General features: G+C 65.5%; 34 protein-coding genes and 3 pseudogenes. 30 read left to right on the top strand and 7 right to left on the bottom strand.

Annotation, left to right across the window (positions count from 1 at the left end; all coding sequences use genetic code 11):
• Nucleotides 1–204: 204 nt before the first annotated feature.
• Nucleotides 205–1,215: pseudogene (locus CKY51_RS20880) on the bottom strand (S53 family peptidase); the annotation flags it as partial.
• Nucleotides 1,216–1,266: 51 nt separating this feature from the next.
• A pseudogene (locus tag CKY51_RS23005) lies at nt 1,267–1,734 on the bottom strand (protease pro-enzyme activation domain-containing protein); the annotation flags it as partial.
• 447 nt (nt 1,735–2,181) lie between these two features.
• Between CKY51_RS23005 and CKY51_RS20885 the strand changes: the two are divergent.
• The 13 genes from CKY51_RS20885 to CKY51_RS20945 all read left to right on the top strand — a co-directional run bounded on the left by CKY51_RS20885 (nt 2,182) and on the right by CKY51_RS20945 (nt 29,916).
• Nucleotides 2,182–4,539: a hypothetical protein gene (locus tag CKY51_RS20885; protein ID WP_031340921.1), complete on the top strand. Its 2,358-nt coding sequence runs from the start codon at nt 2,182–2,184 to the stop codon at nt 4,537–4,539.
• A gap of 555 nt (nt 4,540–5,094) precedes the next feature.
• On the top strand, nt 5,095–7,911 hold the full coding sequence (locus CKY51_RS20890; protein ID WP_152249874.1) for a TonB-dependent receptor domain-containing protein: 2,817 nt from the start codon (nt 5,095–5,097) through the stop codon (nt 7,909–7,911).
• 251 nt (nt 7,912–8,162) lie between these two features.
• Nucleotides 8,163–12,521 carry an Ig-like domain-containing protein gene (locus CKY51_RS20895; RefSeq protein ID WP_022974463.1) on the top strand — a complete coding sequence of 1,453 codons (4,359 nt, stop codon included), beginning with the start codon at nt 8,163–8,165 and terminating at the stop codon, nt 12,519–12,521.
• Nucleotides 12,518–14,104: a family 43 glycosylhydrolase gene (locus CKY51_RS20900; protein ID WP_031340925.1), complete on the top strand. Its 1,587-nt coding sequence runs from the start codon at nt 12,518–12,520 to the stop codon at nt 14,102–14,104. Before CKY51_RS20895 ends, CKY51_RS20900 begins: the two co-directional genes overlap by 4 nt.
• A gap of 173 nt (nt 14,105–14,277) precedes the next feature.
• Entirely contained in the window at nt 14,278–16,587 is a 2,310-nt protein-coding gene (locus tag CKY51_RS20905) for a S9 family peptidase (RefSeq protein WP_052172319.1), read from the top strand.
• Nucleotides 16,588–17,081: 494 nt separating this feature from the next.
• On the top strand, nt 17,082–19,979 hold the full coding sequence (locus CKY51_RS20910) for a TonB-dependent receptor (protein WP_425509529.1): 2,898 nt from the start codon (nt 17,082–17,084) through the stop codon (nt 19,977–19,979).
• A gap of 146 nt (nt 19,980–20,125) precedes the next feature.
• On the top strand, nt 20,126–22,513 hold the full coding sequence (locus tag CKY51_RS20915; RefSeq protein WP_152249876.1) for a glycoside hydrolase family 127 protein: 2,388 nt from the start codon (nt 20,126–20,128) through the stop codon (nt 22,511–22,513).
• A 99-nt stretch (nt 22,514–22,612) separates the two neighbouring features.
• Complete coding sequence (locus CKY51_RS20920; RefSeq protein WP_152249878.1) at nt 22,613–24,673, top strand: type VI secretion system Vgr family protein; 2,061 nt, start codon at nt 22,613–22,615, stop codon at nt 24,671–24,673.
• Nucleotides 24,674–24,688: 15 nt separating this feature from the next.
• Nucleotides 24,689–26,047, top strand: coding sequence for a DUF2169 family type VI secretion system accessory protein (locus CKY51_RS20925; protein ID WP_022974469.1), 1,359 nt, complete (start codon nt 24,689–24,691; stop codon nt 26,045–26,047).
• Nucleotides 26,040–27,356 (top strand): Tle-like phospholipase domain-containing protein, encoded by a 1,317-nt coding sequence (locus CKY51_RS20930; RefSeq protein ID WP_022974470.1) that lies wholly within the window; start codon nt 26,040–26,042, stop codon nt 27,354–27,356. Before CKY51_RS20925 ends, CKY51_RS20930 begins: the two co-directional genes overlap by 8 nt.
• Before the next feature lie 100 nt (nt 27,357–27,456).
• Nucleotides 27,457–28,275 carry an ankyrin repeat domain-containing protein gene (locus CKY51_RS20935; protein WP_031340930.1) on the top strand — a complete coding sequence of 273 codons (819 nt, stop codon included), beginning with the start codon at nt 27,457–27,459 and terminating at the stop codon, nt 28,273–28,275.
• A gap of 58 nt (nt 28,276–28,333) precedes the next feature.
• A complete protein-coding gene (locus CKY51_RS20940; RefSeq protein WP_152249880.1) occupies nt 28,334–29,458 on the top strand; it encodes a hypothetical protein in 1,125 nt (374 codons plus the stop codon).
• Nucleotides 29,455–29,916 (top strand): hypothetical protein, encoded by a 462-nt coding sequence (locus tag CKY51_RS20945; protein WP_152249882.1) that lies wholly within the window; start codon nt 29,455–29,457, stop codon nt 29,914–29,916. Before CKY51_RS20940 ends, CKY51_RS20945 begins: the two co-directional genes overlap by 4 nt.
• 130 nt (nt 29,917–30,046) lie before the next feature.
• On the opposite strand, the gene htpG is transcribed toward CKY51_RS20945, so the two are convergent.
• On the bottom strand, nt 30,047–31,951 hold the full coding sequence (gene htpG, locus CKY51_RS20950) for a molecular chaperone HtpG (RefSeq protein WP_022971882.1): 1,905 nt from the start codon (nt 31,949–31,951) through the stop codon (nt 30,047–30,049).
• A gap of 222 nt (nt 31,952–32,173) precedes the next feature.
• On the opposite strand from htpG, the gene rsmD reads away from it, so the two are divergent.
• The 6 genes from rsmD to ggt are packed head-to-tail and all read left to right on the top strand — an operon-like array spanning nt 32,174 to nt 36,098.
• Nucleotides 32,174–32,797 (top strand): 16S rRNA (guanine(966)-N(2))-methyltransferase RsmD, encoded by a 624-nt coding sequence (gene rsmD, locus CKY51_RS20955; RefSeq protein ID WP_031339407.1) that lies wholly within the window; start codon nt 32,174–32,176, stop codon nt 32,795–32,797.
• The gene (gene coaD, locus CKY51_RS20960; protein WP_022971884.1) at nt 32,794–33,300 is read left to right on the top strand and encodes a pantetheine-phosphate adenylyltransferase; all 507 of its coding nucleotides are present in this window, start codon (nt 32,794–32,796) and stop codon (nt 33,298–33,300) included. Before rsmD ends, coaD begins: the two co-directional genes overlap by 4 nt.
• A gap of 48 nt (nt 33,301–33,348) precedes the next feature.
• On the top strand, nt 33,349–33,846 hold the full coding sequence (locus CKY51_RS20965) for a hypothetical protein (RefSeq protein WP_022971885.1): 498 nt from the start codon (nt 33,349–33,351) through the stop codon (nt 33,844–33,846).
• Nucleotides 33,847–33,904: 58 nt separating this feature from the next.
• Nucleotides 33,905–34,027, top strand: a complete 123-nt coding sequence (locus tag CKY51_RS22855; protein WP_022971886.1) for a hypothetical protein — start codon at nt 33,905–33,907, stop codon at nt 34,025–34,027.
• Nucleotides 34,018–34,302 (top strand): YfhL family 4Fe-4S dicluster ferredoxin, encoded by a 285-nt coding sequence (locus CKY51_RS20970; RefSeq protein ID WP_022971887.1) that lies wholly within the window; start codon nt 34,018–34,020, stop codon nt 34,300–34,302. Before CKY51_RS22855 ends, CKY51_RS20970 begins: the two co-directional genes overlap by 10 nt.
• Nucleotides 34,299–36,098 carry a gamma-glutamyltransferase gene (gene ggt, locus CKY51_RS20975; protein ID WP_022971888.1) on the top strand — a complete coding sequence of 600 codons (1,800 nt, stop codon included), beginning with the start codon at nt 34,299–34,301 and terminating at the stop codon, nt 36,096–36,098. The genes CKY51_RS20970 and ggt overlap by 4 nt, the downstream gene beginning before the upstream one ends.
• Before the next feature lie 69 nt (nt 36,099–36,167).
• Here ggt and CKY51_RS20980 read toward each other — a convergent pair whose 3' ends face one another.
• Together CKY51_RS20980 and CKY51_RS22805 are read right to left on the bottom strand one after the other, a co-directional pair.
• A complete protein-coding gene (locus tag CKY51_RS20980; RefSeq protein ID WP_152249884.1) occupies nt 36,168–36,425 on the bottom strand; it encodes a hypothetical protein in 258 nt (85 codons plus the stop codon).
• A gap of 417 nt (nt 36,426–36,842) precedes the next feature.
• A pseudogene (locus CKY51_RS22805) lies at nt 36,843–37,280 on the bottom strand (hypothetical protein); the annotation flags it as partial.
• A gap of 77 nt (nt 37,281–37,357) precedes the next feature.
• Here CKY51_RS22805 and CKY51_RS20990 point away from each other — a divergent pair.
• Nucleotides 37,358–39,100 carry a glycoside hydrolase family 9 protein gene (locus CKY51_RS20990; RefSeq protein ID WP_031339410.1) on the top strand — a complete coding sequence of 581 codons (1,743 nt, stop codon included), beginning with the start codon at nt 37,358–37,360 and terminating at the stop codon, nt 39,098–39,100.
• Between the two features lie 110 nt (nt 39,101–39,210).
• On the opposite strand, the gene upp is transcribed toward CKY51_RS20990, so the two are convergent.
• Nucleotides 39,211–39,843: a uracil phosphoribosyltransferase gene (upp, locus tag CKY51_RS20995; RefSeq protein ID WP_022971892.1), complete on the bottom strand. Its 633-nt coding sequence runs from the start codon at nt 39,841–39,843 to the stop codon at nt 39,211–39,213.
• A gap of 149 nt (nt 39,844–39,992) precedes the next feature.
• On the opposite strand from upp, the gene CKY51_RS21000 reads away from it, so the two are divergent.
• From CKY51_RS21000 to CKY51_RS21015, 4 genes are all read left to right on the top strand, one after another.
• Nucleotides 39,993–42,542, top strand: a complete 2,550-nt coding sequence (locus tag CKY51_RS21000; RefSeq protein ID WP_022971893.1) for a TonB-dependent receptor — start codon at nt 39,993–39,995, stop codon at nt 42,540–42,542.
• A 29-nt stretch (nt 42,543–42,571) separates the two neighbouring features.
• Entirely contained in the window at nt 42,572–43,663 is a 1,092-nt protein-coding gene (locus CKY51_RS21005) for a phytase (RefSeq protein ID WP_425479860.1), read from the top strand.
• 17 nt (nt 43,664–43,680) lie between these two features.
• Nucleotides 43,681–45,039 carry a purple acid phosphatase family protein gene (locus CKY51_RS21010; protein WP_022971895.1) on the top strand — a complete coding sequence of 453 codons (1,359 nt, stop codon included), beginning with the start codon at nt 43,681–43,683 and terminating at the stop codon, nt 45,037–45,039.
• 172 nt (nt 45,040–45,211) lie between these two features.
• Complete coding sequence (locus tag CKY51_RS21015; RefSeq protein ID WP_022971896.1) at nt 45,212–45,919, top strand: glycosyltransferase family 32 protein; 708 nt, start codon at nt 45,212–45,214, stop codon at nt 45,917–45,919.
• A 136-nt stretch (nt 45,920–46,055) separates the two neighbouring features.
• Here CKY51_RS21015 and CKY51_RS21020 read toward each other — a convergent pair whose 3' ends face one another.
• The gene (locus CKY51_RS21020; protein ID WP_022971897.1) at nt 46,056–47,552 is read right to left on the bottom strand and encodes an aminotransferase class III-fold pyridoxal phosphate-dependent enzyme; all 1,497 of its coding nucleotides are present in this window, start codon (nt 47,550–47,552) and stop codon (nt 46,056–46,058) included.
• A gap of 118 nt (nt 47,553–47,670) precedes the next feature.
• Here CKY51_RS21020 and CKY51_RS21025 point away from each other — a divergent pair, with 118 nt between their 5' ends.
• The 6 genes from CKY51_RS21025 (at nt 47,671) to secF (ending at nt 54,077) form a co-directional block, all read left to right on the top strand.
• The gene (locus CKY51_RS21025; RefSeq protein WP_022971898.1) at nt 47,671–48,102 is read left to right on the top strand and encodes an Lrp/AsnC family transcriptional regulator; all 432 of its coding nucleotides are present in this window, start codon (nt 47,671–47,673) and stop codon (nt 48,100–48,102) included.
• Nucleotides 48,103–48,227: 125 nt separating this feature from the next.
• Nucleotides 48,228–49,298, top strand: coding sequence for a tRNA preQ1(34) S-adenosylmethionine ribosyltransferase-isomerase QueA (gene queA / locus CKY51_RS21030; RefSeq protein WP_022971899.1), 1,071 nt, complete (start codon nt 48,228–48,230; stop codon nt 49,296–49,298).
• 177 nt (nt 49,299–49,475) lie between these two features.
• Nucleotides 49,476–50,621: a tRNA guanosine(34) transglycosylase Tgt gene (gene tgt / locus CKY51_RS21035; RefSeq protein ID WP_022971900.1), complete on the top strand. Its 1,146-nt coding sequence runs from the start codon at nt 49,476–49,478 to the stop codon at nt 50,619–50,621.
• 133 nt (nt 50,622–50,754) lie between these two features.
• On the top strand, nt 50,755–51,105 hold the full coding sequence (gene yajC / locus CKY51_RS21040; protein ID WP_022971901.1) for a preprotein translocase subunit YajC: 351 nt from the start codon (nt 50,755–50,757) through the stop codon (nt 51,103–51,105).
• A 56-nt stretch (nt 51,106–51,161) separates the two neighbouring features.
• Entirely contained in the window at nt 51,162–53,006 is a 1,845-nt protein-coding gene (secD, locus tag CKY51_RS21045) for a protein translocase subunit SecD (protein WP_022971902.1), read from the top strand.
• Between the two features lie 102 nt (nt 53,007–53,108).
• The gene (secF, locus tag CKY51_RS21050) at nt 53,109–54,077 is read left to right on the top strand and encodes a protein translocase subunit SecF (RefSeq protein WP_152249886.1); all 969 of its coding nucleotides are present in this window, start codon (nt 53,109–53,111) and stop codon (nt 54,075–54,077) included.
• The last annotated feature ends 1,186 nt before the right edge of the window (nt 54,078–55,263 follow it).

Raw genomic sequence — 55,263 nt, forward strand, 5'->3', positions numbered from 1 at the left:
CGGCTGCTCGCTACGTTTTGTCAGCCGCTCTAAGGCGCCCTTGCCGGGTGCCGCCGGTCGGCGCTTCGGCGCCAGCGGCGTTCGGTCGCCTGGGCGACGCCAACCGCTGCGATTGCTCCGATCGAGTCATGACACCCTGCTGCCAGCGCTGCGCTGGCACCGCGTCGCAGCGTCGATGCGATACCAGCACGCTGGCGGCAGCACTCAGTCTGGCCGCAGCCAGGCCGTCAGGCGCGCTCCGTCCGGGACGCCGAGTCCGGTCGCGGCATCCCATCCGGTGGACGCGCGGAAGCCGCCGTTGTCGCCGTCGACGATGTCGCCGAAGGCGTCTGGCCGTCCATACAGGCGCGGCACCACGAACGCTGGCGGCATGCGATTGGCGCCGTAGATGCGTGCCAGCAAGGCCGCCCAGAGCGGTGTTGCGGCGCTGGTGCCGCCCATGACCGACGGCTCTCCGTTGATCGACAGCGCATAGCCGGTCCGGCCGTCGGCATTGGCTGCCACATCGGGCAGGCCGCGCCTGCGCAGCGGTTGCGACTGCCGATGTTCGTCGGTCAGCCGCAGACCCTCCTGCCAGCCAGGACGCGCAAAGAAGCGGCTTGGCCCACCGCCCCCCTTGGACCATCCCGACTCGCTATCGGGTCGCGCCTGCGTGCCGCCGCAGGCCAGTACGAACGGGCTGGACGCGGGGAAGCACACGTTCAACCCGGGTTCGCCGTCGCTGGCACCATCGTCGCCGGTGGCGACGCACACGGTGATCCCCAGCAACGCGGCCGCCTGGAAGGCGCTGTCGTAGGCCTGGCGCGACTGCGGTGTCCACTGCGATTCGGTGTACCCCCAGCTGATGCTGATGATCCCCGGCGCATGCTCGCGGTCGTGGATGGCGGCGTTGATCGCCTCCAGGAATCCGTTGTCGGTATTGGGGGCGAAATACGCCACCAGCTTGGCGCCGGGTGCGAGCGCGCCGGCGATCTGCAGGTCCATCTGCGCCTCGATATCGCCGTCGTCATCGCCGCTGCCGGGGGCGTTGCTGCCGCCCGGCAATAGCACGTCGACCACGCTGGGCATGGACAGGCCGAGCTGGGCGAAGAAGGCGGCCATCTGTGCGCGTCTGTAACCGCCGCCCAGCATGATGATGCCGATGCATTGGCCATGCCCGTCGTGGTCGGGAAAGCCATACCGCTGCGCCAGCTGTGGCGGTGTGTACTGCGCGATCGCCGTTTCTTCCGCCGCTGCCTTTGCCTGCGCGATCGTGGTCACCGGCGGGGTCTGCGCCTGCCGACGTGCATCCAGCCCGAGCACGGCGGTGACGATGCCATCGAGCGCCTGCGGGATCGAGACCGGGCCGATGCGGCCACGGTACTGCTGCTCGCCGCGCACGTAGCGATGCAACTGCACCTGGAAGGCCGCTTCGCATTGCTGCACGGTGCCTTCCAGGCTCACGCTACCGCTGTCGGCATGCACGCGCTCGACCGTCAGGCCGTAGCTGGCGGCGAAGTCCACGACTGCCTGCAGATCGGCGGCGCTAGCCGCGCAGCGGGTGCTGAATTGTGCGCGCGTCAGCGCTTGCGCACGCGTGCCGGCCCGCACCTGCAGCAAGGCCGCCGCGGCCGCATCGAGTGCCGGCCGGCGCACCGTCAGCAGCACGCGCAGGCGCTCGTCGCGCGGCACGCTGCCGGCGTCCAGACTGGCCGGTGCGGCCTGACGCTCACTGCCGACGAGTACGGTATGCATGGATGTGGATCTCCATCGAGCTAGGGATGATGTGTTGACCGCAATCGCCGCGCCGCCGACAGCTGGGGTGGCAGCGACATCATGTTGCAGATTGCTTGCGCCGCATGCCATGCCCATTGAATGCGCCGGCGCGCCAGCCTGCGGCACGCTCAGGTGCCTGTTCGCTCGCGGTGCGAAGCGCCTCTGAAACGAACGCGGCTGCGTTGGTCTGGCAGTTGGCCAGCGCGCCGCCAGGCCAGGGTGGCGATGCGCTGCCTCAGATCCTGCGACAGCGGATCGCGTTGCAGGTCTGCCAGCACGCCGATGCAGCGTCGAACACGGCGCTGACGCATGCCGTCGCCAGCAGCGTTCTGTATGCCGATTTCCGCATCTGTCTGCGACAGCAGCCACAAGACGGTGCAGACCGCCTCACGCACCATGCCAGACAGATCATTGAGGGGCGCGACGATGGACCGCAGGACTTTTCTGCGTCAGGGGATAGCGGCCACTGCCGCGGTCGGCACCGGCGCCATGCGGGCGGTGCCGGCCAGTGCCGACTCGCCCACGGCGCTGCGGCCGCTGGCCGAACCGCGCCTGCAGCCGGCGTTGCCGGTGGCCGAGCTGGGACCGGCGGTCTGCAGTTTTCGGCATCTGCAACAGGACTGGACCGTCCACGAGCCGCTCGATGATCCGCAGGCGCCACTCACGTTGCGCACCGCCGCCGGCACGGTGCGCCTGGGCAAGCGCACCGAGCCGGCCTATCCGGCTGCAGGCACGCCGTACTTCGGCCTGTCGCTGGCCGAGGTGGCGATGGCCGATGCCGACCTGCTGGCCGACCGTCTGTTGCGCAATGGCGACCCTGACGAGCAGCAAGTGCGCGATGTCGCGCCCGCGCCTGCATCGCTGCTCGACCCCAAGGACAACGGCGGGCGTTGGCCATGGACCAGCTTCGTCGGCACGCGCGAAGCCCTGGATACCATGCCGATCCTCCCCAATGGCCGCAGCCGCACGGCGCGACCGGAGCAGGCCTTCGCCGAGCTGGGCGAGCAGGCGCTGATCCAGCGGCGCGAGGAGGGCATGCTGGGCGGCTGGCTGCCGGCGGTGCGCAAGGTCATGCGGCCGCAGGGCCAGCCCGACACCTGGTACGAGGTGCTGGTGTTCGCCGATGTGCGTGCCAGCGATCGCTTTGTCGTCCAGACCTGGCACCGCACGATGAAGGTCAAGGCCGGTGCGGTGGTGGCGGCGCACTACACCCATAGCTATCCGCGCTTCGCGCCTGCGCGCGAGCCGGCCAGTCCCGAACAGTTCTACACGGCGCTGCTGGATTTCGTCGGCTACTGGCAGCAGGCGCTGGAAGGCACCGTGCAGGCGCAGCTGCCCGATGCCAGTTGGAACGACATGGCGCAGTTCGCCTTCGCGCGCGAGCTGGTGGTGCGCCCGGGCGGCGACTACCCCAAGTACGGCGCGGTGGATCGCGACTACTACGGCAACGAGTACGACGGCTTCCAGGACACCTTCACCAGCTCCCTGTACGCCAACCTGGAGTGGGGACGCTTCGCCCAGGCGGCGGCGGTGCTGGACAATTACGTCGATGGCTTCGTGCAGGACAACGGCCTGCCCAATATGCGCGGCCCGGAAGTCGGGCAATGCGGTCTGACCTTGTCGTTGTTGACGCGCTATCTGCGCTACACCGACGATGCCGCGCGCCTGCGGCGCTGGTTGCCGAAGATCGCCGCCATCGCGCAAGTGCTGTGCGATCTGCATGATCAAGCGCTGGCATTGCCGGCCGATGTGCCCGGTCACGGACTGCTGCATGGCTGGAACGAGTCCGATGCCTGCCTGTTTCCCGATCCGTCGCTGTGGTGGAAGCCGTACTACGCCAATAGCGCGTTGGCGATCCGCGGCTGGGAGGACATTGCCCAGGTGTGGACCACGCTCGGCGGCCAGCCCGCCGTGGCCGCTGGCTGGCGCGCGCGCGCCGGCCGGCTGCGCAAACGGCTGGAGATCAGCCTGCGTGCGAATGTGCGCCGCGATCTCTCGCCGCCCTATGTCGGTCCCCTGCCTGGCATGCGCCTGACCTTCCGCCAGTCGCTCACGCAGGAAAAACCGAGCGAGCAGCAGTGGCCGCATCGCGCCTACGCCGAATTGCTGCAGGCCGACGTGCTGCCGGCGGACCTGGCCCACCTGGTGATCGATTGCGTGCGCGGCCATGGCGGTACCAGTCTCGGCGTGGTCGCCAATATCGCGCCACCCGATCCCGGCAGTCGCGATCTGCTGGGCTTCATCTCCTACGGCTATGCGCAGCAGCTATTGCGGCTGGATCGCATCGAGGAGTATCTGCTGTTTCTCTATGCGCACCGCTACCAGGTGCATACGCGCGGTAGCTGGACGGCGGGCGAGGTCAGTGGCATCACCGGCGGCATGCCGTTGTTCTGCATGCCGGCGCAGTTGACCATTCCCTTGCTGCTGCGCTGGATGTTGGTCAGCGAAGATGGCGCCGGCGAGCAACTGTTCCTGGCGCGCGCGCTGCCGCGGGCCTGGCTGGCGAGCGGCGCGCCGATCGGGATGGTGAATGCACCCACGCGCTGGGGCCCGCTGAGCTGGAGCTTGCGCGCCGATACCGCCGCCGGCCGCATCGACGGACAGGTGCAGTTGCCCGAGCGTGCGCCCAAGCAAAGCTGGCTGACGCTGCGGGTCCCGGCAGGTACGCGCTTGCAGCGCGTGACGGTTGACGGCAAGGCGGCCCGCCTGCAGGGCCCGCATGCGGATCGGATCGCGTTGCCGCGCGGCACAGCGCTGGTGAACGTGCAGGCGTGGTATCGCTGAGGTGGCGTAGAGCGCGATGACAACGCCCAGCTGACGCGCCGGAGTGCGGGCCGTGGGCGGTGCCGTCATCGGCGCAACGCCGACGTGCGATCGAGTGCAACAGCTTGCGTGCTGCCGTCCAACGCAACGGCGCTGCACAGCGCCGATGGCATCAGGCCTCGCTCCACGTCTGCCGCAAGCGAATCGGTTCCCTGGGCAACCGCTGCCCGGCTGCTATGTGTAGGTGACATGGTCTCTTGTGGATTGCTGGCATGCGATGCCGTTCGGGCGTCGTGCGGATGCAGCTAGCGAGCCCAAGCACGCGGACTTCCGCACGCCAGCCGGATAAATTCGTCAAGACGGGGCCGTGGCGTTGCCGCAAGCTTTTTTCTGCGTCATCCCTCCGTGATCGGATGGCGTGCTCTCCAGGGGAGCGTTCTTGCATCTGGTGAAACCTGCCGTCTTCGCACGCCAGGGCATGTCTTGCTGTCGGATCATCTTCGAACTTGCGCTGTCGCAGCGCGGCTGGGCTGTGCTTGCCCACCGCCCACTACCGTCAATTGCCAAGGACTCACGATGCTGCAGAGCCGCCGTGCACGTGTATCACCCGACCCTCGCCAGCGGACGACTGTCCTGGTCACTGCGATCCTGCTGTGCCTGTCGTTGGGTGCACCGCAGGCGCAGGCGCAGCAGAATGCCGTATCCGACGATGAGACGACGCAGACGCTGGAAGGGATCACCGTCACCGGCACCCATCTGCGCCGCGTCGATGCGGAAACCGCCAGTCCCTTGATCGTCATCGACCGTCAGCGGATCGAAGACAGCGGCCAGAACACGCTTGGCCAGTTGTTGCAGCAGATGCCGGCGATGGCCGGCTTCATGCCGGGGCCTGCACTCAACTCCGGCTTCAGTCATGGCCGCGCGCTGGTGTCGCTACGCAATCTCGGGCCCGAGCGCACCCTGGTCCTGGTCAACGGCCATCGCATGGCCGGGCCTGCCAGCAGCGTGGCATCGGCGCCGGGCGTGGACGTCAATGCGATTCCGGCGGCAATGGTCGAGCGCGTGGAGGTGCTCACCGACGGCGCCTCGTCGGTCTATGGCTCCGATGCCATCGGCGGGGTGATCAATATCATCCTCAAGGACAAGTACGACGGCCTGGCGCTGACGGCCGACTACGCGCAGAGCACGCATGGCGATGCCAATCGCCGCAGCCTGGGGCTGGAATGGGGCAAGCATTGGGAGCGTGGCGGGGTGATCCTGGGCCTGAGCCACAATTCGATGAACCCGGTGTTCAATCGCGACCGCAGCTATGCGGCCAAGGACGTGGTCTTCCTCGATGGCCGGGTCAGCGAGGTGCGCGGCGCCAATACCCGCGCGTTCCTGACCGATGGGCGGGTGCTGACGCCGGTGGCTGGCGTCGCGCCGGGGCCGGTCGGCGAAGATGCCTTCCGCACGTACAATCGCGCCACCGACAGTTACAACGTCTACGACACGCAGTACCTGATCACCCCGATCGATCGTACCAACGTCTCGCTGCACGGCAGTTTCGATCTGACCCCTGCGGTGCAGGCCTATGTGGATGCTTTCTGGACGCGCAGCAAGACCGTCTCGCGGCTGGATGCCTACGGCCTGGAAATGCAGGACGCGGTGGACAACTACTACAACCCGTTCGGCGATCAATTGGACGCCTACTATCTGCGCTCCCCGCAGGCCAATACCCGCGTCTACACCTCCACCATGTTCCAGACCAACATCGTTGCCGGTCTACGCGGGCGCGTCGCCGATAGCAGCTGGCAGTGGGATGCGGCAGCCGGCTATGCGAACTACAAGGACACCTTGGTGCGCACCGGGTTCTCGGTCACGTCCAAGTTGAACAACGCCGTCGGCGCCTCGTTCCTGGACAGCGATGGCGTGGTCAAATGCGGCGCGCCCGGTGCGGTGATCGCCGGCTGTACGCCGATCAACGTCTTCAATCCCAACGATCCGGCCACCATCGCCGCATTGCGAGGTACCCAGCTGGCGGTGGATCTGATCGACAAGAGCCAGATGCGCTTTGCCGACATCAGCGCCAATGGCGATCTGTTCAAGCTGCCTGCCGGAATGGTGCAGGCGGCGGTCGGCCTGGTCTATCGCACCAACAAGTTCGCCCAGGGCACCAGCAGCGCGGTCGCCGCCGCCGATGCCGATGGCAATTGCGACTATAACGACGGCTGCATCCTGCGACAGGGGCACGACGAATCGGTGCGCGAAGCATATGCCGAACTCTTGGTGCCGCTGCTGAAGGGTGCGCCGCTGGCCGACAGTCTGAATCTCAATCTCGGTTCGCGTTATTCCAAGTACGATGCCTGGGGCAATACCACCAACAGCAAGGTAGCGATCGAATGGCGGCCGATCGCCAATCTGCTGGTGCGCGCGACCGGCTCGCAGGTGTTTCGGGCGCCGGCCTTGGGCGATCTGTACGGCTCACCGTTCAACGGCGTGGTTGAGCCGAACGGCGATTTCAAGGATCCCTGTGACGGCTACGTCGGCAGTGGCAATCCTGCCTGCGCCAACGTCCGCGGCGATGGCAGTTTTGCCAATGCCGCCGAGTTCAAGGTGATCACCTCAGGCACCAACAATCTCGGCATCCGGCTCAAGCCCGAGCGCGGGCGTTCCTACAATGTCGGCCTGGTGTACGACCCCGAGCGTGTCGACGGGCTGTCGCTCAACCTCGACAGTTGGCGTGTCGTGCTGGATGACATGCTCTCGGGCGTCGGGCTGGAGACCGTGGTCGGCGCCTGCTTCACCGGGCAGGTGCCCGCCTTCTGCCCGCTGATCCAGCGCGATGCCAATGGCCAGCTGGTGCGGGTGTCGGTGCCGTTCGCCTACAACAGCGGCAACGTCGACATCCGTGGCTATGACAGCGGCATCCACTACCGGCTGACCGGTAGCGCCTGGGGCGATTTCACGGCTGGGCTGGATGCGACCTTCTTTTCCAGCTTCAGCTTCGCCGGCGACCCGCACAACTATGTCGGCGAGAATTCCAGCTGGGGCAACATGCCGCGCTGGCGGGCGGTGGCGAACCTGAGCTGGGATCGCGGGCCATGGCATGCCAGCTGGAACACCCGTTATCTGGGGCGTACTGTCAACGGCAGCCAGTATGAGAACTTCTGCCCCGACACCAACGCCGATGGCAGCTGCCGCTACTTCCGCATCGGTTCGGTGACCTATCACGACGCGTCGCTGAGCAGGAAGCTCGCCAGCCTGCACAGCACCTTGTCGTTGGGCGTGGATAACCTGAGCAATCGTGCCCCGCCGCGCTTCTACAGCTACTCCAACGCGGCCAACACCGATGCAACCACCTACGACACCTTGGGGCGCTATTTCTGGAGCCGGCTGCGGGTGGAGTTTTGAGCGCCGACGCCGGTCGGTTCGCATTCGCTGGTTCGCATGCCTTTCGCCACGGCGCTGCGCGCACTGGCACGTTCGCTCGGTGCCGCAGCACTTCGTGCCGGGCACGCCTCGCCAGTGCGGGCAATGAAGGTGAATAAGGCGGCATTGTGTGGATGGCGATGCAGTGGTGAAGAGCCGCAGTCGTCGATCGCGCGATGCGCGTTGGCACGCGAAGTGGGCGCGCCGTCCTGCATGCTCGATGGAATGGATGCATGAGGGTCTTACGTTGGACGGCGTTTCTGGCGCGGCATTTGCGCTGCGTGCATTGGTCCCGGCGCGCAGCTGCCACTGCGCTGTTCTGGACGTGCGCCCTGCTGGGCTGGCCACTGGCGCGCGCGCAGGAGGCGCCGGTCGCGCAACCCAATGCGATGATCGGCGAGCCGCTGTTCCATGGACAGGACCATCCGATGCCCGCCAGCGCAGTGCCGTTTGCGCCGGGAGGCCAACTGGCACGGATCTATGCGGCCGATGTCGCGCATGGGGCAGGGCAGGCACCGGGCAACGATTTCTGGATCGATCGCATGCTGGCCCGTGAAGGGACCGGCGGTGGTTTCGACGATCGCAACGACTGGCTGTTTACCCGTGGCCGCGCCGCGTATTTGGCCAATCACGCGCCGGATCAACCAGGCTTCGTCGGCAAAGTGGCGTATTGGCATGCCACCAACTACGACGCGCTGTTCCACCTCCACGCCACGCTGGGCAAGCGTCATGTCCAATGGAAGGAGCGCGCGCAGCTGCGGCGGCAGACGCCGAGTTATTTCACGACGGTGTTCGAAGATGCCGGCGCCGGCGTGCGCATGCGGCTGGTCAAGTACATCACCGAGCAGAACGTGGCAGTCGCCAGCGTCGTGTTGTCCAGTCTGGATGGCGCGGCGCACACGGTATCGCTGCAAGCGACATCGCCGATCGCCCAGCACGCCGACGGCAATGAGCTGATCGGCGCATTCGACGCCTACAACCACATCACGACGGTCTTCCCCCATCTGTCCGGCGATGGCTTCCATGTCGAGGGGGCGCGCCTGGTTCGCGATGTGGACATCCCCGCGCGCGGCGAGAGCGCGGCAATCAAGCTGCAGCTCGGCATGCTCACCCGCGAGTTGCCCGAGGCGCGTGCCGAGTACACGCGGATCGCCGCGCAAGCGCCGCAGCAGGCCTACCAACAGCATGTGGCCAGCTACAACCGTTGGTGGGTGGACAATCTGCCATACCTGGACACGCCCGACGAGAACATCAGCAAGAGCCTGTTCTATCGCTGGTGGTTGCTGCGCTTCAACTTCCTCGATGCCAACGTCCCCGGTAACGACTACCAGTTCCCGGTTGCCATCGAGGGCGTGCTTGGCTACGACAATGCCATCGTGTTGACGGCCGGCATGTTCCTGGACGATCTGAAATACCTGCGCGATCCGCTGTATGCCTATGGCACCTGGCTCAGCGCGGGCGAGACCGCAGGCGGTGGCAAGTACACCGACAACCCTGGCTCGCCGGAAAACTGGTCCAATTCGTACGCGCAATACATCACCGCTGCCGCATGGCGGTCGATGCAGATCCACGGCGGGCCGGCGGCGCTGGCGGGCAAGCTGGCGCGCTATGGCAGCGGTGACGTGGACGGCGTGCTGGCCGCCTACGATCTCAATCACAATGGGCTGATCGAGTACGACTGGGCGGCCATGACCGGCAACGACGCCGATGCGGTGTCGTTCGATTGGGCCGACCAGCACGGGCAGACCCGCATGGACCGCACCGAAAGCGCCTACGTCTACGCCAATGCGCAGGCGGCGGCGCAGGCCGCGACGCTCGCGGGCGATACCGCCACTGCGCAGCGCATGCAGGCCACCGCACGCCGCATCCGCAGGGCGGTGCTGGAGGTGTTATGGCAGGATCACAGCGATACTCCCGACTCGGTTGGACTGTACGGCGAGTTGCTCAAGCATCGCCAGGCCGACGGGCCGCGACTGGCGGTCGATTGGAAGGAAACCAACAACTACTATCCCTTCAGCGTGGGCTTGATGCCCAAGCAGGGCGATACCGACGACGACCCCAAGTATGTGCGGGCGTTGCGGCTGTTCGCCGACGCAGCGCAATACCCGCTGTTTCCGTTCTACACCGCCAACCAGGTGGACATGCAGGCGCGCGCCAGCGGCGCCGATGTGGGCAGCAATAATTTCTCCACCATCAACGCGACCGTGGCATTCCGGCTGTTCGGTTCGGCACTGCGCGATTACCCCAGCCCGTATTTGAACGCGCAGAGCTACCGCAAGCTGCTGTACTGGAACGCCTGGGCACCCTATATCGATGGCGATAACCGCTATCCGGACCAGAACGAATTCTGGGCCAAGGGCAGTGCCAACAACGGCGGCAAGATCGGCTATCGCTCCTGGATCCATCATACCCAGCTGGGTGCGACCAACTTCACCATGATCGAGGATGCGATGGGCTTGCGCCCGCGCAGCGATGGCAAGATCGAGCTGTATCCGATCGATATCGGCTGGGACCATTTCGCCGCCGACAATCTGCGCTATCGCGACCGCGATCTGAGCATCGTCTGGGATCGCGATGGCAGCCACTACGGTGGCCGAGTGCCGAAGGGCTATAGCGTCTATCTGGATGGTCGCCTGGCGTTTCGTGTGGATCGGCTGGCGCATGTGATCTACGACCCGGCCAGCGGCCAGGTCAGCGCCGCGCCGGATGCGGTCAATCGCAACGGCGCCGTGCAGGTGCTCGACGCGCATCCTGCGCCCCTGGCGTCGATGACGCAGGTGCCGTTTGCCGCCGACACACGGATCGCGCAGATCCTGGCCAAGGCCGGCGTGGATGTGACGTTGCCGCCGGCGCACAGTCGCAACCTTGCCGAGGGCGCACGTGTCAGCGCCAGCTTCGCCGCCGCCGGCTTGCCGGCGACGGCGGCGGTGGATGGCAGCACGGCGAGTACGCCGTTCTGGGGCACCGCGGGCTCGCCGTCGGCCAGCGACTGGATCGCGTTGGACCTGGGGGGCATGCGGAGCCTGGATCAGGTGGTGCTCTACTTCTATCGCAGCTCGTCGCCGGGCGGCGATCAGAATGGGTTTCCGTCCGGAACACTGCCTGGCTACGCGGCACCGTGGATCTACGCCGTGCAATATCAGGACGGCAGCGGCGAGTGGAAGAACGTTCCCGGGCAGGTGCGCGATGCCACGATGGCGGAGGGCAATCGCAATCGGGTGCGCTTCCCGGCGATCCGTACTGCGGCGCTACGCGTCGTGGTGACGCACGCCGGCACGGCGCGCACCGGCATCAAGGAAATCCAGCTGTTCGACAGCGGCTTGCCGGCGCCCGCATTTGCGGGCAATGCGCCGCCGCAGGTGCAGGCCTGGCAGCTGGACACGCCGGGCGCCGATGGTGCGGCGGCGGTGCAAGGACGCGTTGGCGATGACGGCTTGCCCACTGGCACGCTGCAGGTCCGCTGGCGCGTGCAGCAGGCGCCGGAAGGCGGCGATGCCGTGTTTGCCGATGCCGCCGCGCTGCAGACCTCCGTGCGTTTCACCCGTGCCGGGCACTACACCTTGCGTCTGGCGGCCAACGATGGGGCGCTGTTGGGACATGCCGATGTGCAGGTCATCGCGCCGGCCTCGCACCCGCTGCAGAGCATTCCGTTGCAGGCCGTGGCCAGTGTCAGTGCGCAACTCACCGGGATCCAGTACCGCGTGCAGGCGTTGAATGATGGCTTCATCCCGCGGGCAGGCAGTTCTCCCGGTGGCAGCCTGCGCTGGGGCAGCTATGGGCTCGACCAGCCGGCAACCGTGTGGTTGCAGTATCAGTGGCCGCGCCCGGTGCGGTTGTCGTCCAGTGCGCTCTACCTGTGGAACGACCAACCCAATGGCGGGGTGGCACCACCTGCCGGCTGGAAGTTGCAGATGCTGCAGGACGGACGTTGGCAGGACATCGTCAGCAAGAGTGGGTACCCGATCGCGGCGGCCGCTACCGGCGCGGCGAGCACCGCCAGCTTTACGCCGGTGGTCACCACCGCGCTGCGCGTGGTGTTGACCACGCAGACCACTGCCAACGGACATGCCGCCATTGGGGTGGACGAGTGGCAGGCGCTGTCTGATCTGCCCAAGCAGGTGGAAGCAATCGATCTACGCATCGCCCCCGGGCAGATACCGACGCTGCCACAGGAGACCACCGCGTTCTTTGCCGATGGCAGTGTGCTGCCGCTGGCGGTGCAGTGGTCCGAGTTGGCCGCCAGCCGCCTTGGCCGCGAAGGCGCGGTGGACCTGCAAGGCTTGGTCGAAGGCACGATTCCCATCAAGGCCACCCTCTGGGTACGCGCCACGCCGCCCGGACAGATCACTACCGTGCAGCCGTTGCCGACGGTGACTGCGGCGGTGGGGCAGACACCGACGTTACCGGGCTTTGTCACGGTGCAATACAACGACGGCTCGCGTGAACGCTTGCCGGTGCAATGGCCGACGGTGCCAGCCGCGCGTTACGCACAGCCCGGTGAACTCGAGCTCACCGGCACGGCGCAAGGGCGTGCCCCTACCGGAAAAGTGTCGGTGCCGCTGGTGCTGCAGATCAAGGCAGCGACGCCATGAGGCGTACGTTCTCACGTTCGCTGGTGCTGGCCTGCGGGGTGTTGCTGGCTAGCGCTCCGGCCTGTGCCGTGCAGTCGCCGCAGGGAAGGCGGCTGCACGCGCCCGGCAATCCCATCCTGGCCGATGGCAGCGCCTATTCCGCCGACCCTGCGCCGGTGGTGGTCGACGGCAAGCTGTACATCATTGCCGGCCGAGATACCGCTGCTCCCGATCGCAATGCCTTTGTCATGCCCGGCTGGCAACTGTTCGTCAGCAGCGATCCGGCCAGCGGCGAATGGACCCACTACCGCGATTTCCTGCGGCCGCAGGCGGTGTTCGCGTGGGCCAAGAAGGAGCATGCGTACGCAGCCCAGATCGTGCAGGGACCGGATCACCGCTACTACCTGTATGCGCCGGTGCAGCAGCGCGATTCGCCCAATGCAGATCCTTTCGCGATCGGTGTGGCGGTGGCCGACAGTCCGCTCGGGCCGTGGACCGATGCACACCCGCAAGGGCCGGTGGTCTCGCAGTCGGTACCGGCCCGCAACGACATCCAGAACATCGACCCCACCGTCATGGTGGACGACGACGGCCGCGCGTATCTGTACTGGGGCACCTTCGGCGCGTTGTACGGCGTGGAGCTGCAGCGCGACATGGTCAGTTTCAAGGGCACGCCGATCCGGGTGGACACCCTGGACGGCTACTTCGAAGCGCCCTGGCTGTTCAAGCGCAAGGGCACCTATTACCTGGCGTATGCGGCCAACAATGCCGGTCGCCTTTCGCCGTGTACGCCCACGCTGTATCACGCCTGCGTTGCCTATGCGAGCGCGCCAACGCCGCTGGGCCCGTGGACGTATCGCGGCATCGTGCTGCCGCCGGTGTCCTCCACCACCTCGCATCCGGGGATCGTCGAATTTCAGGGGCAGTGGTATCTGGTCTATCACACCGCCGACGCGCACGGCGGCGGACATTTCCGTCGTAGCGTGGCGATCGATCGGCTGCAGTGGGACGACCGCACCCAGCCGGCCAGCATGCGCACCGTGGTGCCGACGCGGCGTCCAATGCCACCCGCGCCGCCAGGGCGCAATCAAGCGCCATCGGCCTATGCAACTGCATCCAATGGCCCGGATATCCCCGTGCAGTACTGGATCGCCGCGCTCAACGACGGCATCGTCAAGGCCCATCCGTTGCCGCCGGAGATGTGGGCCAGTTGGACGGACGATAACCCGCCGCAACAATGGATACAGTACAGCTGGGCGCAACCGATTACCGTGGATCGCACGCGCATCGTGTTCTGGGCCGATCAGCCGGCCGGTGCGTCGGTCGGGGTGGCGCCGCCCGCCAGCTGGCGGCTGGAGTACCGACAGGGCGGACAGTGGCATCCGGTGCAGGCATCCGATCGTTACGGTATCCGCCCCGATCACATTGAAGCCGTGTCGTTCGCGCCGGTGACCACCCGGTGCGTGCGGGCGGTGATGGACGCGTCCGGAAGCGGCACGCACTACGCCGCGCTGGCGGTCCAGGAGTGGGAAGTATGGACGCCACAGCCGCAGCGGCTTTCGTCAGCCAGCGCGGCCGAGGCTGCCCGCTGCGATGCGCCATGAGTCTGCTCCGCGGGCAGGCGGCCAGCGTCGCCCTGGTCGAGCGCATCGCAAGCGGGTTGGCCAAGGTGGTGGCACGTTTGCGCGGTGTTTCTATTGCCAGGACCGCAGGATTCGCACAACCCCGCCATGATCAGGATGCCGTGATGCCAGTCCCCACGTTGTCTGCGCTGAAGATGCCTCCGGCTGTAGCGGCGTGCTGCCTCGCCACGCTGTTCCTGCAGCTGCCGCTGCAGGCGACGGCGGTGGAGACGCCGACACCGGCGCAGTACGAACAGGCAATGCGCTTGTCGGAGCATTACGCGGCGCTGGTCGATCACGCGCCTGCCGAGCCGGTCTGGATCGACGCACGGCAATTCCTGTATCGCCGCAAGCTGGTCCGGCGCGATCGTTCGCCAGCCATCGAATACCTGCTGGTGGATGCCGAGCGCGGCAAGAGCCGGTTGGCCTTCGATCACGCACGTCTGGCCGCAGCGCTGACCCAGGCCGGCGCGTCGGGTGTGGATGCGGGGGCGTTGCGGTTGCAGCAACCCACACTGCAACAGCAGCAGCTGCGCTTCCAATTGAACAAACTCGGCTGGCAGTGCGATCTTGCCCGTTACCGCTGCGAACGCCTGCCCGAACGCGATCTGCCCGCGGATACCATGGACATGGGCCTGCCGCTCAAGCAGGGCGAGCGGTATGCCAGGCGCTCGCCGGATGGGCGCTGGCAGGCGTGGGTCGAGCAAGCCAACGTGGTGATCGCGCCGGCGCAAGGCGGTACGCCTCGGCAGCTCAGCCACGACGGCACGCCCACGGACTTCTACGCCATCGACTCGCTGGCATGGTCGCCGGATTCGCAACACCTGGCCGCCTATCGCATCAGCACGCCGCCGCAGCACATCGTCTACTACATCGAATCGGCGCCGCCCGATCGGGTGCAGCCGCGCTTGCACCAGCAGGTGTATCCCAAGCCTGGCGATCCCTTGCCGGTCAGGCAGCCGGTGCTCTTCGATGTCGCCAGCGGCGCCGCGCGACCGGTGGCGATGACCTTGCTGCCTAACGCGTTCACCCTGAGCGACCTGCAATGGTGGAACGATAGTCGCGGTTTTACGTTCGAATACAACGAGCGCGGGCACCAGCGTTACCGGGTGATCGAGGTCGATGCGCGCACCGCACAGGCGCGTTCGCTGATCGAGGAAACCTCGCCGACGTTCATCGAATACTCCGACCTCAGCGGCGTCAACGAAGAGGGCGGAAAGCGTGCCCGCCACGATCTGGCCGACGGCAAGCAGATCCTGTGGGCCTCCGAGCGCGATGGCTGGGAACATCTGTATCTGTACGACGGCAGCAGTGGCCAGGTGGTCCGCCAGGTCACGCGCGGCGACTGGGTGGTGCGCAAGCTCGATCGGGTCGATGAGGCCGCCGGGCAGGTCTACTTCACCGCCGCCGGTATCGTGCCTGGAGAGGATCCGTATTACCGGCATGCCTATCGCATCGGTCTGGATGGGAGCGGCCTGACCGCGCTGACGCCGCTATCGGCCGACCACCAGGTGACGTATTCGCCCGACGGCCGCTGGTTTCTGGATCTGTATTCGCGGGTGGACCTGGGGCCGGTGCTGCAGCTGCGACGCAGTGCGGACGGCAGCCTGGTGCGCACCATCGAGCGAACCGATCTGAGTCGGCTGCAGGCGGCCGGCTGGCAATCGCCATTGCCGTTCCACACGCCGGGTCGCGATGGCAACACCGAGATCTGGGGCGTCATCTATCGTCCGCAGTCGCTCGATCCGCAACAGCGTTACCGCGTGGTCGAGGATATCTATGCCGGTCCGCATGGCTCCTTCGTTCCCAAGTCCTTCGTGCCCTGGGTGCCGTCGCTGACTGCGCTCGGATTCGCAGTCGTGCAGATCGATGGGATGGGCACCAACAACCGCTCGCGCGCCTTCCACGACGTGGCGTGGCGCAATCTCAAGGATGCAGGGTTGCCAGATCGCATCGCCTGGCACAGGGCGGTTGCACGACGGTATCCCTGGTACGACATCCACGATGGCGTCGGTGTGTATGGCACCTCGGCCGGTGGCCAGAATGCCCTGGGGGCATTGTTGTTCCATCCGGATTTCTACGTCGCCGGCGTAGCCAACTCCGGCTGCCACGACAACCGCATGGACAAGATCTGGTGGAACGAGCAATGGATGGGCTGGCCGGTTGGGCCGTGGTACGCCGCCTCGTCGAATGTGGAGAACGCCGCGCGCCTGCAAGGACACCTCTTGCTGGTCACCGGCGACATGGATATGAACGTCGATCCGGCCAGCACCTTCCAGGTGGCCGATCGCTTGATCAAGGCAGGCAAGGACTTCGATCTGTTGGTCGTGCCAGGCGGCGATCATGGGGCCGGCGGGCGCTACGGCACGCGCCGCCTGCTGGACTTCTTCGTGCGCTGGATGCAGCGCTCGCCGACGCCGGATTGGAATCGCACCCCGGGCGAGCGCGCACCCGCCGCTCCCTGACCCGATCTCGCCGTTGGCGGCGGCGATCGGTCGCGCAGGGCGGGGCGGTATGCCGCAGCGCGGCGCGTCTGCTGTGAGCGCCACGGCAACAGTACCGCCACGCGCTGCTCTCGTCGCGCGCATGGCGGTAGTTCAAGCGTTCCTGCAGCCGACGCCGCGCGGCGGTCACCGCCCGATCCTGCAGTGCGCAAAAGTGCGGGAATGAATCATGCTGTTTTCCGCATTCGCCAGCATCAATTGCGTCAAGACGCACTACGTGCTCACAGGCACATTGTGACCAACCAATAAAACAGCGGGGTGCTGGCCCCGTGACCTTCATCAAGACCCTGGCGAGGCCGCCTGATCCGAGGTGATCGGTGGCTCGCGAGATCCACGTGCCCTGAACGATGGCCGTCGCTTGCGTGGACGGTCCTGGCTGTGTGCGCCCCATGCAATCCGCGCCAGCAGCGGCGGCGGCCGTCGTTTCTCCCTTCATCGTTCCATCAGGAGTTCGCATGTCGTTATCGATGTTGCCGTTGACTCACTCCCGCATCGCGCCGATGGCGCTGCGCCCGGCGCCGAGCCTGCTTGCCAGTGCCTTGTTGCTGGCCATCTGCGCGGGAGTCGCCATCCCCGTGCGTGCGCAGCAAGCGGGCGGCGATGCGACGCAGACGCTGGACAGCGTGGTGGTCACCGGCTCGCGTTTGCGCCGGGTGGACACCGAGACCGCCAATCCGGTCGTCACCGTCAGCCAGGAGCAGATCGCTGCCACCGGCAAGGCGACCGTCGGCGATCTATTGCAGGAACTGCCGTCCATCGCCGGCAATGCGACCAATCCCTATACCAACAACGGCGGCGGCACCGGCGCCTCGGCGATCTCGCTGCGCGGCCTGGGTGATAAACGCACGCTGGTGCTGGTCAACGGCATCCGCTTGGCTTACAACGACGTCAACGCGATTCCTTCCAGCATGATCGAACGCATCGAGGTGCTCAGCGATGGTGCGTCTGCGGTGTACGGCTCCGATGCGATCGGTGGCGTGGTCAACTTCATCCTGCGCTCGCGCTTCGACGGTGTGCAGTTCAGCAGCGACTTCGGTACCAGCAGCGAAGGCGATGGCAACCGCCGTAACTTCACCCTGACCACCGGCAAGACCTGGGAGCGCGGCAGCCTGATCGGCGGCCTGTCGTATCACAACATCGATGCCGTCTCGGCAGCGGCACGCGATTTCTCCAAGAACGCGCTCGCCCTGACCAATGGCCAGCCGGTGAAGCAGGGCTCCTCCGCCACCCCCACCGGCACGGTCAACTTCAATGACGGGTCGGATCAATCGCAGCTGCTCGCACAATCCAATGGCTGCGGGCGCGTCACCCTCAACAGCGGCGTCAGCGGACGCGCCAGTCCTGGCGACTTCCATTGTTACAACGCCAGTGCAGACTCGTACAACTATCAGCCGTTCAACCTGTTGCAGACCCCGCAAAAACGTACCAACGCCTTCCTGCTGGGCACCTACCGCTTCAGCGACAGCGTCGAGGGCTACGTCAATACCTGGTTCAGTAAAACCGAATCGGCCTCGATCATTGCGCCGATTCCGATCTTTTCCAATGGCGACAACATCCTGGTGTCGGCGCAGAGTGACTACAATCCCTTCGGCGTGAACTTCGGCACCGACCGCACCACCGGCACGTCATATAACGACCTCAACACGCGCGCCACCGTGCTGGGCAACCGCAGCTACCAATACAATACCTACAATTTTCAGATCAGCCCGGGCCTGCGTGGCCGTTTCGGCGACAGCTCCTGGCAGTGGGATGCCACCTTCAATTACGGCAAGGTTAAGCAAAAGTCGATCAACAACGGGTTTCTCGACTATGCCGCGTTCAATCAAGCCATCGGCCCATCGTTCTTGGACAGCGATGGGACGGTCAAGTGCGGCAGCGCGGGCGCAGTGATTGCCGGCTGCACGCCGTTGAATTTTTTCAACCTCAACGACAGCTCCAACCTGGCCACATTGCAGGGCATGGTGGTCAACCCCATCGTCACCAGCGTGTACACGGTCAAGCAATTCGAGGCCAATGCCAACGGCACGCTGTTCGCGTTGCCGGCAGGCGAGGCAAGTCTGGCAGCGGGCATTTCCTACCGCAAGGAACGCTCCACGACCGTCTCGGACCCGCTTTGGACCGGTGACGAAAACGGCCTGTGCGGCGTGATCGAATTCTGCTCCTCCACCTTGAGCGGCAGTTTCGATGTCAAGGAGGCGTATGCCGAAGCCCTGTTCCCGCTGCTCAAGGATCTGCCCGGCATCAATGCATTGAACATCACAATCGGCACGCGTTTTTCCGACTACAGCTCGGTGGGCAGCAAGACCAATAGCAAGCTGTCGCTGGAATACCGTCCCATCGAAAACCTGCTGCTGCGCGGCACCGTCTCGCAGGTGTTTCGCGCACCGAATATCAGCGAGCTGTACACCGGCGTGACCGGAGATTCGGCAACCGTCAACGACCCGTGCAATGGATACACCGGTGGCAATACGGTGGCCTGCGCCAACGTGCCCACCGATGGCAGCTACCAGCAGTCGGACGGCCAGGTATCGGGCAAGGCCTCTGGCGCGGCAGTGGCGGGATACCAGCTCAAGCCGGAAACCGGCAAGTCCTACGACGTCGGTTTCGTGTACGACCCGCAATGGGTCGACGGCTTGTCGCTGAGCGCGGACTGGTGGCGCATCGATCTGGAAGACACCATCACCACGGTGTCGGCGCAGACCGTGCTGAATCAATGTTTCGCCAATTCGGGCAGTTCGTTCTGCGCGTTGATCCATCGCAATGGCAACGGCACCATCAACTACATCGCCGAGCCGACGGTCAACCTGGGCAAGCTGTGGGCCAAGGGCATGGACTTCAACCTGACCTACCGCCTGCCTGCGACCGCCTGGGGCAATATCACCGCTGGCCTCAACGGCACCTATCTCACGCGTTACGATGTGTTGCCCGACACCACCGATCCGAGCTCGGTCACCATCCACAACGTGGGTCGCTACACCCAGGCCTATGGCAATTTCCCGCGTTGGCGCGCACTGGGTACGGTCAGCTGGGCATTGGACGATTGGAGCGCCACCTGGCGCATCCGCTATGTGGGGCACACGGCCATCGGTAATGCGGATCCGGACCAGAGCCTGTCGGCCGATTCCAGCGAACCGACCGTGGTGCGTAACATCGGCGCCTACGTCTACAACAACCTGCAGCTCGGCTACAACGTGGAGCCCTGGCATACGCGCTTCGAAGTCGGCGTCGACAACCTCGCCAACAAGCAGCCGCCGCTGTATTACTCCAACAATGTGGGTAATGCCAATACCGACGTGGCGACCTACGATCTGCTCGGGCGTTTTTACTGGGCACGTGCAACGGTGAAATTCTGAATGCGCAGTCGTCTCGCTCGCTGCGCGGCCGGATGCCACCGGCCACGCAGAAGTCGCGCAACCGCCAGCATGACCAGTGCAACGACGATGACGTTGTTGCGACCGCGTGCGCATGCATGCGCGCCATCAGGAGGTAAGCTGATCCCATGACGGAAACGCACGCAAGCGAACCGACCTGCAATCCCGCCCCGGCGTTGTCGCGGCGGCGCTTCCTGGCCTGGAGCAGTCTGGCGCTCGCTGCCGGTCTGGTGCGCTTTCCGGCGCAAGCGCAGGCGGCTCGCGCGGAAGCGGTGCGTGCGGTCCCATTGGCCCGGGTGCGACTGCTGCCGTCGATCTTCCTGGATGCACTGGCAACCAATCGCCGCTATCTGATGCGTCTGCAGCCCGATCGCCTGCTGCACAACTTCCTGCTCTATGCCGGCCTGGACCCGAAGGCGCCTGCTTACGGTGGCTGGGAGAGCGACACGATCGCCGGTCACACGCTCGGTCATTACCTCAGTGCGCTGGCGCTGATGCATGCCCAGACCGGCGATGCGGCCTGCGCGGAGCGCGCCCGCTATCTGGTCGCCGAGTTGGCCCGCTGCCAAGCGCAGGCTGGCGACGGCTACGTGGCTGGATTTACCCGCAAGACTGCCAGCGGGGAGATCGAAAGCGGGCGCGCCGTGTTCGACGAACTGCGGCGCGGCAAGATCGAGCCGCTGCCGTTCTATCTCAATGGCAGCTGGGCACCGCTGTACACCTGGCACAAGCTGTTCGCCGGGCTGCTCGATGTGCATGCGCATTGTGGCAATGGGCAGGCCTTGCAGGTGGCGGTGGGGCTGGCCGGCTATCTGCAACGTGTCTTCGCGGTGCTGGACGATGCGCAGTTGCAGAAGGTGCTGTCTTGCGAGTTCGGTGGCCTCAACGAATCGTTCGTCGAGCTGCATGTGCGTACGGGCGACGCCCAGTGGTTGGCGCTGGCGCAACGGTTGCATCATCACGCCGTGCTCGATCCGCTGAGCGCCCAGCGCGATGAACTGATGCATCAGCACGCCAATACCAATATTCCCAAGTTGATCGGGTTGGCGCGCGAGTTCGAGGTCAGCGGCGATCCCGCCGCGGGGGCGGCTGCGCGCTTCTTCTGGCATACGGTCACCGACCACCACACCTACGCCATCGGCGGCAACGGCGACCGCGAATACTTCCAGCGGCCGGACAGTCTTTCGAAGTTTCTCACCGAACAGACCTGCGAGCACTGCGCCAGCTACAACATGCTCAAGCTCACCCGCCATGTGTATCAATGGGGCCCGCAGGCAGAGCTGTTCGATTACTACGAGCGCACCTTGCTCAATCATGTGATGGCGCAACAGCATCCACGTACCGGCATGTTCACCTACATGACGCCGCTGCTGGCGGGCGAGGCGCGCGGATGGTCGTCGCCGTTCGATGATTTCTGGTGTTGCGTGGGCAGCGGCATGGAATCGCACGCGCAGTTCGGCGACTCGATCTACTGGGAGGACGGCCAAACCGTCTACGTGAATCTCTACGTGCCGTCGACGGTGCGCGACGCCGCTGGCCTAACGCTGAGCCTGCGCAGCGCGCTGCCGGAACAGGGGCAGGTGAGCGTGCGCATCGATGTTGCGCCGTCTGCCAGACGCACGCTCGCGTTGCGCGTGCCCGGCTGGGCTGGGGCGGTGGTTTTGCAGGTCAATGAGCAAGTGCAGTCGGTGCAGCCGCGCGATGGCTATCTGCGGGTCGAGCGGCTGTGGAGCGCCGGTGACCGGGTGTCCTTGCAGCTGGAGATGCCGCTGCGGTTGGAACCCACCCTTGATGACCCGGCTTGGGTCGCTGTCATGCGCGGCCCCTTGGTGCTGGCGGCCGATCTCGGCGACGCGGCGGCACCGTGGGACAACAAGACGCCGGCTTTGATCGGTGGCGACGATGTCCTGCAACGCCTGCAGCCGCTGCCGACGCAGGGGCATTATCGGTACAGCGATGGTGCGCAGCAGTGGCAGTTCTCGCCGTTCTATGCCCAGTTCGACCGCCGCAGCGCCGTCTATGTGGAACACCGTGATGCCACAGGCTGGCAACGTCGCATGGACGAACTGGCTGCCGCGCAGTCGCGCGAGCAGACGCTCAACGCCAGCGCGCTGGACTGGATCGCACTCGGGCAGGAAGCATCGGAAAAAGCACACGCCTTGCAAAGCGAGAGTTCCTATCCCCTTAGCTATCGTCGTCGCGCCGGTCGCGATGCTCGCACCGGCGGCTTCATCGCCTTTCACTTGCGCAATACCGCGCAGGCACGGGTGCTGCGGCTACGTTACTGGGGCGATGAGACGCGACGGCGCTTTCGCATTCTCGCCGATGGCGAGCTGGTCGCCAACGAGCGCCTGGACGGCGACCGCGGCCTGGACTTCGTCGATGTCGACTATCCACTGCCTGCGTTCGTCGTGGGACGCGCGCAGTTGCAGATCCGTATCGAGCCAGAGACGGGTTTTTCCGCCGGCCCGGCGTTCGGTTGCTGGGCATTGCCGGGTGGGACGCGTATCGGTTGATGCCGCTTGGTGGGACTGGCGTCATCAGGGCTTCATCCATTTGTGACGGACTTCGGGGTATAAGGCCCCCTCGTCTTGACTCATGGATGGTAAAGACCGATGAGCGCATCTCCCGCGACGATTCAGGATGCACTGGCGCGCCAATCCGATCGCCTGTTGCGCTTGCACTTTCCGGCCAACGATGGCCCGGCGGCGGTGTTGTTGCCGGAGCGGCTGGACGCAGACGAGGCGCTCTCGCGTGATTTTGCCTTCACCGTGACGCTGCTGTCGGACGATGCTGCCATTGCGGCCAAGACGTTAATCGGCAAGCTTGTCACGCTGGAGCTGGTTCGTCAGGACGCCGAACCCCGTTATTTCAATGGCTATGTGTTCGAGTTCGCGCGCGTACGCACCGACGGCGGCGTTGCGACGTATACGATGGTGCTGCGGCCCTGGATGGCATTCCTGCGGCTGCGGCAGAACAGCGGGCCATTGCACGGCAAGACCGTGGCCGAGCTTACCGACACCATCGCCGGCCGCTACCGACAGCAGGATCTGCGCACCGAACTGGGCGCGATGCCCGATCCGGCGATCACCCAGGCCATGCAGTGGCAGGAGAGCGACGCCAATTTCCTGCATCGCTGGTGGGAGGCGCGCGGCTGGTACTACCACTACGAACATCGGCGCGACGGCCACACCCTGGTCCTGCGCGACGATTCCCGTCAGGCCAAGCCGATCGATGGCCAAGCGCAGGTGCGTTACTTCGCCGAAGGCGGCCCGCACGACGAGGACGCGATCGCCGACTGGGCGCCGACCCGTCGGCTGTCGCCGACGCGCTATGCGGTGACCAGCTTCGATTTCAAGCAGCCAATGCCGAAGGCGGCCAGCATGCCGACGCTCAATCAGCAAGGCGAGGTGCCGGAGCTGGAAGTGTACGAGCACACCGGCGCCTATGGCTTTGTCAACGACAGTGCTGGCAGCGAACTGGCCAAGCTGCGGATGGAGGAGCTGGAAGCCGGTGCGAAGTGGTTCGATGCCCAAGGCAATTGTGCGCGCCTGCAACCGGGACGGGCCTTCGATCTTAGCGGGCACTTCGAGCATGATCAGGATGCGGTGGACGATCGCCAATTCCTGGTCGTGGCGGTCCGCCACGAAGCGGTCAACAACTACCTTGCCGACGAGCCGTCGCGCTACCGCAACCAAGCCACTGCGTTGCGGCAAAAAGTGCCGTGGCGGCCGGGACGTGGTTACAACAGCACGCGCCCGCGGGTGTATGGGCTGCATACCGCGCTGGTGGTGGGGCCGAAGGGCGAGGAGATCTATTGCGATGCTTATGGCCGCGTCGCCGCGCAGTTTCATTGGGACCGCACCGGCAAGTACGACGAAAACAGTTCCTGTATGTTGCGGGTCGCCACCTCGATGGCAGGCGAGCGTTTCGGTTTCGTCGCGGTACCGCGCATCGGCCAGGAAGTGATCGTGCAATTCCTCGATGGCGACGTCGATCGCGGTCTGATCACCGGCGTGGTGCCCAATCAGACCCAGATGCCGCCGTGGGAACTGCCGGACAATCGCACCCAGACCGGCTTCCTGACCCGTTCCAGCCCGGACGGCGTTTACGAAAACGCCAACGCCTTCCGCTTCGAGGACAAGAAGGGCCAGGAGGAAGTGTGGTTGCACGCCGAGAAGGACCAGCGGATCGAGGTGGAGCACGACGAGTCGCATTGGGTCGGCAACGATCGCAGCAAGCGCGTGGACCATAACGAAACCTCCTCCATCGGCGACAACCGCACCGAGGACGTCGGCCAAAACGAGACGATTTCCATCGGCAAGAACCGCAGTGTCACCATCGGCGGCAACAAGTCCGAAACGATCTCCCTGGCCAAGGCCGAAACCATCGGCCTGGCCAAGGCGCTGACGATCGGCGCCGCCTACCAGACCAGCGTCGGGGCGGCGATGAATACCAGTGTCGGGCTGTCGCAGACCGCGCAGATCGGCCAGAGCAAGTCCACCAAGGTGGGCAAGCGCTACCACATCAATGCCGGCGAGGAATTCATGGTGACGGTCGGCAAGTCCACCCTGGTCATGCGCGCTGATGGGACGGTGTTGATCAACGGGACCCAGTTCAACTTCAGCGCCAGCGGCCCGGTACAGATCATCGGCAAGGACGTGGACATCAACTGAGCAGGCGCGCCGAGCATGGAATTCCGCAATCTCACCCCCTTCGACGCGCTCTGCTACTCGGCGCTGGCGCCGGACGATCAGGAGCACCGGGTGATCGCCATGAAGGTAGCCTATCGGCTCTCCGTCGATCCGCAAACGCCGGGCCGTCTGCAGCCGCAACTGCTGGATGCAGAACCATTGCCGCTGTGCACGGCCGACACGTTCTATGGCGAGCCCGGACAGAGCAGCACCCGCGAGGAAAGCGATCTGGCGCCGTACAAGCCACGATGCGACGTGCTGCTGCGCGGCCATGCCTATGCGCCGCAAGGGCGGCCGCATGCGCAATGGATGAGTCGCCTGCGCGTCAGTCTGCCGCTGCCACTCGAGCCACCGCCGGAGATTCCGCTGCCGTACGGGCTGGCGCCCAATATGCCGCCGAGCTTCGAGCAACTGGAGCAGTGGCGGCGCGCGCAGGCGCATGCACTGCGGCTGCATGCCGAGCGACCGACCCATCGGGTGTTGCTGGACAAGTCGCTTCGGGTGAGCGGGCCACGGCAGTTCAGCCAGGCGCGCTTGCGCGGCGATTGGCGGGTCGGCGAGGCGCAGCCAGTGTCCGGCGTGCCGTTGCGCTGGGAGCATGCCTTTGGCGGGCACGCGCAGGTGGCCGATCGTGAGCGTGATCCGACGCTGGCGCCAGGGTGGCGCTTGAACGAGGTGTGCTTCAGCAATCCGCTCGGCTGCGGGTGGTTCGATGCGCGGCAATTCGATCTCGCCGGGCCGGATGAGTTACAGAGCCCGGAAGGCACGCCGGTACCGCAGTTCGAGTGGCCGGACGCACCGGTGCTACAGCCGTTGCTGGCGCGCAATCCGGAACCGCCGGTCGACGCCGCGGGCATGGCGACCGTAGCAGCCGGCTATGGCATGCAACCGGCGGGTTTTGGTGCACGTGGACGTGCCTGGGCGCCGCGGCTGGCGCTCGCCGGAAGCTACGACTGGCAGTGGCTCAACCAGCGTTGGCCTGGGCTGCCGCTGGACTTCGATTTTGGGTACTGGAACAGCGCCCCGGTCGACCAACAGGTCGAGCATCTGGCGCCGGATGCGCGGCTGGAGGTCTGGAACCTGACCGACCCGGCCCTGTCCGCCGATGGTTATGCGTGTTGCGATCTGCCGGGGCATCGCCCCTATGTGCTGGTGCGCATGCAGGATGGCGGTCTGTTGCCGCTGCCGTTGTTGACCGACACCGTGCTGTGGGACACCGATACGGCGACCCTGAGCCTGACCCATCGTGTTTCGCTGCCGCGCGACTGGCCGGTGCGCGCGATCGAAGCACGCTTCGAGAGCGATCCTGCCGCGCCGTTGGTGCGCTGGCCAGCGACGGAGACGGCCGGTGGCTGACAATTACGTCGCGCGCAAGCAGGCGGGCTGGCAGGTGGTCTCCATCTGTCCGGACGTGTGCAAAACCCCGATGGGCAGCAGCATTCCGGCGGTGCCGTATCCGCTGGTGGCCAAACTCGACACCGCCAGCCAACCTGCCGGCACGGTGCGCGCCAATGCGCATCCCATCGTCCTGTTCGACGCCAGCTACACGCCCGCAACCACCGGCGATGAAGCCGGAACCGCCAAGGGCGTGCAGAGTGGCACCGTCGCAGCCAAGGCCTGGCCGAAGCAGCGCAGCAGCACGGTGCGGGTCGAAGGCAAGCGGGTCATCCGTCACGACGACCAGTTCTGGATGAACGGCAATTACAGCGCGCCCAGCAGCAAGGCGCAGCGCTGGAAAGAACGTCAGGAGGCCATCGCGCGCGCGCGCGAAAAGGCGCGCGAGATGCCACCCGGCAAGAAGCGCGACGCGCTGTTGCGCAGTGCTGACCGTCTGGAGAAGAACAATTTTGCGGTCGAACGCGCGCGGCTTTCTCAGAGTGCCTACAGCAATGACGGCAGTGCCCCAGAGGGATGGCGCAATGTCAGCAACGATAGCGGGCAGTTGAGCAAGTACGGGTTGAAGCCGAGTGACCTCTCGCCTGAGGGGAGCAACTTCCGCGCCCAGCTGTATGCGCCGGACCCTGCAGTGTTTGGCGACAGCATGCAGCCGACGCTCGCCTTCAAGGGCACCGACATGCTCAGTGGCGCTGACTGGTCGAACAACATCGCGCAGGGGCTGGGGCATCCGTCCGAGTATTATCAACGTGCCGTCGGTATCGGCACTGCTGCAGGGCGCGCGGGCTCTCCGCTGCATTTCGCCGGCCACTCGCTGGGCGGCGGCCTGGCCTCGGCGGCATCGCAGGCCAGCGGATTCCCTGCCACCACGTTCAATGCTGCCGGGCTGAATTCCGGTACCGTGGCGCAGTACGGCGGCACCGCGGCTGCTTCGGATATCGATGCGTTCCGGGTCGCCGGTGAGGTGCTGACGCGGTTCCAGGAAGGTGGCGTGCTGGAGAACGGACCGCTCGGCGCTTTGATCAGCCATATGGCACCGGACGCAGCTGGTGTACCGCATGAATTGATGCAGGCCCCAGGAAATGGCGACATGTTCCGAAAGCATATGATCGGCCCAACCATCGACGCCATCGAGCAGGAGAAGAAGCTCGACCTTGCCAAGATGGACGCGCTCTCCGCTCCCCGACAACCCTTCGATATCAATTCCATCCCGACGCCCAGCACCACGCCTGGACCAGGCGGGCATCTGGAAGGCTATGGAACCGACTGATGAAAGGACAGCACGCATGTATGCGCTTCTTCGTTCGAGATTGCGGCGGCTGTGGCCGTGGCTTGCGGCAGGAATGTGCTGGCTGCTGGCGGGGTGCGGCATGAGCGCGCAAGGGCAGGGCGTCGACGCGTTCGACGGCCCGCTGCGGCAAGCAGCCGAGGCCATCCAGCGTGGCGATCCACGGCAGTTGCGGACACTGGCGCAGCAAGGTGTCGCGTTGGACGGCGTGGGGAAGTCGCAGCTCACCCTGCTGTGGTACGCCATCCAGACCCATCGCTACGATGCGGTACGCGAGCTGGTGGCCCTGGGCGTGGATCCGGACACGCATGCCGTCGCGCCGCTGGGAACGCCGCTGCAGCACGCGCTGACCCATGACACCGCATTGCTCGCGGCCATGCTGGACGGAGGGCTGTCGCCCAATCATCAGGCCGCCGACGGCGTGCCGTTGCTGCAGCGCGCCGTGTTTGGCGACGGCGCCGAAGAGCGCGTGCGGCTGCTGGTGGAGCGGGGTGCCGACGTCAACCTGCGCGACGACATTGGCGACTCGGCGCTGTCCGAAGCGATCGATGCACGCAGGCCGGATATCGCGCTGTATCTACTCGAACATGGTGCGGCCTGGGATGCGGCTGCGCGCAATGGCGACACGCCCGCCTGGGGCGTGGAGTGGACGCTGCGCCGGCTGGGTGTTGCGGCGCCAGCCGGCAAGGCCACCGATATCAGCGTCGATGCCAAGGGCGAGGTGGTCCGGCGTGACACCACCCCTGCGCCGGCTCCGGTAGATCCTGCGACTGCCGCATTGCGCCAAGGCTTCGAGCGGCTGCGCGCCGCGATGATCGCCAAGGGCGCGCAATTCCCGGCCGATCCACCGGCGACCGTGCGTGCGCGCATGAAGGCGGCCGGGCAACCGGTGGCGGAATAACTGATCGGGACGAGCCGGGCCGTGATCGGCTCAAACCAGACAAGGACGGTCGGCGCGCATGGCAATAAAGCTAGACATTCAGCCAGTCAAGATCGCTCGCTACGATCCGATCAACAATCTCACCTTCAACGTCTCCCGCCTACCCGAAGGTGTTCGCGTCGAGACGTTCAACGGCCAGGACTTGAATAGTCCGCATGCCGACGGCGTGCTGTCGTACGAGGCGTATGAGAAGCTGCGCAAGGGAGTCCCCCAAGCCGACCTGCCGGAACTGCATCCACCTGAAAAGGAGGCGCCGCCGGGCAATACCGTCGGCCGGGTGGTCGGCGAGAGTGGCGCCGCGCCGGTCAAGGCCGCTCAGGCCAACCCACCCGTAAAGACCGAGACAGAAGCGGAGCAGGGCTTCTGGGATACCTGGGGCACCACCCTGCTGGATGGCACCCAGACTGCGCTGGACGTGGCCGGACTGTTCCCGCTGATCGGCGAGTTCGCCGACCTGGGCAATGCCGGCATCAGCGCCGCACGCGGCGACTTCATCGGTGCCGGCTTGTCGCTGGCTTCGGCGATCCCCTTCGCCGGCTGGGGCGCGGCCGGCGCCAAGGCGGCGCGCCGGATCGCGCAAGGCACGGAGGCGACGGCCAAGCTCGGCAAGGAAGCAGCCGAGCGCGGAGCGGAGCGGCTGACCTCGAAGGCGGAGAAGGAGCTCGCCGAACGGGAAGCTGCGCAGGCGGGCAAGCATGGCTCGGATGGCATGAAGAGCAAGGGGCGCGGCAAAGGGCCTTGCGACCATTTGAAGAAAGGTAACCCGAATGGCAAGGGGCCGTATCGCGGCGGATCGTATGGCGGGACCAAGCAGTCAGGAATCGAATCGCATCATGCGCCTGCCGACAGTGTCAGTCCGCTGCCGAGAAGTCAGGGGCCGGCGATCCAGATGCACCCCGATGATCATGGAATGACATCCAGCCATGGTCATAAGGGGCGGAAAGGCGAGCTCTATCGTCAGTCGATCGATGACTTGCTGGCGCAAGGAAAATGGAGGGACGCACTGGTGAAGGAGCTTCGAGACATTAGGGATCTGTCGGGCAAAATAGGTGATCCGACCAAGTACAACGAGGCGATGCTGGAAATGATTGAATATTTCAAGTGTCTGGAGAAGCATGGCCTCCTTCCTGGAGGTATCTCGTGATCTACGAACTCAAGCCGTATCTGTCGATTGGCGATCTCGCTTTCGGCATGGGGTATGACGCCTTGGTGACCCAGCTGGGCGAGCGCGTGGGACGAACGGTCGACGATGGCGATGGAGTGCAGGAGGTGTACTTCCATGGCACCAAGGGATTGGCCCAGGTCGACATCGAGAGCGATCGCCTGGTTGAGGTTGGCTTTTCGCGCAGTGCGGACTATGAGGTCGTCGTCGCCGGGATTTCCGTCTTCAACGGCAACTGCACCCAGGTATTGAAGCAGTTGGTTCAGTTGGATCCAGGCGCGCGTCGCGGACGTGGCGGTGCGGTGGTGCTGCCCGGGCTGGGCGTGTCGCTGACCGGATTCGACAGCATCGCCGACGATCCCTCGATGGGGATGACGGCCTTCGCGGAAGGGCAGTGGGACGATCTGTTGGCGCGCATGCAGCCCTTTTCGATCGATTAGCCGCTGACCAGCAACGTCCGCGCGATGCTGCAACCTCCGGGAGTGAACCTCGCCAATGGCGACGTTGCCAATGTGCAAACGCAAAGACCGGCCATGAGGCCGGTCTTTGCGTAATGCCGCCTGGGGTGGATCAGGCGGACAGTTCGAGCAGCAGCTTGTTCAACCGCCGCACATAGCCGGCAGGGTCCTTGAGGCTGTCGCCGGCGGCCAGTGCCGCCTGGTCGAACAGCACCCGGCTCAGGTCGCCGAAGCGGTCCATGTCCGGCTCGGCGTCGAGCTTTTCGATCAGTGGGTGGGTCGGGTTGAACTCGAACACCGGCTTGCTCTCCGGCACCGCCTGGCCGCTGGCTTCCAGCAGCTGGCGCATCTGCAGGCCGAGGTCGCCCTGGCCGATGGCCAGGATCGCCGGCGAATCGGTCAGGCGGTGCGAGACGCGCACTTCCGCGACCTCGTCGCCGAGGGCCGCCTTGATCCGCGAGGCCAGGCCTTCCTTGGATTTGGCGATCTCTTCCTGCGCCTTCTTGTCCTCTTCCGAATCCAGCTTGCCCAGATCCAGGTCGCCGCGCGCCACGTCCACGAACGACTTGCCGTCGAACTCGGTCAGGTAGCTCATCAGCCACTCGTCGATGCGATCGGTCAGCAGCAGCACTTCGATGCCTTTCTTGCGGAAGACTTCCAGATGCGGGCTGTCCTTGATCTGCGCGTAGCTCTCGCCGGTGAGGTAGTACAGCTTGTCCTGGCCTTCCTGCATGCGCCCGACATAGTCGGCCAGCGCCACGCTCTGCGCGCCGCTGCCATCGTGGGTGGAAGAGAAGCGCAGCAGGCCGGCGACCTTTTCGCGGTTGCTGTAGTCCTCGGCCGGGCCTTCCTTCAGCGCCTGGCCGAAGTTGCGCCAGAACGTGGCGTACTCCTCGGGCTTGTCCTTGGCCAGTTTCTCCAGCATGTCCAGCGAACGCTTGGTCAGCGCGGACTTCATCGAGTCCACGACCGGCCCGGATTGCAGGATCTCGCGCGAGACATTCAACGACAGGTCGGCCGAATCCACCACGCCCTTGATGAAGCGCAGGTACAGCGGCAGGAATTGTTCGGCCTGGTCCATGATGAAGACGCGCTGCACGTACAGCTTCAGGCCCTTGGCCGAGTCGCGGTGGTACAGGTCGAACGGCGCGCGCCCAGGCACGAACAGCAGCGAGGTGTACTCCAGCTTGCCTTCGACCTTGTTGTGGCTCCATGCCAGCGGGTTGCTGGCATCGTGCGCGATGTGCTTGTAGAACTCCTGGTATTCCTCGTCCTTGATCTCGGACTTGGGGCGCGTCCACAACGCACTGGCGCGGTTGACCGATTCCCACTCGGGCTCGGCCGGCTTGTCGGCCTCCTCGCCATGGTGCTCCTTGCGCATCTCGATCGGCAGGCCGATATGGTCGGAATACTTCTTGAGAATGCCGCGCAGCGTCCAGCCGTCGGCGAACTTGTCTTCGCCTTCCTTCAAGTGCAGCACGATGCGGGTGCCGCGCTCGGGCTTGTCGACGCTGGCGACCTCGAATTCGCCTTCGCCCCGCGAGGACCAGTGCACGCCCTCGCTGGCCGGCAGGCCGGCGCGGCGGGAGTAGACGTCGACCTGATCGGCCACGATGAAGGCGCTGTAGAAACCCACGCCGAACTGGCCGATCAGGTTGGCGTCCTTCTTCTGGTCGCCGCTCAGGTGCTTCAGAAAGTCGGCGGTGCCCGACTTGGCGATGGTGCCGAGGTGGGCGACCGCATCCTCGCGGCTCATGCCGATGCCGTTGTCGTCGATGGTGACGGTGCGCGCGTCCTTGTCGAAGTCGACCCGGATCCGCAGCGGCTCGCCGCCTTCCAGCAACTCCGGCTTGACCAGCGCCTCGAAGCGCAGCTTGTCGGCGGCATCGGCGGCGTTGGAGACCAGCTCGCGCAGGAAGATCTCTTTGTTGGAATACAGCGAATGGATCATCAGCTGCAGCAGCTGCTTGACCTCGGTCTGGAAGCCCAGTGTCTGCTTGTCGGTCTCAACGGTCATATGGTCTCCATGGTGGTCCGGGCCGCGATACGGGCCGATGGCCGGGGGATGAGGGTGCGCGGCGATTTTTCAAGGCAGGCGCCTGCATGCAGCGTTGCGTGGTCCATGGGGCGGGGCCGTGCGGGCGGCGGTATCATGGCGGTCCCTGGTTCCGTATGCCTGCATGTCGCCTTCCGCCCCCGCCAGCTCCAGCAGACGTCCGCCGAGCGCCAGGTGGCAGTGGTGAGCCGCCAGCTGCGGTCGGCGCCCGCTGGGCGCGAAGGGCAGGTGCGCATCGTCGGCGGCCGCTGGCGCAATACCCGGTTGGCCGTGCCCGACCTGCCGGGCCTGCGGCCCAGCAGCGATCGCGTCCGCGAAACCTTGTTCAACTGGTTGATGCCGAAGTTGCCCGGCGCGCGGGTGTTGGACCTGTTCGCCGGCTCTGGTGCATTGGGCCTGGAGGCGGTCTCGCGCGGCGCCGCCCAGGCCATTCTGGTCGAACGCGACACGGGTCTGGTGCAGCGCCTGCGCGAGCATGTGGTCCGGCTGCAAGCGGGCGAGCAGGTGCAGGTGGTGCAGGGCGATGCAGTGCGCTGGCTGGAACAGCCGCCGGCCGCCCCGGCCGATCTCGTCTTCGTCGATCCGCCCTTTGCCGATGGCCTGTGGGCGGGGGTGCTGGAACGTCTGCCGGCGCATCTTGCTGCGGACGCCTGGTTATACCTGGAGGGGCCAGCCGGACAGCCGCCGCTGGCCCCGCCGGGCTGGGCCGTGTACCGCGAGGGCAGCACCCGCGAGGTGCGCTATGGGCTCTACCGCCGTGCCACTGCTACACTGAACGACGACTCGACCCCGGCAGCAACCCTATGACTGTGGCCAACCGCCGCATCGCCGTCTACCCCGGTACCTTCGATCCGATTACCAACGGTCATATCGACCTGGTGCACCGTGCTGCGCCGTTGTTCGAGCGCGTGGTCCTGGGCGTGGCGCAAAGTCCCTCCAAGGGCCCGGCGTTGCCGCTGGAGCAGCGGGTGGCGTTGGCGCAGGAAGCCTTGGCCGCGCATGCCAATGTCGAGGTTCGCGGTTTCGATACCTTGCTGGCGCACTTCGTGCGCGAAATGGGCGCGGGCGTGCTGCTGCGCGGTCTGCGCGCGGTGTCCGACTTCGAATACGAGTTCCAGATGGCCAGCATGAACCGCCATCTGATCCCGGAAGTGGAGACGCTGTTCCTCACTCCGGCCGAGCAGTACAGCTTCATTTCCTCGTCGTTGGTGCGCGAAATCGCGCGTCTGGGCGGGGATGTCTCCGGGTTCGTTCCGGCATCGGTCGTCGAAGCCCTGCGCCAGGTGCGCGCCTCGCGCGCCCAGGTCTGATCCCTTCTGCAGTCACATCACCACATCGCTTTCAACGGGAGGAGTTTCATGAAACACACCATGCGCGCCCTGGCGCTCGCCTCGATCGCCGCTCTGGCGGTCACCGCCTGCAAGAAGGAAGAAGCGGCACCGACCGCCGCCGCTGCTCCGGCTGCGCTGAAGGCGCCGGCCAAGGACGACAATGCCGGCTGGAAGAAGTACCTGCAGGAAGTGGTTGGCCAGAACCTGGGCAACACCACCAACAGCCCGTTCCTGTACTACTTGCCGCCGGAATCCGATGCCGAGTTCGCCGGCAGCTACGAGCGTCAGCTGGAGAGCGTCAAGACCGCGCTGGCGCGTGGCGTGCAGCCGGGCAACATGCTGGCGTTCGGTTCCTCGGCCTCGACCAAGATGGCCGATCTGATCGAAGCGGCGTTCAAGGATGTGCCGGCCGACTCGATGAAGGGCGTGCGCGTGCTGTTCATCGGCGATGCCGCCGAGAATGCCCGCGTGCAGACCATCGTCAAGCCCAAGGGCGCGGAATACACCTTCGTTGAAGCCAAGTAATGCCGTTCCAGGCCGGGTGCGCGGGAGGGCGCATCCGGCCGCGGCGTGGAAACGCACCATGCCATCCTCGCACTCCATCCGCAGCGCCGTTGTTGCCACCGCGCTGCCGCTGATCCACGCCGACGGCCAGGCCGTCGACCGCCTCGCCGTGGCGCTCGCGTCGGAGGCCACATGGCGCTGAAGATCAACGAACTGTGCGTCAATTGCGATGTCTGCGAGCCGGCATGTCCCAACCATGCCATTGCGATGGGCGAAACCATCTACGTCATCGACCCGGCGCGTTGCACCGAATGCGTGGGGCACTTCGACGAGGCCCAGTGTGTGGTGGTCTGTCCGGTGGAGTGCATCGATCCGGACCCGGCCATTCCGGAGACCCACGATCAATTGCTTGCCAAGCTGATGCGGCTGCAGCGCGAGCACCCCGAATTGTACGAACAGGAGCCCCCCCTCCCATGAGCCAGCCTTCCTGCCGTTTCGTCCTGCAACGCGTGCTGTGGCTGGGCCTGTTGCTGGCGCCGGCCGCCTGGGCCGCCGATGCGGCCGATGGCACCCGCACGCAACCGTCGGCGACATTGGCAGCGCATCCCCCCGGTGCAGCCGTGGCCAGCGGCCATGCATTGGCCACCGAGGCCGGCCTGCAGATCCTGCGCGAGGGCGGCAATGCCTTCGATGCGGCGGTGGCGGTGTCCTCCACGTTGGCGGTGGTCGAGCCGATCAGCTCGGGGCTGGGCGGTGGCGGATTCTTCCTGCTGCACGATGCCAAGACTGGCCAGGACGTGATGCTGGACGCGCGCGAATATGCGCCCGAATCGGCCACGCCCGAGCGTTTTCTCGACAAGAAGGGCGCGCTGGATCGCGATCGCTCGATCAACGGGCCGTGGTCGGCAGGCATCCCCGGGCTGCCGGCGGCGCTGGTCGAACTGGCCGGCAAGCATGGCCGACTGCCGTTGGCGCAATCGCTGGCCCCGGCGATCCGCATCGCCCGCGAAGGCTTTCCGGTGTACGCGCGCATGGCCAAGGGCTATGCCTCGCGGCGTGAGGTGATGGAGCGCTATCCCGGGACCCGCGAGGTCTACCTGCGTCACGGTCGTCCGATCGCCGAAGGCGATCTCTTCCAGCAGCCCGAGCTGGCGCATACCCTGCAATTGCTGGCCGACCAGGGCTTCGATGGGTTCTACAAGGGCGAGACCGCGCGCAAGCTGCTGGCCGGCGTCAAACAGGCCGGTGGCCAATGGACCGCGGCCGAACTGGCGGGTTACCGGGTCAAGCAGCGCACGCCGATCCAGTTCGATTACCGCGGCTGGAAGATCACCACCGCACCGCCGCCGTCTTCCGGCGGCATCGCACTGGCCGAGATGCTGCAGATCCTGGAAGGCTGGGATCTGCGCAGCCTCGATGAAGTGCATCGCACCCACCTGGTCGTGGAAGCGATGCGGCGCGCCTATCGCGACCGCACGTTCTTCCTGGGCGATCCTGACTTCGTGCAGATTCCGCAGAAGGTGCTGACCAGCAAGGACTATGCGCAAGGCCTGCGCGCGACCATCAATCCGGACAAGGCCACCCCCAGCGATCTGCTGTCGGGCAATCCGACTCCGCTGGAAGATGACGAGACCACGCATTTCTCCATTATCGACCGCGACGGCAACCGCGTTGGTGCCACCCAGACCGTCAATCTGCTGTACGGCTCCGGTCTGATTCCCAAGGGGACCGGCGTATTGCTCAACGACGAGATGGACGACTTCGCGCTCAAGCCCGGTACGCCGAATGCCTTCGGTGTGATGGGCTACGCCGCCAATGCGCCCAAGTCGGGCAAGCGCATGCTGAGCTCGATGACGCCGACCTTCATGGAATCGGCCGACAAGGTTGCCGTGCTCGGCACCCCGGGCGGCAGCCGCATCATCACCATGGTGCTGCTGGGCATCCTGGGCTACGACGACGGACTGGATGCGCAGCAGGTGAGCGCACTGCCGCGTTACCACCACCAGTGGCTGCCTGACGTCATCGAGGCCGAGAGCAACGCCCTCTCGCCGCAGGTCGCCAAAGGCCTGGAGGCCTTGGGGCACACGCTCAAGCTGCCCGGCGACAGCGCCGAGGGTGGACGCGGTTCCAGCCATGTCTGGGGCAATTTCCAGACCGTGGAGTGGGACCGTCGCCGCAACCTCCTCAGCGGCGGCAGCGATCCACGCAATCCAGTGGGCAAGGCAGAAGTGCAGTTGGATGCGGACGTCGGCGCGAAGGCCGCATCACGATGATCCTCAGCAGGCGGCAGGCGAATGCCTGCCGCCTGTCTGTGCGTATCGACGCTCGTCGCTGATCCTCGATCAGGCCAGCAGCCCGTAGTAGTGACCATCCTTGGCCTCATAAACGGTGTAGGTCTCGTCGTAGTCGTCCTTCTTCTTGTTCACGGCGTCGTCGAGCAGGCGCACAACGAGCTTGCCTTCCAGAATGTAGACGTCCGGGTTCGTATTGCCGCCGAGGAATGGCTTCCAGCGCGCCATGCCGCGTTGTTTTGCCTGGTGCTGGTCGGGGTCCAGGGTGCCTGGCGCGATCGGTTTCTTGTTGCTGTCGATAATGTTCATCGGCTGTCCTTCGGCTCGTGGAGTGGCGATGCGCCCATCGCTGCGATCGGGTGGACGCAGCGGCAGGACGCCAGGCCAAGTTAGCCGGCAGCCGACGGAGGGGATCGGCGTAAACGAGGCAAAGCACGGGCTTTTCGCTGAAGAGTCGCATTCTCTTTCCTGCATAAGCCTGGCATTTGGGCTGCGGTGACGCTGTGCCAGGCGAATCGCCGAAAGAGTGCGACGCCGCTCCCGGTTGCTTTTCAGCCTTGAAAGATTCAAGGGAAGTGGCGCCCATTCAAGGGGCGCGTCATGAGTGCATACACGTCATGTTGCGTCTACCTTCATATTCCAGGGACGTCGCCGCACGGATAGGCATCGTCATTGATGCGAGAAGGAGAGGTTGAAATGGCACGCCACGGCCAACAGGTCACCTGATTAGTCCTTTCCGAAGATGCTCGCCATGCGCAGTGCCTGCTCTGGAGTGTGCTTGTAACGCGTCATCGCCGTGGCGCGTCGTGGCAGCATCGCGGGCAGGCGGAACCGGCGGTTGAAGCGGTAGGCGGCTGCGGCCAGATGCGGCCTTGCGTATTTGCCTTGCGCGATGGTGCGCTCGGCCGTCACCTTGATGATCTTGTGCTTCACTCTCCAGGCCGTCTTGTCGTTGGGCCCATAATGGCGTCTCAGTTACGGCACGGCCCTGTTGGTCTTGGTCGAGGTCAATAGGTGCAAGGCCGGAATCCAGGTGCGCAGTTGCGGCTTGGTGCCTTGGAGCACCGTGCCAGCTATCGGATTGGTCTGGTACCGGCACGCGCTGCACTGGTCTTCGATGACGCCACACGTTTGCAGCGCCAGCGCTCCTCGCGCACAGCAGGGCAGCGACGGCTGGCTGAGCGTCGGGGCTAATCAGGTTCGGGCTTGTGGTGGCGCTGTGGTGTGGCCATCATTGGGCGATGAACGCTCGCCACGCCATGTTGACTGCGGTTCTCGCACTCGCTTCCGCCAGTTGCCCTGCGCAGAATGCGGCCGATGTTCCCGCTACCCAGATCCACGTCAATCAGCTTGGCTATCTGCCGGGCTCGGCCAAATTGGCGGTGGTTGCATTGCCGCAAGGCGCTGTGCCTGGAGCGGATCGCTTCATCGTCGAAGACGCGCAGGGACACCAGGTGTTCCAGGGAACGCTGCAGCCGGCTGCGTTATGGACCCCAGCCGGTCAGCAGGCGCGTGTGGCCGACTTTTCCAGCTTGCATGCGGCCGGCAGCTACCGGCTGAAGCTGGAAGGCGTGCCGGCATCGGATCCATTCCCCATCGCGGCGCATGCGTATGCGCCCCTGGTCGATGCGGCGTTGAAGGCGTTCTACTACAGCCGCGCCAGCACCGCGTTACCGGAGAGGTTCGCCGGACGCTACGCGCGTGCGGCGGGGCATCCAGACACCCAGGTTCGCATCCATCCCTCCGCCGCATCGAGCACGCGGCCGGCCGAGAGCATGATCAGCGCGCCCAAAGGGTGGTACGACGCGGGCGACTACAACAAATACGTGGTCAATGCCGGCATCAGCACCTACACCTTGCTTGCGGCCTACGCCGACTATCCGGCCTTCTTCAAGGCCAAGGCGGTGACCATTCCCGACGATGCCCCGGGCGCGCCGGCGATCCTGCAGGAAGTGTGGTGGAACCTGCAGTGGATGCTGGCGATGCAGGATCCTGCCGATGGTGGCGTCTACCACAAGCTCACCAATAAGCAGTTCGATGCCATCGTGATGCCGGCGCAGGCGACCCAGCCGCGCTATGTGGTGATGAAGGGGACCGCCGCCACGCTGGATTTCGCCGCGGTCATGGCCAAGGCCAGCCGTGTCTATGCGCCGTTCGAGCACCAATACCCCGGGGCATCGGCGCGCATGCTGGCCGCTGCGCGTCGTGCGTGGGAGTGGGCTCAGAAGCACCCCGATGTGGCCTACCACCAGCCATCCGACGTCCGGACCGGTGGCTATAACGATGCGCAGTTCGACGATGAGTTCGCCTGGGCGGCGGCCGAGCTGTATGTGAGTACGCACCAGGACGCGTTCTACGACGCGATGATCGCGCGCAACGTGCCCGCCAGCGTGCCGTTCTGGGGCAAGGTCGGCGGCTTGGCCTGGATGACGCTGGCCCACAATCGCGACCACCTGACCGCGCATGCCGATCGTGCGCGGATCGAGCGCGAAATCACTGGTTTGGCCCAGCAGTTGCTCCAACGTTGGCAGGCCTCGCCCTGGCGCCTATCGATGCGCGATCAGGACTTCGATTGGGGCAGCAACAGTGCCGTACTGAACCAGGCGATGATGTTGCTGCAGGGCTACCATCTGACCCGCCAGCGCGATTACCTGGACGCGGCGCAGTCGCAGCTGGACTACATTCTCGGCCGCAATCCGCTCGGCCTGTCTTTCGTCACCGGCATCGGTGCGCGCAGCCCGATGCATATCCACCATCGCCCCTCCGAGGCCGACGGCATCGTCGCACCGGTGCCCGGGTGGCTGGTAGGCGGCCCGAACCCCGGCCAGCAGGACGCCAGGGAGTGCAAGCGGCCGTACCCATCCACGCTGCCGGCGCTGTCGTATCTGGACGATGTCTGCAGCTACGCCAGCAACGAAGTGGCGATCAACTGGAACGCACCGTTGGTCTACGTCAGCGCGGCGATCGAGGCGGAGACGCGCTGAGGCCACGCCGTCGTGACGGCCTGGGCGCCTGGCGATGGCGCCGCCGCGACATTGCGAGCGACGGAGGCGGTGCAATGCGCGCTCATGGCGCGCACGAGGCGCCGCGTGACTTATTCCAGTCGCGTGCCAAAAATGCGGTCGCCGGCATCGCCGAGTCCGGGCAGGATGTAGCCCTTCTCGTTGAGGTGATCGTCGATCGCCGCGGTATAGACCTCGACATCCGGATGCGCGGCTTCCAGCGTCTTCAGGCCCTCGGGTGCGGCGACCAGAAAGATGCCCTTGATGCGACGCGCACCGGCCCGCTTGAGCATGTCGATGGTTGCGATCAGGGTGCCGCCGGTCGCCAGCATCGGATCGAGGATCAAGGCGTCGCGCTCTTCCAGACGTCCGGTCAAACGCTCGAAATACGGCACCGGCTGCAGGGTCTCTTCGTCGCGTTGCAGGCCGACCACGCTGACGCGCGCGGCGGGAATCAGTGCCAGCACGCCGGGCAGCATGCCCAGCCCGGCGCGCAGGATCGGCACCAGGGTGATCTTGGCCCCGGCGATGCGTTGCACCCGTACCGGCCCGGCCCAGCCAGCCTGCACATGCGACTCGGTCTCCAGGTTGGCAGTGGCCTCGTAGGCGAGCAAGGTTCCCAGTTCGGTGACCAATTCGCGAAAGCCCTTGGTGCTCAGCGCGGCATCGCGCAATAAGCCGATCTTGTGCTGGACGAGCGGGTGACGGACTTCGACGATCTTCATGGCAGGCAATGCAGGGGAAAGTCACAGTGTGCCGCAGCTGGCCGCATAGCTGCCACATTCCTGTCGTGATCGCGCTAGCACGTGTCATGTCGGTGAAATGTCGTAGACATAACGTGCGCACCCATTCTTGACGATTGGGGAACAGGCCTGTGCTGAACAAGACTCCGCTGTGCGTGGCGATCGCGCTGACATTGGTTGCTGCCACTGCTGCGCCGATGGCGCGGGCGAACGAGGCGGACGCAGCCGCAGCCGCCGCCGCGATCGACCTGGAGCGGCTGGAAGTGCGGCCGCAGCTGGAATCGCAGGAGCGCGCAGTCGACCTCAAGCGCAGTTCCGATGCGATCCAGGATGCGGTGGCTTCCGATGCGATGGGCCGCTATCCCGACAAGAATGTTGCAGAATCCTTGCAGCGGCTGCCGGGTGTCAGCGTCACCCGCGATCAGGGCGAGGGCCGCTTCGTGGTGATCCGCGGCCTGGATGCTTCGCTCAACAGCGTGACCATCGATGGCATGAACATGGGCACCCCGGAGGATGGCAGCCGTTCCACGCCGCTGGACGTGATTCCCTCCGATTCCACCGAGCGGTTGAAGGTGGTCAAGTCGCCGACGCCGGACATGCCGGGCGATTCGATCGGTGGTGCGATCCAGGTCGAATCGACTTCGGCCTTCGACCGCGACGGACGCACCTTGCGCGGCTCGATCGAAGCCAGCCATCAGCAGCTCTCCGGCAAGACCAGCCCGAAGGCTGCGTTCAACTACAGCGATATCTTCGGCGACACCGTCGGCCTGGCGGTGGGGGTGAATTACCAGGACCGCGAGTTCGAGTCGGACAACACCGAGGTGGCCTACGATCGCTTCGACGGCGGCGCCACCGACGACTTGTTCGCCAGCGAGGTGCAGCGGCGCAAGTACTTCATCGAACGCACCCGCATGGGCGCCAACCTCAATCTGGACTGGCGTCCGGATGCGGATAACCGTTATGCGTTGCGCACGCTCTATAGCCGCTTCGAGGATGCCGAGACGCGCCAGCGCACGATCTTCGGCCTGGGCGATGGCGAGGTCAGCGCCACTGGCGATGGCCGCTATACCGTGGCCGACCTGCCGGCCGATGCCATTTCCAAGCGGGTGCGCTATCGCACCAAGAAAGAAGACACCCTGGCGGTCAGCCTGAGCGGTGAGAATCGCCTGCGGGCGGCCAGCGTGGACTACAAGGTTGGCTACACCAAGACCCGCGAGCGCGTGCCCGACGAGATGGAGGCGCGTTTCGACTACGACGGCGACGATCTGTCGGCCAGTGTCGACCAGAGCCGCGGCATTCCCCGCCTGGGCTTTTCCGACAATGGCTGGCAGAGCAATCAGGACTATGTGCTGGACCGCTTCGTGATCGCGCCCACCCAGGTCGACGACAGCGAGCACAGCGCGCAGGTCAACGTGCGTTTCGATGGCGAACGTTCCAGTCTGAAGATGGGCCTGCTCGGGCGTTGGCGCGAGCGTGTGGTGGATGTGGACGAGCGCGAACTGCGCCGCGGTCCGGCGGTGGACCTGAGCGACTGGACCGCGGCGGCGCCGGAACACCGCGGCGGCACGCTGGGCCAGAGCCTGAGTTCGGAAGCGATGCGCCGCTATTGGCGCAGCAATGCCGCGCGCTACAGCGCTCGTCCGCAGGATGTGGGGGGCAATACGCAAGTGTCGCTGCAGGACGACTACCGTGCCAACGAGGACGTGTTCGCGGCCTACACCATGGGCACCTGGGACATCGGTGCACTGCGGGTGATTGCCGGCGTGCGGGTGGAGAACACTCAGTTCGATGCGGTGGGCAATCAGGTAGACGTCGCCGAGGACGGTCGTTCGGCCACGGTGACGCCGCGCGCTGCATCCAGCAGCTATACCAACGTGCTGCCTGGCCTGCATCTGCGCTATGACGGCGGCGACGATTGGGTGCTGCGCTTTGCTGCCAACAAGACGCTGTCGCGGCCGTCCTTCGCCGACCTGTCACCGCGGATCAGCGTCAATCGCGGCGATGAGGAAGTCAGTGTCGGCAATCCGGAGTTGTCGCCGTATCGCTCGACCAATCTCGATCTGTCGGTGGAGAAGTACCTGGGCAGCAGCGGCCTGGTGTCGCTGGGCGTGTTCCACAAGTCGATCGACGACTACATCGTGCAGACGGTCAGCAGCGCCGACGCCGCGTATCCGGATTTTCGCGTGACGCGTGCGATCAATGGCGATCAGGCCAAGGTGCGCGGTGCGGAATTCAATTGGCAGCAGACCCTGGAATTCCTGCCGGAAGGATGGAACGGTCTGCTGGTCGGCGCCAGCGCCACCTTGCTCGACAGCAGTTTCGATCCCGGACTGACCGCGCGTGCCGGCGAGGACTTTACGTTGCCGCGCGCGTCCAAGCGCATCTACAGCGGACATCTGGGTTACGAAAAATATGGCCTCAGCACGCGGCTGGCCGCGGTGCATCGCAGCGACTATCTGGACACCATCGGCGACAGCCGTGCCTACGACATCTACGTCGCCCCGCATACACAGCTGGATTTCAGCTTGAGCTATCAGTTCAGCAGCCAGGTCAGCCTGTACCTGGAAGCGCAGAACCTGCTGGACGAGCCGCTGGAGCTCTACCAGGGGGTGCGTTCGCGCACGCTGCAGAACGAAGAATACGGCCGCACCTACGCGCTCGGCCTGAAGGTGGCGTTGTGAGGTCGGCGCGCACGTGGCCAAGGCTTGGTCTGCTGCTGACGTGTGCGGCCTTGAGTGCCTGCGCCAGTCGCTGCGGGAACACGCCTGAAGCCGACGAGGCGCGGCAGGCCGATCCGCTGCTGAGTCAGGCAGAGATCGCGCATGTGGTGGTGCCGGAGGCCTTCGTCACCACGCCGGCCCCGGCCGACAATCTCGACTCGCCGGCCAGCTGGGCCGCGCCGGATGGCCGCCGCTGGGTGATCGCCACCGCCAAGGGCAGCCATGCGCTGGTGGTCTTCGATGGCGACAGCGGCCAGCGCTTGCGCGTGGTCGGCGGCAAGGGCAGGGCGCTGGGTAAGCTCGATCGTCCGAATGGCATCGCGGTGGTGGACGATCTGGTGTTCGTGGTCGAGCGCGACAATCGTCGCGTGCAGTTGTTCGCGCTGCCCGAGTTCACCCCACTGGCCGTCTTCGGGCAGAGCGAGTTGCGCGAGCCCTATGGGCTCTGGGTGCATCCGCAGGACGGTGGCTACGAAGTCGTGGTCAGCGACAATTACATGTCCTCGGCCGACAAGGACGCGCCGCCACCGCTGGCCGAGCTGGGGCAACGCTTTCGTCGCTATGCCGTGCGCAAGCAGGGCGCCGTCTGGCAGGCCGCGCTGCGCCAGACCTTCGGCGACACCAGCGCGGCGGGTGCCATCCGCATCGCCGAGTCGGTGTTCGGCGACGCTGCGCATGATCGTCTGCTGATTGCCGAGGAGGATGTTGCGGTAGGCACGCGCCTGCGCGAGTACGGTCTGGATGGCCGCTATCGCGGGCGCGATCTCGGCGCCGGCCTGTACAAGGCGCAGGCCGAAGGGATCGCATTGCTGGCCTGTGCCGATGGCAGCGGTTACTGGATCGGGACCGATCAATTCAAGGATCGTAGCCTGTTCCATGTGTTCGACCGTCAGAGCCTGGCGTATGTCGGCGCCTTTGCCGGTCGCGTCACGGCCAATACCGACGGCGTGTGGATGGATGCGCGGGGCGATGCACGCTTCCCGGGCGGTGTGTTCTACGCATTGCACGACGATCAGGCGGTGGCGGCGTTCGATTGGCGCGATGTGGTGCGCGCGCTGCGGCTGAAGGAGTGCGCGCGATGAGGCGGGTTTGCCGCCGCATGGCGACCATCGTGCTGGCGCTGTCCGCCGCACCGGTGACGTCCTTGGGTGCTGCGGGCACGGCCGAACCCAATACCCAGGTAACGGCTGGGTCGTCGCACTACGTTGCCGATGGCTTTCCGGATCGGATCGTCGCCACCCCGGCGCAGGATGCCGCCCACGGCTTCGCGGTCGCCTGGCGCACCGACGGCAGCGTCAGCCAGCCCTGGCTGGAGCTGGTCATCGCTGGCGATTCGCCGGACCTGGGCACGCCACGGCGCATTCGCGCCAGCACCGCGCCGCTGCGGAGCGAGAACGGCGTCGCGCATCACCATCGTGCCGACGTCGCCGGGCTGACTGCCGACACCGTGTATGCGTATCGGGTGCAAGGGCAGGGCACTTGGGGCGCCTGGAACCACTTCCGCACCGCGGCCGCGCCCGGCACGCCGCTGACCTTGCTGTATTTCGGCGATACGCAGAACAAGAACCTCAGCCTGGTGTCGCGCGTCCTCCGTCAGGCCTGGCGCTCGGCGCCGGAGGCCCGGCTGGCGCTGTTCGCCGGCGATCTGGTCAGTGGCAAGGATGGCCAGGACGACAACGAATGGGCGGAATGGTTCGAAGCCGGCCGCTGGTTGCTGGAGGGTACGGCGGTAGCGCCGGCACCGGGGAACCACGAGTACCACGAGCAGCATGAGGACACCCCGCAGGCGACCCGCGTGCTGGGTGGCCACTGGCCGGTGACGTTCGCATTGCCGCGCAACGGCCCCGCCGCGACCGCACGCACCAGTTATTGGTTCGATTACCAGGATGTGCGCATCGCGGTGCTCGACGGGACCGCGGCGCTGGACCTGGGCGCCGGTGCGGCGCAGGCGCAGTGGCTGGACCGGGTGCTGGGCGAGAATCCGCATCCGTGGTCGATCGTGCTGATTCATCAGCCGTTCTTCTCGCCGCGCGCCGATCGCGAGAACGAGCGCCTGGTCGAGCAAGTGCTGCCGATGATCCGCCGTCATCGCGTCGACCTGGTGTTGCAAGGACACGACCATACCTATGGGCGTCGCAGTGACGAGGGGAGCCAGGCGACACCGGTGTTTGTGGTGTCGGTGGCGGGCCCGAAGCAATACCGGCTCTCGGAGTTGGCGCGTCGGACCATGCGTCCGGTTGGCGAAGACACCCAGCTGTATCAGGTGCTGCGGTTGGATCGCACGCGATTGCAGTACGAATCGCGCACGGCCACAGGTCGTCTGTACGACGCGTTCGAACTGCAGCGTGCTGCCGATGGCAGCAAGCGTCTGATCGAACAGGACGCTGGCCGCATCGCACCGCGGGATTGTCCACGTTCAGCCACGCTGAAGGGACGGCAGGATCGGTGTTGGGAATGAAATTCCGACAAGCGACACTGCCGACTAAACGGCGGCGCGGCAGACGAAAAAAGTTGAGATTGTCGCGTTCGGAGCGTGACTAGCATTCGGTTGCGTCGGGTCTCCCCTGTATCAGTGACTGCGTCTTGGCGCGGGTTGGAGGTCCGATCCTCCCCCCCGCGAGACCGCTCCGATGATTCCCTCCGTGTTCCACCTGACCGCACCCACCAAGCAGTTGCAGTGGGAAGAGCGCAGGATCCAGGCCCGGTTGCAGCGCATGCTGCCGGGTTGGCGCTGTCACATCTGGGACGATGCCGACAACGCCGCGTTGATCCGCGACGCCTTCCCGCAATTCGCCGAGCGTTATGCGGCGATCCGCTTCGGCGTCATGCAGGCCGACATCGCCCGTTGCGCTTACATGCATGTGCATGGCGGCTTCTACTTCGACACCGACTACAAATTGCTGCGCCCCTTGGACCCTGAATGGTTGGCCCACCCCTGCGTTCTGCCGGTGGAAGAGGGCGCGCCGGGCAACGATGTGTTCAAGATCGGCAACGCGGTCTTCGGCTCCGAGCCGGGCCACCCGTTCTGGGCCGCCTTCATCGAGCACATCTTCACCGCGCACGCGCCGCAGGCGCTGGAAGATCATCGGCAGATACCGATGATCTCCGGGCCACGCGGCCTGACCCGCTTCTATCTCGCCGAACGCGAACGCTTCAGCGGCATCCTGTTTCCCCCACGCGATGCCTTCCATCCGGACCGGACCTGGTTCGGCCTGGGGCACCGCGGCGGCGCGATCGCCGTCGGCTCACACCTGTGCTGGGCGTCCTGGCGCGGGAAGTCGCCGCGGCGGGCGTTGACCAACTACCTGCGGCGGAAATTGACGGCGATGCCGCTGTAGCTGCGGCGATCAACGCCGGCCGCGCATGCTCGGCAGGTGGCGTGCGTTGGCACGCCACCTGGTCTTTATCGACCGACGCGACGCTGACGTGTTCTCGTCCGGCGCCAACCTCTGGCGCCGGACGGCGGATGCCGACTCAGGCTGCTGCGGCCTGGGTCTGACGCGGGCCTTCCTTCAGCGCGCGTGCGATCAAACCGACCAGCAGATCCAGCTCGGCTTCGTCCATCGCAAAATGCGGGGTGAAACGCAGCGAATTCTCGCCACCATGGATCACGTTGACGCCATGATGGCGCAGCCATTCCTCGGTAGAGTTGCTGCCGTAGCACTTGAACTGTGGCGCCAGCTCGCAGGAGAACAACAGGCCGGTGCCCTGGACCTTGGTGATCAGCCCACCCAATTCGGTCTGCAGGGCTTCCAGCTTGCGGATCGCCTGGGCTCCGCGCAGCCGGATGTTGTCGCGGATCTGCGGGGTGAACAACGCCAGCGTTGCGCAGGCCACCTCCAACGCACGCGGATTGCTGGTCATGGTGTTGCCGTAGGTGCCTTTGCGATAGACCTGGGCCGCGTGTTCGGTCACCGCCAACACCGACAGCGGGTATTGGGCAGCATTGAGCGCCTTGGAATACGTCTCCAGGTCCGGTGGGTCCAACTGGGCAAAGCCGGGATAATCGACGACCGACAACACGCCGTGCGCGCGCAGGCCGGCCTGGATCGAGTCGACCAGCAGCAGGCTGCCATGGTCGCGCGTCAGTTGGCGCGCAGCGGCGTAGAACTCGGCCGGCAAGGCGCGGCCCGGATCGCCTTCGCCCATCACCGGCTCGAGGAACACCGCTTCGATGAACCAGTGGTTGCGCGCGGCATCGTCGAAGGCACGCTGCAAGGCCGCCACGTCGTACGGGGCGATCGCGATCACCGAGTCTTCGTTGCGGTAGCTGGCCAAATACTTGCTGTAGGTCTTGCGGCTGGAATCGGAATACAGACCCGGGCGGTCGGTGCGGCCGTGGAAGCTGCCCTTGACGACCAGGCGTTTGATGGTGGCGCTGGCATGGCGTGCACCCGGGTCGGTATGCAGCTTGGCATTGGTGTCGACGATGCGCGCGGCCAGGCCGACCGCCTCCGAACCCGAGTTAAGGCACATGAAACGGGTGAACGGGCAGCCGCCGCGGCTATGGCCGATCTCTGCGCGCAGCGCGCGATCCAGCCGCCGTTGAGACAGGCTGGGCGTCATCACATTGGCCATCACCTGCGGCCGCGCCATCGTCTCCAGTACCGCTGCCGGAGTGTGTCCGAAGCCGAGCATGCCGTAGCCGCCAGCGTCGTAGAGCACCGCGCCCTTGAGCGTGACCACCCACGGGCCACGAGCGGCCAGTGCCACGTACGGGGTGACCGCGTCGTCGGCGTAGAAATTGACGAAGCCTTCCTGCATCGCCTGGATCTGCGCCTGTTCGTCCAGCTCCAGTAGGTCCGCGATCTCCGTGCGGACCTGGGCGTACTCGCTGGCCGCGGCCGCGATGGCCTCTGGCAGGTCAGGATGCTCGGCTGCCAGGCGGATGACACTGGCATCGTCCAGGCCGGCGGTCAGGCGGGCGCCGGCATGGGCGCGCAACGGGGCAAGCGGGGCGAGGACGGTCATGGGCATCTCCGATGCAGTAGCGATAACCCTATTATCGGCACGAGATCGTCGTTTGGCAGTGGTGATTTAGGCGAGAATTGAGGTATTTTCGTCGTTTCGACGAAATCTGTGTGCAAATGTGAAGGTCACTCCCTCTGACGAACGCTTGCTGTCGCTGCTGCGCGAGGATGCGCGCGCCTCGACCGCACAGATCGCCCGCCGCCTGGGGCTGTCGCGCACCACCGTCCAAAGCCGGATCGAGAAGCTGGAGCGGGACGGGGTGATCAGCGGCTACACGGTGCGTACCCACGATGCCTACGAACAGGGGCGCATCCGCGCGCATATCCTGATCACCGTGCTGCCGAAGAAAATGCCGGCGGTGGTCAAGGCCCTGCGTGACGTGCCCGAAGTGCGCTCGCTGCATTCGGTCAGCGGGCCCTACGACCTGATCGCGCTGGGGGTCGTGGACGGTGTCGACGCCATGGATGTGCTGACCGATACGATCGGCGCCATCGATGGGGTGGAGCGCACCACCTCCTCGATCGTGCTGTCGACCAAATTCGAGCGCTAAGCGGGGCAGGTCGGGGCCTGGGCCTTCGGCAGTGGCAGCTGCATCGCGCGTGCCTGGACGAATCTGCGACCCGCCAGCGCGGCCCAGCTACACTATCGCCCCCCGTTTCCGCTTCCGTCCGGCCCTTGAAGAAGTCCGATTTCCATTACAGCTTGCCCGAGGAACTGATCGCCCAGGCCCCGTTGGCCGAGCGCTCGGCCAGTCGCCTGCTGGTGGTGCCACCGGCGCCACAGCCCTTCGCCGATCGCCAGGTGCGCGATTTGCCGGAGTTGCTGCAGCCGGGCGACCTGCTGATCTTCAACGATACCCGGGTGATTCCTGCGCGCCTGTTCGGCCAGAAGACCAGTGGCGGGCGGGTGGAGATCCTGATCGAGCGCCTGCTCGGGACGCAGCAGGCGCGGGCGCAGATCGGGGCCAGCAAGTCGCCCAAGGCCGGCAGCCGCATCGCCCTGGACGCCGGCGGCGAGGCCGAGGTGCTCGGTCGCGACGGCGAGTTTTACCTGTTGCGTTTCGACGTCGCCGCGCCATTGGAGCAGTGGCTGCAGGAGGCTGGCCGCTTGCCGTTGCCGCCGTACATCCGGCGCGAACCGGGTGTGGACGATCGCGAGCGCTACCAGACCGTGTTCGCCCGCGAAGTGGGCGCGGTGGCGGCTCCGACTGCCGGGCTGCATTTCGACGAAGCCCTGCTGGCACGCCTGCGCGAGCGCGGCGTGGAGTTCGGTCATGTCACCTTGCATGTCGGTGCGGGCACCTTCCAGCCAGTGCGGGTAGAGGCACTGGACCAGCATGTCATGCACCGCGAATGGCTCAATGTCGGCGCGGCGCTGGTCGAGCAGGTGCGGCGCACACGGGCGCGCGGCGGCCGGGTGATCGCGGTCGGGACCACCGTGGTGCGCTCGCTGGAAAGCGCCTGGCGTCGCAGCGACGCCGCGCCGGATGGCGAACTGCAACCCTTCGCGGGCGAAACCCAGTTGTTCATCCTGCCCGGCTACCGCATCCGCAGCGTCGATGCGATGGTGACCAACTTCCATCTGCCCGAGAGCACGCTGTTGATGATGGTGTCGGCCTTCGCCGGCCGCGAACGCATCTTCGACGCCTATGCGCACGCCATCGCCCAGCGCTATCGCTTCTTCTCCTACGGCGATGCGATGTTGTTGTGGAGCAGGGAGTGGGGCGTGGGGGGCGGGGAGTCGTAGCGTCTACCGCTTGCCTGCTGTCAGACGCGGCTCCCACTCGCAGTTCCAGCGCTCAGGCAGCGGCGGCATGGTCTGCGACGATGCTGCTGAAAACTCGCGTGCCAGCACTGCCGCTGGCAGTGCGTGCATCACCGCTACCGCTCCGAAAACTTCCGAATTCCTCATCCCGGCCCCTCCATGTCCCGACTCCAGTTCCAACTCCAGCGCACCGACGGCCACGCCCGCCGCGGCCGCCTGACCTTCCCGCGCGGCACGGTGGAAACACCGGCCTTCATGCCGGTCGGCACCTACGGCTCGGTCAAGGGCATCCTGCCCGAGCAGATCCGCGCGCTGGGTGCGGAGATCATTCTCGGCAACACCTTCCACCTGTATCTGCGCCCGGGCTTGGACGTGATCGGCGACCATGGCGGCCTGCATGGGTTCGCGCGCTGGGACGGGCCGATCCTGACCGATTCCGGCGGCTTCCAGGTGTTCTCGCTGGCCCATCGCCGCAAGATCACCGAGCAAGGCGTCACCTTCGCCTCGCCGACCGATGGCGCGCGGGTGTTTCTCGGTCCTGAAGAGAGCATGCAGATCCAGAAGGTGCTCGACTCGGACATCGTGATGATCTTCGACGAGTGCACGCCGTACCCGGCCACCGAAGAGGTGGCGCGGCGCTCGATGGAGCTGAGCTTGCGCTGGGCGCAGCGCTCGCGCCAGGCGCATGACGGGCTGGACAACGATGCCGCGCTGTTCGGCATCGTCCAGGGCGGGGTGCATCCGGACCTGCGCAGCCGCTCGCTGGAGGGCCTGCAGGCCATCGGTTTCGACGGCTATGCCATCGGCGGGCTGGCGGTGGGCGAGCCGGAGCACGAGCGCAACGCCATGCTCGAACACCTGCATCCGCAGCTGCCGGCCGATCGCCCGCGCTATCTGATGGGCGTGGGGCGGCCGGAGGATCTGGTCGAGGGCGTGGCGCGCGGGGTGGACATGTTCGATTGCGTGATGCCCACCCGCAATGCCCGCAACGGTCACTATTTCACCTCCTTCGGCACTGTGCGCATCCGCAATGCCAAATACGAGCGCGACCTGGATCCGATCGAGCCCGGTTGCGGCTGCCACGCCTGCCAGAGCGGCTATACCCGCGCCTATCTGCGGCACCTGGACCGCTGCAACGAGATGCTGGCGCCGATGCTGGGCACCCTGCATAACCTCTGGTACTACGAAAAGCTGATGGCCGACATGCGTGCGGCGATCGCGGCGGGAACCTTTGCCGCGTTCCGGCGGTCCTTCTATACGGCACGCGGCGCGACCACGCCGCCGCTGCCGGGGGAAACCCGCTGAGCTGGCACCACGCCGCCCCCGACGGGGACGGCGTGGAACCCGCATGGCATAATTCCCGGCTGTTCCGCTCCGGCGGTACCTGAATGGCGAGTGCGTCGAGGGGCGCGCTGGCACCAACCCTAGGATGCACTCCATGAATTTGCTCGATTTGCTGATCCCCGCCGCTCAGGCGCAGGCCACCGGTGGCGCGCCGGCCGCCGGTCCGATGGGGCTGTCGACCTTCGCCTTGCCGATCATCCTGATCGCGGTGATGTACTTCCTGATGATCCGCCCGCAGATGAAGCGGCAGAAGGAGCACAAGGCGCTGCTGGACAAGCTCTCTCGCGGCGACGAGGTGATCACCGCCGGCGGCGTGGCCGGCGTGATCAGCGATATCGGCGACAACTTCATCACGGTGGAAGTGGCCGACAACGTGCGCATCCGCGTGCAGAAGAGCGCTGTCGGTCACGTGTTGCCCAAGGGCACGCTGAAGTCCGCCAACTGAGTCGTTTCCCCTAAGCTAGGCGCGGCGCCGGGACGGTGCCGCGCGGGACTGTCGCAATGCTCGAATTTCCTCGCTGGAAGTATTTCCTGATCCTGCTGGTGCTGGCCGTCAGCGCGCTCTATGCGCTGCCCAACGTCTACCAGAAAGACCCGTCGGTGCAGATCACCGCCAGTCGCGGCGCACAGCTCGACGATGCGTTGCGCAGCCGGATCACCACCGCGCTGAGCGCTGCCGGGGTCACGCCCAAGGCGATCACCACCGAAGGCCAAAGCCTGATGGTGCGCCTGCCGACGCTGCAGGCGCAGACCCGGGCCAACGATGTGCTGCGCCAGCAACTGGGCGAGAACTACACGGTGGCGCTGAACCTGGCCTCCACCGTGCCGGATTGGCTGGCCAAGCTGGGCGGCAAGCCCATGGTGCTGGGTCTGGATCTGGTCGGCGGCGTGCACTTCGCCATGCAGGTGGACCAGAAGGCGGCGCTGGAAAAGCGGCTGGACGGCTTTGCCGAGGATATCCGCACCACCTTGCGCGATAACCGCCTCGGCTACCGCGCGGTGGAGCGCCGCGGCGACAACAGCATCCAGGTCAGCCTGGCCGATGGCGTCGACGTCAATCAGGCGCGGGCCGCGCTGGCCAAGGCGCAGCCGACCCTGGTCTACAACGTCAGTGGCCAGAACATCGGCGTGAGCGTGCCCGAGGCCGAGCTCAAGCAGATCGCCTCCGGTGCGATCGAGCAGAACCTGACCACCTTGCGCAACCGCGTCAACGAACTGGGCGTGGCCGAGCCGATCATCCAGCGCCAGGGCGAGGACCGCATCGTGGTCGAGCTGCCTGGCGTGCAGGACACCGCCGAGGCCAAGCGCCTGATCGGCGCCACCGCGACGCTGGAATTCCGCGGCGTGGTCGAGGGCAATGCCGAAGACGCCGTGCGCACCGGCACCATCCCGCCGGAAGCCAAGGTCTACCGCATCCGCGACACCGGCGCGCCGGTGTTGCTCAACAAGCGTGTGCTGGTGTCCGGCGACCAGATGGTCAACGCCACCGTCAGCACCGACCAGAACGGCATGCCGGCGGTGGCGGTGACGCTCAATAACGTGGCCGGTCAACGCATGCTCGACTACACCAGCGCCAATGTCGGCAAGCTGATGTCGGTGGTGTATATCGAGCGCATTCCCACCGTGACCATGGTCGACGGCAAGGAAGTGCGCAGCGTGCGTGTCAAGGAAGAGGCGCTGGCGCCGACTCGCATCGCCGGCGTGTTCGGCAAGAATTTCCAGACCACCGGCCTGGAGAAGACCGAAGCGGAGAATCTCGCCAAGCTGCTGCGTGCCGGTTCGCTGGCCGCGCCGATGGATTTCGTCGAGGAATACGTGATCGGCCCGAGCCTGGGTGCGGAGAACGTCGAGCGTGGCGTCACCGCGGTGGTGTTCTCGTTCCTGTTCACCCTGGTGTTCTTCACCATCTACTACCGCGTGTTCGGCGCGATCACCTCGGTGGCGTTGTTGTTCAACCTGCTGATCGTGGTGGCGGTGATGTCGCTGTTCGGTGCGACCATGACCTTGCCCGGCTTTGCCGGCCTGGCGCTGTCGGTCGGCCTGTCGGTGGACGCCAACGTGCTGATCAATGAGCGTATCCGCGAAGAGTTGCGACTGGGGATGCCGGCCAAGTCGGCCATCGCGGCCGGCTACGAGAAGGCTGGCGGCACCATTCTGGACGCCAATCTGACCGGTCTGATCGTCGGCGTGGCGCTGTACGCCTTCGGTACCGGTCCGTTGAAGGGCTTCGCACTGACCATGATCATCGGCATCTTCGCCTCGATGTTCACCGCGATCACCGTGTCGCGGGCGATGGCCCAGCTGCTGTATGGCTCGCGCAAGAAGATCAAGTCGGTGGCGATCTGATCGCGTGGGCCTCCCCAGGGGCCCACGTCGCGCAGCACGCAAGCCCGCTGGCACGAACCCGCACCTCGGTGTGCGGGTCCAACACATGAAGAGCTGGATGCAATGAAAATTTTTCCGCTTCATCTGATTCCCAACGACACCAAGATCGACTTCATGCGCCACCGCAAGCCGGTGCTGGCGCTGATGGTGGTCCTGCTGGTGGCCTCGTTCGCCATCATCGGCCTGAAGGGTTTCAACTACGCGCTGGAGTTCACCGGCGGCACCGTGGTGCGTACGCACTTCGCCAAGCCGGTGGACGTGGACCAGGTCCGCGCCCAGTTGGATCGCGCTGGCTTCGAGAACGCGCAGGTGCAGAACGTCGGCGGCGGCAACGATGTGATGATTCGCCTGCAGCCGCATGGCGAGCACAACAATGCCGACGATGCCGCCCGTAGCGTGGCCGAGGATGTGCGCAAGGTGGTCGATAGTCCGGCCAACCCCGCCACCGTGCAGCCGGGCGAGTTCGTCGGCCCGCAGGTCGGCAAGGACCTGGCGATGAACGGCGTCTACGCGACGATTTTCATGTTGGTGGGCTTCCTGATCTACATCGCCTTCCGCTTCGAGTGGAAATTCGCGATGGTGGCCAGCCTGACCGCCTTCTTCGACCTGATCCTGACCGTGGCCTACATGTCGTTGCTCGGCCGTGAGTTCGACCTCACCGTGCTGGCGGGTCTGTTGTCGGTGATGGGCTTTGCGATCAACGACATCATCGTGGTGTTCGATCGCGTCCGTGAAAACTTCCGCAGCCTGCGGGTCGAACCGCTGGAAGTGCTGAACCGCTCGATCAACCAGACCCTGTCGCGCACGGTGATCACCGCGGTGATGTTCTTCCTGTCGGCGTTGGCGCTGTACATCTACGGCGGCGCCTCGATGGAAGGCCTGGCCGAGACCCATATGGTCGGCGCGGTGATCGTGGTGATCTCTTCGGTGATCGTTGCGGTCCCGATGTTGAGCATCGGTCCGTTCGCGGTGACCAAGCAGGATCTGCTGCCCAAGGCCAAGGATGTGGAGGCGCTGGCGCGGCGTCCCTGATTCGGACTGGCAGCATTGGAACAAAAAGACCGCGCATGGCGCGGTCTTTTTGTTTTTGCCCTTCCTGTGGATGGTTTCAGCTCCTAGTCTTGCTGCCGCTTCGCGTTGCCGTGGTTTTGCCTTTGAGCTTTCGCTCGTGCCCTTTGCTTTCCGTCCCCCATGCCGCAGCGGCAAGCCGGATGGATACAACTCGCAGGGCGTCGCGCAAGGATGCGCGGCGTTTTTGTAAGGGACAGCGATGTCCCTTACAAAATTTCCATCTGGCTTGCGTACCCGGAGCGCGTAGCGCGCAGGGGCGCGAGGACGGGGTGTGCTTTCTTTGGTTACTTTTCTTTGCACAAGCAAAGAAAGTGACTCGGCCCCCGGAGGGGGGCGAAAGCTCTGCATGTGTCGGTGTGCGCGGCTTAGGCGTCAGCCCGTCTTGGACTTTAGCCTTTGAGCTTTCGCTCGTGCTCTTGGTTTTCCATCCCCCATACCGCAGCGGCAAGCCGGATGGATACAACCCGCAGGGCGTCGCGCAAGGATGCGCGACGTTTTTGTAAGGGACAGGGATGTCCCTTACAAAAATTTCCATCTGGCTTGCGTACCCGGAGCGCGCAGCGCGGAGGGGCGCGAGGACGGGGTGTGCTTTCTTTGGTTACTTTCTTTGCACAAGCAAAGAAAGTGACTCGGCCCCCGGAGGGGGACGAAAGCTCTGCATGTATCGATGTGCACGATCTAGGCGTCGGCTCCGTTTTGGATGTCCTTTCGGCTGGCTAATCCCGTTGCTCTTTGCCTCGAATCAAGGGCCTTTGCTCGCATCCCATCCAGCACACGTCTTCGGCTTCGGCTTTAGCCTTTGAGCTTTCGCTCGTGCCTTTGGTTTTCATCCCCCCCATACCGCAGCGGCAAGCCGGATGGATACAACCCGCAGGGCGTCGCGCATGGATGCGCGACGTTTTTGTAAGGGACAGGGATGTCCCTTACAAAAATTTCCATCTGGCTTGCGTACCCGGAGCGCGTAGCGCGGAGGGGCGCGAGGACGGGGTGTGCTTTCTTTGTTTACTTTCTTTGCACAAGCAAAGAAAGTGACTCGCGCCCGAAGGGCGTGAACGCTCTTGGCTTCCGTTTTTCAACGGCTATGGTGACTCACGCTCAAAACTCACGCTCAAAACTCACGCTCAAAACTCACGCTCAAAATTCAGGC

This window comes from Xanthomonas maliensis, from assembly GCF_009192945.1.
Lineage (GTDB): Bacteria > Pseudomonadota > Gammaproteobacteria > Xanthomonadales > Xanthomonadaceae > Xanthomonas > Xanthomonas maliensis.

Excerpts from the sequence above, each read along its gene's own strand:
- secD (WP_022971902.1), top strand. The coding sequence starts at position 51,162 with ATGCTCGAATTTCCTCGCTGGAAGTATTTCCTGATCCTGCTGGTGCTG.
- CKY51_RS20910 (WP_425509529.1), top strand. The coding sequence starts at position 17,082 with ATGTCGTTATCGATGTTGCCGTTGACTCACTCCCGCATCGCGCCGATG.
- CKY51_RS20965 (WP_022971885.1), top strand. The coding sequence starts at position 33,349 with ATGAAACACACCATGCGCGCCCTGGCGCTCGCCTCGATCGCCGCTCTG.
- CKY51_RS20925 (WP_022974469.1), top strand. The coding sequence starts at position 24,689 with ATGGAATTCCGCAATCTCACCCCCTTCGACGCGCTCTGCTACTCGGCG.
- CKY51_RS22855 (WP_022971886.1), top strand. The coding sequence starts at position 33,905 with ATGCCATCCTCGCACTCCATCCGCAGCGCCGTTGTTGCCACCGCGCTG.
- CKY51_RS20935 (WP_031340930.1), top strand. The coding sequence starts at position 27,457 with ATGAGCGCGCAAGGGCAGGGCGTCGACGCGTTCGACGGCCCGCTGCGG.
- CKY51_RS20885 (WP_031340921.1), top strand. The coding sequence starts at position 2,182 with ATGGACCGCAGGACTTTTCTGCGTCAGGGGATAGCGGCCACTGCCGCG.
- ggt (WP_022971888.1), top strand. The coding sequence starts at position 34,299 with ATGAGCCAGCCTTCCTGCCGTTTCGTCCTGCAACGCGTGCTGTGGCTG.
- CKY51_RS20915 (WP_152249876.1), top strand. The coding sequence starts at position 20,126 with ATGACGGAAACGCACGCAAGCGAACCGACCTGCAATCCCGCCCCGGCG.
- CKY51_RS21015 (WP_022971896.1), top strand. The coding sequence starts at position 45,212 with ATGATTCCCTCCGTGTTCCACCTGACCGCACCCACCAAGCAGTTGCAG.
- CKY51_RS20890 (WP_152249874.1), top strand. The coding sequence starts at position 5,095 with ATGCTGCAGAGCCGCCGTGCACGTGTATCACCCGACCCTCGCCAGCGG.
- CKY51_RS20980 (WP_152249884.1), bottom strand. The coding sequence starts at position 36,425 with ATGAACATTATCGACAGCAACAAGAAACCGATCGCGCCAGGCACCCTG.
- CKY51_RS20990 (WP_031339410.1), top strand. The coding sequence starts at position 37,358 with ATGAACGCTCGCCACGCCATGTTGACTGCGGTTCTCGCACTCGCTTCC.
- CKY51_RS20905 (WP_052172319.1), top strand. The coding sequence starts at position 14,278 with ATGCCTCCGGCTGTAGCGGCGTGCTGCCTCGCCACGCTGTTCCTGCAG.
- CKY51_RS20970 (WP_022971887.1), top strand. The coding sequence starts at position 34,018 with ATGGCGCTGAAGATCAACGAACTGTGCGTCAATTGCGATGTCTGCGAG.
- CKY51_RS21010 (WP_022971895.1), top strand. The coding sequence starts at position 43,681 with ATGGCGACCATCGTGCTGGCGCTGTCCGCCGCACCGGTGACGTCCTTG.
- secF (WP_152249886.1), top strand. The coding sequence starts at position 53,109 with ATGAAAATTTTTCCGCTTCATCTGATTCCCAACGACACCAAGATCGAC.
- CKY51_RS20940 (WP_152249880.1), top strand. The coding sequence starts at position 28,334 with ATGGCAATAAAGCTAGACATTCAGCCAGTCAAGATCGCTCGCTACGAT.
- htpG (WP_022971882.1), bottom strand. The coding sequence starts at position 31,951 with ATGACCGTTGAGACCGACAAGCAGACACTGGGCTTCCAGACCGAGGTC.
- CKY51_RS21020 (WP_022971897.1), bottom strand. The coding sequence starts at position 47,552 with ATGACCGTCCTCGCCCCGCTTGCCCCGTTGCGCGCCCATGCCGGCGCC.
- coaD (WP_022971884.1), top strand. The coding sequence starts at position 32,794 with ATGACTGTGGCCAACCGCCGCATCGCCGTCTACCCCGGTACCTTCGAT.
- CKY51_RS20920 (WP_152249878.1), top strand. The coding sequence starts at position 22,613 with ATGAGCGCATCTCCCGCGACGATTCAGGATGCACTGGCGCGCCAATCC.
- yajC (WP_022971901.1), top strand. The coding sequence starts at position 50,755 with ATGAATTTGCTCGATTTGCTGATCCCCGCCGCTCAGGCGCAGGCCACC.
- CKY51_RS20895 (WP_022974463.1), top strand. The coding sequence starts at position 8,163 with ATGAGGGTCTTACGTTGGACGGCGTTTCTGGCGCGGCATTTGCGCTGC.
- tgt (WP_022971900.1), top strand. The coding sequence starts at position 49,476 with ATGTCCCGACTCCAGTTCCAACTCCAGCGCACCGACGGCCACGCCCGC.
- upp (WP_022971892.1), bottom strand. The coding sequence starts at position 39,843 with ATGAAGATCGTCGAAGTCCGTCACCCGCTCGTCCAGCACAAGATCGGC.
- CKY51_RS20900 (WP_031340925.1), top strand. The coding sequence starts at position 12,518 with ATGAGGCGTACGTTCTCACGTTCGCTGGTGCTGGCCTGCGGGGTGTTG.